The 57,071-nt window shown below is 65.6% G+C and carries 49 protein-coding genes and 1 tRNA gene (1 of these 50 only partly in view); 24 read left to right on the forward strand and 26 right to left on the reverse strand.

Translation table 11 applies throughout. From position 1 onward, the window contains the following. Positions 1-339: the 5' portion of a nuclear transport factor 2 family protein gene (locus AC3IR9_RS18275; protein ID WP_489292510.1), read on the reverse strand. 45 nt of this gene lie to the left of the window's left edge; the window shows 339 of its 384 coding nt (coding positions 1-339); it begins with the start codon at positions 337-339; its stop codon lies beyond the left edge, outside the window. Positions 340-525: 186 nt separating this feature from the next. Between AC3IR9_RS18275 and AC3IR9_RS18280 the strand changes: the two genes are divergently transcribed. Then, positions 526-1,173, forward strand: a complete 648-nt coding sequence (locus AC3IR9_RS18280) for a TetR/AcrR family transcriptional regulator (RefSeq protein ID WP_489292511.1) — start codon at positions 526-528, stop codon at positions 1,171-1,173. 279 nt (positions 1,174-1,452) lie between these two features. Here the strand turns inward: AC3IR9_RS18280 and AC3IR9_RS18285 are convergent, their stop codons facing one another. After that, positions 1,453-2,349, reverse strand: coding sequence for a LysR substrate-binding domain-containing protein (locus AC3IR9_RS18285; protein ID WP_489292512.1), 897 nt, complete (start codon positions 2,347-2,349; stop codon positions 1,453-1,455). Between the two features lie 168 nt (positions 2,350-2,517). On the opposite strand from AC3IR9_RS18285, the gene AC3IR9_RS18290 reads away from it, so the two are divergent. The 3 genes from AC3IR9_RS18290 to AC3IR9_RS18300 all read left to right on the forward strand — a co-directional run bounded on the left by AC3IR9_RS18290 (position 2,518) and on the right by AC3IR9_RS18300 (position 4,835). After that, entirely contained in the window at positions 2,518-3,261 is a 744-nt protein-coding gene (locus AC3IR9_RS18290) for a gamma-glutamylcyclotransferase (RefSeq protein ID WP_489292514.1), read from the forward strand. A gap of 116 nt (positions 3,262-3,377) precedes the next feature. After that, on the forward strand, positions 3,378-3,755 hold the full coding sequence (locus tag AC3IR9_RS18295) for a YybH family protein (protein WP_489292515.1): 378 nt from the start codon (positions 3,378-3,380) through the stop codon (positions 3,753-3,755). 84 nt (positions 3,756-3,839) lie between these two features. Next, positions 3,840-4,835: a zinc-dependent alcohol dehydrogenase family protein gene (locus AC3IR9_RS18300; protein ID WP_489292516.1), complete on the forward strand. Its 996-nt coding sequence runs from the start codon at positions 3,840-3,842 to the stop codon at positions 4,833-4,835. Positions 4,836-5,103: 268 nt separating this feature from the next. On the opposite strand, the gene AC3IR9_RS18305 is transcribed toward AC3IR9_RS18300, so the two are convergent. Then, complete coding sequence (locus tag AC3IR9_RS18305) at positions 5,104-6,066, reverse strand: LysR family transcriptional regulator (RefSeq protein ID WP_489292518.1); 963 nt, start codon at positions 6,064-6,066, stop codon at positions 5,104-5,106. 102 nt (positions 6,067-6,168) lie between these two features. Between AC3IR9_RS18305 and AC3IR9_RS18310 the strand changes: the two genes are divergently transcribed. After that, positions 6,169-7,272 (forward strand): alkene reductase, encoded by a 1,104-nt coding sequence (locus tag AC3IR9_RS18310; RefSeq protein ID WP_489292520.1) that lies wholly within the window; start codon positions 6,169-6,171, stop codon positions 7,270-7,272. A gap of 181 nt (positions 7,273-7,453) precedes the next feature. Here the strand turns inward: AC3IR9_RS18310 and AC3IR9_RS18315 are convergent. The 4 genes from AC3IR9_RS18315 to dtd all read right to left on the reverse strand — a co-directional run bounded on the left by AC3IR9_RS18315 (position 7,454) and on the right by dtd (position 11,688). Next, positions 7,454-8,541, reverse strand: a protein-coding gene (locus tag AC3IR9_RS18315; RefSeq protein ID WP_489290575.1) for an IS3 family transposase whose coding sequence is annotated in 2 segments (ribosomal slippage) — positions 7,454-8,289 and positions 8,289-8,541 — 1,089 coding nt in all. Because the reading frame shifts where the segments join, the coding sequence is not laid out codon by codon here. 396 nt (positions 8,542-8,937) lie between these two features. Next, a tRNA-Ile gene (locus AC3IR9_RS18320) sits at positions 8,938-9,013 on the reverse strand. A gap of 297 nt (positions 9,014-9,310) precedes the next feature. Then, positions 9,311-11,158, reverse strand: a complete 1,848-nt coding sequence (gene rpoD / locus AC3IR9_RS18325; protein WP_489292522.1) for an RNA polymerase sigma factor RpoD — start codon at positions 11,156-11,158, stop codon at positions 9,311-9,313. Between the two features lie 89 nt (positions 11,159-11,247). Beyond that, positions 11,248-11,688, reverse strand: a complete 441-nt coding sequence (gene dtd, locus AC3IR9_RS18330) for a D-aminoacyl-tRNA deacylase (protein WP_489292523.1) — start codon at positions 11,686-11,688, stop codon at positions 11,248-11,250. A gap of 84 nt (positions 11,689-11,772) precedes the next feature. On the opposite strand from dtd, the gene AC3IR9_RS18335 reads away from it, so the two are divergent. From AC3IR9_RS18335 to AC3IR9_RS18350, 4 genes are all read left to right on the forward strand, one after another. Further along, positions 11,773-12,690: a lauroyl acyltransferase gene (locus AC3IR9_RS18335; RefSeq protein WP_489292525.1), complete on the forward strand. Its 918-nt coding sequence runs from the start codon at positions 11,773-11,775 to the stop codon at positions 12,688-12,690. 89 nt (positions 12,691-12,779) lie between these two features. Beyond that, positions 12,780-13,892 (forward strand): GTP cyclohydrolase II RibA, encoded by a 1,113-nt coding sequence (gene ribA, locus AC3IR9_RS18340; RefSeq protein ID WP_489292526.1) that lies wholly within the window; start codon positions 12,780-12,782, stop codon positions 13,890-13,892. 46 nt (positions 13,893-13,938) lie between these two features. Beyond that, on the forward strand, positions 13,939-14,493 hold the full coding sequence (locus AC3IR9_RS18345; protein WP_489292527.1) for a PH domain-containing protein: 555 nt from the start codon (positions 13,939-13,941) through the stop codon (positions 14,491-14,493). After that, the gene (locus tag AC3IR9_RS18350) at positions 14,490-16,037 is read left to right on the forward strand and encodes a PH domain-containing protein (protein WP_489292529.1); all 1,548 of its coding nucleotides are present in this window, start codon (positions 14,490-14,492) and stop codon (positions 16,035-16,037) included. The genes AC3IR9_RS18345 and AC3IR9_RS18350 overlap by 4 nt, the downstream gene beginning before the upstream one ends. A gap of 66 nt (positions 16,038-16,103) precedes the next feature. On the opposite strand, the gene AC3IR9_RS18355 is transcribed toward AC3IR9_RS18350, so the two are convergent. Next, positions 16,104-17,162, reverse strand: coding sequence for a CDP-glycerol glycerophosphotransferase family protein (locus AC3IR9_RS18355; RefSeq protein ID WP_489292531.1), 1,059 nt, complete (start codon positions 17,160-17,162; stop codon positions 16,104-16,106). Here AC3IR9_RS18355 and AC3IR9_RS18360 point away from each other — a divergent pair. Beyond that, positions 17,161-17,976: a glycosyltransferase family 2 protein gene (locus tag AC3IR9_RS18360; protein ID WP_489292533.1), complete on the forward strand. Its 816-nt coding sequence runs from the start codon at positions 17,161-17,163 to the stop codon at positions 17,974-17,976. The genes AC3IR9_RS18355 and AC3IR9_RS18360 overlap by 2 nt on opposite strands. 16 nt (positions 17,977-17,992) lie before the next feature. Then, the gene (locus AC3IR9_RS18365) at positions 17,993-19,114 is read left to right on the forward strand and encodes a glycosyltransferase (protein ID WP_489292535.1); all 1,122 of its coding nucleotides are present in this window, start codon (positions 17,993-17,995) and stop codon (positions 19,112-19,114) included. A gap of 9 nt (positions 19,115-19,123) precedes the next feature. Here the strand turns inward: AC3IR9_RS18365 and AC3IR9_RS18370 are convergent, their stop codons facing one another. From AC3IR9_RS18370 to def, 5 genes are all read right to left on the reverse strand, one after another. Beyond that, a complete protein-coding gene (locus AC3IR9_RS18370; RefSeq protein ID WP_489292537.1) occupies positions 19,124-20,413 on the reverse strand; it encodes an O-antigen ligase family protein in 1,290 nt (429 codons plus the stop codon). A gap of 145 nt (positions 20,414-20,558) precedes the next feature. Beyond that, positions 20,559-22,286: an ArnT family glycosyltransferase gene (locus AC3IR9_RS18375; RefSeq protein WP_489292539.1), complete on the reverse strand. Its 1,728-nt coding sequence runs from the start codon at positions 22,284-22,286 to the stop codon at positions 20,559-20,561. 25 nt (positions 22,287-22,311) lie between these two features. Continuing rightward, complete coding sequence (rsmB, locus tag AC3IR9_RS18380; RefSeq protein WP_489292540.1) at positions 22,312-23,652, reverse strand: 16S rRNA (cytosine(967)-C(5))-methyltransferase RsmB; 1,341 nt, start codon at positions 23,650-23,652, stop codon at positions 22,312-22,314. Position 23,653: 1 nt separating this feature from the next. Next, positions 23,654-24,577 (reverse strand): methionyl-tRNA formyltransferase, encoded by a 924-nt coding sequence (fmt, locus tag AC3IR9_RS18385; RefSeq protein WP_489292542.1) that lies wholly within the window; start codon positions 24,575-24,577, stop codon positions 23,654-23,656. A 99-nt stretch (positions 24,578-24,676) separates the two neighbouring features. Further along, positions 24,677-25,189 (reverse strand): peptide deformylase, encoded by a 513-nt coding sequence (gene def, locus AC3IR9_RS18390; protein WP_489292543.1) that lies wholly within the window; start codon positions 25,187-25,189, stop codon positions 24,677-24,679. Positions 25,190-25,315: 126 nt separating this feature from the next. On the opposite strand from def, the gene AC3IR9_RS18395 reads away from it, so the two are divergent. The 9 genes from AC3IR9_RS18395 to AC3IR9_RS18435 all read left to right on the forward strand — a co-directional run bounded on the left by AC3IR9_RS18395 (position 25,316) and on the right by AC3IR9_RS18435 (position 35,028). After that, positions 25,316-26,446, forward strand: coding sequence for a LysM peptidoglycan-binding domain-containing protein (locus tag AC3IR9_RS18395; RefSeq protein ID WP_489292545.1), 1,131 nt, complete (start codon positions 25,316-25,318; stop codon positions 26,444-26,446). A 93-nt stretch (positions 26,447-26,539) separates the two neighbouring features. After that, complete coding sequence (gene dprA / locus AC3IR9_RS18400; RefSeq protein WP_489292547.1) at positions 26,540-27,679, forward strand: DNA-processing protein DprA; 1,140 nt, start codon at positions 26,540-26,542, stop codon at positions 27,677-27,679. A 42-nt stretch (positions 27,680-27,721) separates the two neighbouring features. Then, complete coding sequence (locus AC3IR9_RS18405) at positions 27,722-28,195, forward strand: DUF494 family protein (protein WP_489292548.1); 474 nt, start codon at positions 27,722-27,724, stop codon at positions 28,193-28,195. Between the two features lie 37 nt (positions 28,196-28,232). Next, positions 28,233-29,018: a GYF domain-containing protein gene (locus AC3IR9_RS18410; protein WP_489292549.1), complete on the forward strand. Its 786-nt coding sequence runs from the start codon at positions 28,233-28,235 to the stop codon at positions 29,016-29,018. 44 nt (positions 29,019-29,062) lie between these two features. Then, positions 29,063-29,971, forward strand: coding sequence for an RDD family protein (locus tag AC3IR9_RS18415; RefSeq protein WP_489292550.1), 909 nt, complete (start codon positions 29,063-29,065; stop codon positions 29,969-29,971). A gap of 187 nt (positions 29,972-30,158) precedes the next feature. Continuing rightward, positions 30,159-32,675, forward strand: a complete 2,517-nt coding sequence (locus AC3IR9_RS18420; RefSeq protein ID WP_489292552.1) for a DNA topoisomerase I — start codon at positions 30,159-30,161, stop codon at positions 32,673-32,675. A 93-nt stretch (positions 32,676-32,768) separates the two neighbouring features. Further along, positions 32,769-33,329, forward strand: a complete 561-nt coding sequence (gene tsaC / locus AC3IR9_RS18425) for an L-threonylcarbamoyladenylate synthase type 1 TsaC (protein ID WP_489292553.1) — start codon at positions 32,769-32,771, stop codon at positions 33,327-33,329. Positions 33,330-33,373: 44 nt separating this feature from the next. Continuing rightward, positions 33,374-34,165: a DUF4124 domain-containing protein gene (locus AC3IR9_RS18430; protein WP_489292555.1), complete on the forward strand. Its 792-nt coding sequence runs from the start codon at positions 33,374-33,376 to the stop codon at positions 34,163-34,165. 107 nt (positions 34,166-34,272) lie between these two features. Further along, complete coding sequence (locus tag AC3IR9_RS18435) at positions 34,273-35,028, forward strand: hypothetical protein (RefSeq protein ID WP_489292556.1); 756 nt, start codon at positions 34,273-34,275, stop codon at positions 35,026-35,028. 10 nt (positions 35,029-35,038) lie between these two features. Here AC3IR9_RS18435 and AC3IR9_RS18440 read toward each other — a convergent pair whose 3' ends face one another. Next, positions 35,039-35,815: an SDR family oxidoreductase gene (locus AC3IR9_RS18440; protein WP_489292558.1), complete on the reverse strand. Its 777-nt coding sequence runs from the start codon at positions 35,813-35,815 to the stop codon at positions 35,039-35,041. A 171-nt stretch (positions 35,816-35,986) separates the two neighbouring features. On the opposite strand from AC3IR9_RS18440, the gene AC3IR9_RS18445 reads away from it, so the two are divergent. Then, on the forward strand, positions 35,987-36,196 hold the full coding sequence (locus AC3IR9_RS18445; protein ID WP_489292559.1) for a hypothetical protein: 210 nt from the start codon (positions 35,987-35,989) through the stop codon (positions 36,194-36,196). A 492-nt stretch (positions 36,197-36,688) separates the two neighbouring features. Here AC3IR9_RS18445 and sppA read toward each other — a convergent pair whose 3' ends face one another. The 4 genes from sppA to AC3IR9_RS18465 all read right to left on the reverse strand — a co-directional run bounded on the left by sppA (position 36,689) and on the right by AC3IR9_RS18465 (position 41,775). Next, the gene (sppA, locus tag AC3IR9_RS18450) at positions 36,689-38,593 is read right to left on the reverse strand and encodes a signal peptide peptidase SppA (RefSeq protein WP_489292560.1); all 1,905 of its coding nucleotides are present in this window, start codon (positions 38,591-38,593) and stop codon (positions 36,689-36,691) included. A 95-nt stretch (positions 38,594-38,688) separates the two neighbouring features. Then, on the reverse strand, positions 38,689-40,059 hold the full coding sequence (locus AC3IR9_RS18455) for an MATE family efflux transporter (RefSeq protein WP_489292561.1): 1,371 nt from the start codon (positions 40,057-40,059) through the stop codon (positions 38,689-38,691). 134 nt (positions 40,060-40,193) lie between these two features. Then, positions 40,194-40,781 carry a DUF3106 domain-containing protein gene (locus AC3IR9_RS18460; protein ID WP_489292563.1) on the reverse strand — a complete coding sequence of 196 codons (588 nt, stop codon included), beginning with the start codon at positions 40,779-40,781 and terminating at the stop codon, positions 40,194-40,196. Continuing rightward, positions 40,774-41,775, reverse strand: coding sequence for a hypothetical protein (locus AC3IR9_RS18465; RefSeq protein WP_489292565.1), 1,002 nt, complete (start codon positions 41,773-41,775; stop codon positions 40,774-40,776). The genes AC3IR9_RS18460 and AC3IR9_RS18465 overlap by 8 nt, the downstream gene beginning before the upstream one ends. Before the next feature lie 495 nt (positions 41,776-42,270). Here AC3IR9_RS18465 and AC3IR9_RS18470 point away from each other — a divergent pair, with 495 nt between their 5' ends. Next, positions 42,271-44,445 carry a primosomal protein N' gene (locus AC3IR9_RS18470; RefSeq protein ID WP_489295897.1) on the forward strand — a complete coding sequence of 725 codons (2,175 nt, stop codon included), beginning with the start codon at positions 42,271-42,273 and terminating at the stop codon, positions 44,443-44,445. A gap of 278 nt (positions 44,446-44,723) precedes the next feature. On the opposite strand, the gene AC3IR9_RS18475 is transcribed toward AC3IR9_RS18470, so the two are convergent. Continuing rightward, entirely contained in the window at positions 44,724-45,344 is a 621-nt protein-coding gene (locus tag AC3IR9_RS18475) for a glutathione S-transferase family protein (RefSeq protein WP_489292566.1), read from the reverse strand. A 103-nt stretch (positions 45,345-45,447) separates the two neighbouring features. On the opposite strand from AC3IR9_RS18475, the gene AC3IR9_RS18480 reads away from it, so the two are divergent. Then, entirely contained in the window at positions 45,448-45,636 is a 189-nt protein-coding gene (locus tag AC3IR9_RS18480) for a hypothetical protein (protein ID WP_489292567.1), read from the forward strand. Here the strand turns inward: AC3IR9_RS18480 and AC3IR9_RS18485 are convergent. After that, on the reverse strand, positions 45,619-46,410 hold the full coding sequence (locus tag AC3IR9_RS18485; RefSeq protein WP_489292569.1) for an NYN domain-containing protein: 792 nt from the start codon (positions 46,408-46,410) through the stop codon (positions 45,619-45,621). The two genes, AC3IR9_RS18480 and AC3IR9_RS18485, sit on opposite strands and share 18 nt — an antisense overlap. 162 nt (positions 46,411-46,572) lie before the next feature. Here AC3IR9_RS18485 and AC3IR9_RS18490 point away from each other — a divergent pair, with 162 nt between their 5' ends. Further along, complete coding sequence (locus tag AC3IR9_RS18490; RefSeq protein WP_489292570.1) at positions 46,573-47,877, forward strand: NAD(P)/FAD-dependent oxidoreductase; 1,305 nt, start codon at positions 46,573-46,575, stop codon at positions 47,875-47,877. Positions 47,878-47,979: 102 nt separating this feature from the next. Here AC3IR9_RS18490 and AC3IR9_RS18495 read toward each other — a convergent pair whose 3' ends face one another. The 6 genes from AC3IR9_RS18495 to AC3IR9_RS18520 form a co-directional block, all read right to left on the reverse strand. Further along, on the reverse strand, positions 47,980-48,477 hold the full coding sequence (locus AC3IR9_RS18495; protein ID WP_489295899.1) for a DUF6708 domain-containing protein: 498 nt from the start codon (positions 48,475-48,477) through the stop codon (positions 47,980-47,982). After that, the gene (locus AC3IR9_RS18500) at positions 48,380-48,703 is read right to left on the reverse strand and encodes a hypothetical protein (protein ID WP_489295951.1); all 324 of its coding nucleotides are present in this window, start codon (positions 48,701-48,703) and stop codon (positions 48,380-48,382) included. The genes AC3IR9_RS18495 and AC3IR9_RS18500 overlap by 98 nt, the downstream gene beginning before the upstream one ends. Positions 48,704-48,940: 237 nt before the next feature. After that, a complete protein-coding gene (locus AC3IR9_RS18505) occupies positions 48,941-49,723 on the reverse strand; it encodes a DUF6708 domain-containing protein (protein WP_489292572.1) in 783 nt (260 codons plus the stop codon). A gap of 4 nt (positions 49,724-49,727) precedes the next feature. Then, positions 49,728-53,222 (reverse strand): T6SS effector BTH_I2691 family protein, encoded by a 3,495-nt coding sequence (locus AC3IR9_RS18510; protein ID WP_489292574.1) that lies wholly within the window; start codon positions 53,220-53,222, stop codon positions 49,728-49,730. Further along, complete coding sequence (locus tag AC3IR9_RS18515) at positions 53,222-54,193, reverse strand: hypothetical protein (protein WP_489292576.1); 972 nt, start codon at positions 54,191-54,193, stop codon at positions 53,222-53,224. Before AC3IR9_RS18515 ends, AC3IR9_RS18510 begins: the two co-directional genes overlap by 1 nt. After that, positions 54,190-56,913 carry a type VI secretion system Vgr family protein gene (locus tag AC3IR9_RS18520; protein WP_489292578.1) on the reverse strand — a complete coding sequence of 908 codons (2,724 nt, stop codon included), beginning with the start codon at positions 56,911-56,913 and terminating at the stop codon, positions 54,190-54,192. Before AC3IR9_RS18520 ends, AC3IR9_RS18515 begins: the two co-directional genes overlap by 4 nt. Positions 56,914-57,071: the final 158 nt, after the last annotated feature.

Raw genomic sequence — 57,071 nt, forward strand, 5'->3', positions numbered from 1 at the left:
CTCTCCTTCAACCTTCAGCAGGTTGAAGAAGTCGGTGAAGCAGAAGCCAGAGATATCGTTGGTATCGATACGCGCGCTGGCGGCAGTGCCGACGATGTCGATCTTCACGATCACGCCCTGCGCTTCAGGTGAAGGACGGAAAACGGTATCGATGGTGTCGAACAACCCCTGGATCTGACCACCAACCAGCTTGCTGTCGCCATCGACACCGAAGATCGTCGCCTGATCGCTGAAGGCAGGCTTCATGATGCTGCTCTTGGCCTGCTTGCCACCTTCGTTGTACTTGTTCAGCACGTCGACGATGGCCTGATATTCCTGCACGTAAGTGGGCTTGCTCATTGTTTTCTCCTGAGGATGGTGAAGCTGCTGTTTGCATGGAAGGGGCGGCCATGAGAGGCGTCCTGAACGACTCGGCGCCAGAAGCATCGCTCCTGCCACATAGCGATCACTACATAATGTACATATTGTATAGTGGGCACTACATATGATGTCAAGCAGGTCGCTGACCGCTAGGTGAAGAACGCTATGAACGGTGATAACACCCTTGCCCCCCCATCCCGTGCGAAGGGCCGCCCGCGCGCCTTCGATAAAGATCAGGCGTTGAACCAGGCACTGGATGTCTTCTGGCGCCGAGGCTATGAGTTGGCCTCCGTAGCCGAACTGTGTTCCGCGATGGGCATCAATCCGCCCAGTCTGTACTCCGCGTTCGGCAACAAAGCCACGCTCTTCCTTGAGGCGGTCGACTTCTATGAACTGCGCTACTGGGACGCGACGTGGCAGCGGCTCGAAGCCTGCGAAGACGTACATCGCGGGATCGCCGAGTTCTTTGACGAAACTTCCCGCATCCTGCTGTCGCCCAAGGCGCCTTGCGGATGCCTGGTTGCGCTAGCAGCGATCAACGTATCCGACGACTCCGTAGAAGTCCGTTCGGCGATCGATGCGCTGCGCCTGGAAGGCAAGCTGGAGTTCGCCAAGCGACTCAAGCGTGCGGTGAAGGAAGGTCAGTTACCTGCCAAAACGGACACAAAGGCGCTGGCAGGTGGGCTCAACACCATGCTGGAAGGGATGTCGATCCAGGCTCGGGATGGCTTGTCTGTTGCCGAGATGCGGCGGATTGGCGCATTGGCGGTACGCCTGCTTCCCGGCCGCCCAGGGCCTCTTGGGCAAGAATGATGTGTATGCATCTGCTCCACGGCCCCAAGTCGCGGTGGACGTAGGTAACTGTTGAGACCTGCCGATCTCGAATCAGGTGGCTACCTTGATCATTTCAAGGCGCTGCCGCGGAACGCCCTCTGGAGCGGTGACGCACTTGCTTCATCCAGGCGCACGCTCCTGGAAGCTCGTCGGGATCCTGCAGCAAGCATATGGCTGTTTGCATATGGCTCTCTACTGTGAAATCCGACGCCCAGATTTGCGGAACGCGCCATGGTGCAATGTTGAGTGGAAGAACGCTCAGCTCCGGTTACGCCATGTCAAGCTCGCTTCATTGAACTCAGTTGCGCAGAAATCTATGAAGCTCTGCAGCTTTGGAGTCATCCGCCGATCTCGCGCGTAGAGGGCGCTAAGGGGTGGTGCCGGCGAAGGATAGGATGGAAGTACCTCGATGAGGGTTCCAGCATTCAGCGCATCGCGCACCAGCTCCAGCGGCTGCAGGATCAGGCCAAGTCCAGCCAGTGCAGCGCTCAACAGCGGCTCACTTTGATTCACCATCAACCGACTGGCGATCGGCACCGTCAATACCTGGCCATCCTGGTCTGTGAACGTCCAACGCGTGCGCAGGTCAGAATGGGCGAAGCCCAGGCATTCGTGCTTGGCCAAGTCAGCGGGATGGTGAATTTCGGAGCCTGATGACAGGTAGCCCGGGGAGGCGCACAGGATCAATGGGTAAGGACCCAAGCACCTTCCGATCAGGCTGCTGTCCTCCAGCTCTCCTACGCGGAAGACGAGATCGTATCCATCCTCAACAACATTGACCAGGTTGTTCGATAGGTGCAGGTCCACCGTCACCTTTGGGAAGGCACGCATGTACCGTGGCAGCGCTGGAGCCAGAACGCGCGTCCCGAAGGTCACCGGAGCATTGACCCTCAGTCGCCCGACGGGCTCTCCACGCGCCGCCTCTGCCAAACGCTCGGCGTCCTCGATCTCGTCAAGGATGGCGCGGGCCCGCTCGAGAAAGGCCTCGCCGAACTCGGTGAGGCTCTGTCGCCGCGTACTGCGGTTGAGCAGTCGGACCCCTAGATGCTTCTCCAGTCCTTGAACCTGTTTTCCCACCAATTGGGGGGACAGATCCAACGCTACGGCTGCTGCTGCAAACGAGCCAGTCTCCACCGTCTTGACGAACGTGCGCATCGGGCTCACGAGGTCCATTAGAAATAAATAGTTGGCAATGTGGCGTCAGGCTACGCCTTTATCGAACGTCGTGCAGCTGCCAACGTTGCAACCTCTCTATCGGGAAGCTCCTGTCAGGAGCGCCGCCTAGCCCATGTTCAGAGGATGCTGCCAGTGTGGCCAAACCAGATGACCGTGACACGTTGCGCCCTCGATTCGGGCCGCTATCTCAAGCAGTTTGAAGGTCTGCCCCCAGAGAAGATACTTGGGGCAGAGGCGCTCCGGGTGTCACTCAACGCGGCCTTGGCGGCTCACCCGAGTTTGGAATCAGGGATCTGGGTGCTCGCTTACGGGTCATTGATGTGGAATCCAACGATGCTCTCCACCCAGCGGGCAAGGGCCACGGTCCACGACTGGAAGCGAAGCTTCTGTATGCATCTGGTGGCCGGGCGTGCCACGTTTGACCGGCCGGGACGCATGCTGTCACTGGAACCGGGCGGAAAGCTGCAGGGCGTGGCCTACAAGCTTCCCGAGGCTTTCGAGGACGAACTCGCCACCCTCTGGTTGAGGGAAATGGTGACCGGTGCTTACGTCCCGAAATGGATTCCGACCGAACTGGAGGATGGACGCATTGTGCCAGCGCTTGCCTTCACCGCCAACACGGACGCCGAACACTGGCGGCCCGGTTCCGACCCCGCCGCCATTGCCCCCGTCATTGCCCAGACGGCGGGCCCCTTTGGCACCAATACAGAGTACGTGGAGCGTCTCGCCGCCAGCCTTGCGACGGAAGGCTTTGAAGATGCGCTGGTCAACACGCTGTTGGCCGAACTCTGCGCGCTCGGTTCGAAAGCAGGGCTGCCTGACCAAGTGTCAGACGAGGACGTCGCATTCGGTGGTGCCCAGAAAGGATTGGAAAAGAATAGTTTCCATTGAACCGGCAATCCTGACGTTTTTCTGCGGCAGCCAGCCCACTAACGTGAGGGTCTCCGCGCCGCCACGTACCGGCGGGCATCCCCGTCGTCGCACCACCATTGATCGGAATCCTACCCATGCCCCCCAACAAGCCCGAAGACTGCGATCTCCATATTTTCGAGTCCATCAGAACCAAGGACCTGGAGCGGGCAGTCGCTCTCTATGAGCCCGATGCCACCTTCATTACCGACGATGGTGCTGTCGTTGGCACCGATGCAATCCGCAACGTCCTGAGCGGATGGATGGAGCTGGAAGACCCGGAGTTCACGACTGAGCTGGTGTCGTTCGTCAATGCAGATGGCGACCTGGCGCTGGTCCGCGGCAGCTGGACTGCCACCGCCAAGGGACCAGACGGAACGCCGACCAGGATTTCCGGCAAGAACGTAGAACTCGTTCGCCGCCAGGCAGATGGCTCTTGGCGCTTTGTCATCGATCACCCGCGTCTCGCAGACTGATCCTCACCTCGCATCACTCTGGCGATGCTCCATGCCGGGCCGAGCCAGGCCCGGCATGCCCCTCCCTGCAGCAGGAAATCTCCCATGGCACGAATTGTCCGGTTCCACACCTACGGTGGTCCTGAAGTCCTCAAGCTTGAAGAAGTCGCAGTGCCAGCGCCAGCTGCCGATGAAGTGCAGATCCAAGTGAAGGCATTTGGGTTGAACCGCGCTGAATCCATGTTTCGCAGTCATGCCTACCTGCAGGAAGCTACGTTCCCCAGTCGGCTGGGCTATGAAGCCTCCGGCGTCGTGTGCTCGGTGGGCAGCGGAGTCAAAGATTTCAACGTGGGCGACAGCGTCAGTCTGATTCCACCACTGGACATCGCCAAGTGGGGAACCTATGGCGAGGTGGCCAACATTCCTGCGCACCTTACAGTCAAGCATCCTGAAACTCTTTCCTTCGAGCAGGCGGCCGCAGTCTGGATGCAGTATGTGACTGCATGGGGCGCGCTTATTGAACAGGCAAAACTCACCAGCGGCGAGTATGTGATCATCACCGCTGCATCCAGCAGTGTTGGCCTGGCGGCGATTCAGATCGCCAAGTCAGTGGGTGCCTTATCGATCGCCGTTACCCGCACTTCCACCAAAAAGCAGCAGCTGCTGGATGCGGGTGCTGATCATGTTATTGCCAGCGAAGAGGATGACATTGCCTCGATCGTGCTGGAAATCACACAAGGCGCAGGCGCCCGGGTTGTTCTTGATCCAATCGGAGGCCCGATCTTCAATGAACTTACAAAGGCGATGGCGCGCGGCGGAATCCTGATTGAATACGGTGCGCTGAGTCCCGAGCCGACGCCCTTCCCACTCATGGATGTGCTTGGGAAGAGCCTGACCTTGAAGGGCTATCTATATGCAGAAATCGTCGCAGATGCTGAAGCCCTGGAGCGGGCCAAGGCTTTCATTCTTGACGGCCTGGCCAGCGGCTCGCTCTCGCCGATCATTGCCAAGGTCTACCCCTTGGACGATATCCAACAGGCGCATCGCTACCTGGAGGCCAACCAGCAGGTAGGCAAGGTGGTAGTCACCATCACGAGCTGACTGGGGAGACCTGCGACAAGCTTGGTCCCCACAAACACCTCCGTCTGCCGGCCACCTACCAGCTGGGATCCACGGCTGGCACCCGCCAGCCGGGATCGGCTCATGACGTCCCAATAGCCGCGCCCGAGCAGGGCTACCCCGAGATGGAGGACGGCGTGTCCGCCAAGGCGGATGTACTCAAACAGACGCAACGGACGCGGACGATGATCCAACACCAAAGGCAGGATCGCATCGGGTCATCTGGTGGTGCCCGCAGGCGTGCCGCTCGTCACGCTGAATTTGCGTCCATCATGAAATCAATGAATGCACGCAGCTTGCCTGGCATATGCGTGCGATGTGGATAGTAAAGATGAAACGCGTCATCCATTCCACTGTACTGCTTCAGGATCTGCCGCAGTTGACCAGCAGCCAGCTCCTGCTTCGCAAAGTCCTCGAAGACGAAACCAATACCTTGGCCTTGGACTGCCGCATCCACGACAGATTTCATTTCGTCAAAGAGGAGGCGTCCCTGCACCTCGATCTGAACGGCCTGCCCATTGGCATCGAACTTCCATTCAAACCATCGCCCTCCCCCGGAGTAGCGCTGTCGAATGCAGTCATGCTTCAGCAGATCATCGATCGTTCTTGGCTCCGTTCGCCCGTGAAAATAGTCCGGCGCAGCCACCACGATTCGTTTCTGCGCCGCGCCAAGCTGCTTGGCGACCATATCGTTCTGAACTCTTTTTCCCATGCGGATGCCGATGTCATATCCGCTATTGACGATGTCGCCAAGCACGTTGTCCAGTGATATCTCGACATGGATCAACGGAAATCTACCCAGGAAATCGGGAAGATGAGGCTCGACCAAGGTGCGGTATGCCACGTAGGAAGAATTTACCCGCACGGTGCCAGATGGCTGATCGGTCGCCAGCAGCGTCTCTGACAAGGAATTTCTGATCAGCGCAAGCGCGGGCGACAACGTGGAACTGAGTGATGCCCCCGCTTCAGTCAGGCTGACGCTGCGCGTGGTCCGGTTGAAGAGCCTAACGTTCAATTGAGCTTCGACTGTCTTGATCGTGCGCGAGACCGCAGTCGGCGTAACGCCCAACTCGCTTGCTGCCTTGGAAAAGTTCAGATGTCGGGCCACTGACTCGAACGTCAGAAGTCCCTGGAGATACACAGGGGGAGCAGAGAGGCTTTTCGCTGCCTTTTCGCCGTGCACTACCGCCTGGATTGTGAACTTTTTGTTCATTCCGTATGTATGATTGTGTCTATTTACGTCATTATCGCACGCTTCCATACTTCTGAAATCAAATGAATTCAGCGCGCAACCTGGTTGCCGAAAGGAACAGCGATGATGCTCAGGAGCTCTCCCAGCGATCTCTTCTCACCCGTAACGTTTGGTGCACTGACGCTAGCGAACCGCATTGTAATGGCGCCGTTGACGCGCAGCCGCATGGGGCCCGATGGCGTACCGAACGCGATGCATGCCCGGTACTACGCACAGCGGGCCACCGCTGGCTTGATCATCAGTGAAGCCACCAACATTTCCGCACAAGGCCGGGGCTACGACCTGACGCCAGGCATCTGGACGGATGAACAGGTAGCTGGTTGGAAAGTAGTGACTGACGCAGTACATGCCGCTGGTGGCCTGATCGTATGCCAACTGTGGCATGTGGGGCGTTTCTCGCACGTCGACCTGCAGCCGGACGGAGCCCCACCGGTCGCACCTTCAGCGATTCGGGCAGAAGGGCAAACTTACACCGCACATGGAATGCTGGATGTCTCGCAGCCCCGGGCACTGGAAACGTCCGAGATTCCGGGCATCATCGAGCAGTATCGGCACGCAGCCGAATGTGCAAAACGCGCCGGCTTCGATGGCGTGGAAGTCCATTCCGCAAACAGCTACCTGCTGGATCAGTTCCTGCGCGATTCGACCAATCAGCGTGACGACCAGTACGGTGGTGCCATCGAGAATCGCAGCCGGCTGACGCTGGAGGTCACTGCTGCGGTGGTCGACGTCTGGGGTCACGACCGGGTTGGCATCCGGATTTCGCCGGTGACGCCTGATGCAGGAAACACGCCGTTGGACAGCCAGGTAATGAAGACCTATGGCTACCTGATCGAGCACCTCAATCGTTTCGAACTGGCGTACATGCACTTTGTCGAGGGCGCCACGGCGACCTCGCGGATAGTGCCGGAAGACGTTGATCTGGACTCATTGCGTGCCCTTTTCAGGGGCCCCTATATCGGCAACAACAACTACGACCTTGCGTTGGCAGTGCGGCGTCGGGCAGAAGGCAAGATCGACGCAGTGGCATTTGGCCGTCCGTTCATTGCGAATCCAGATCTGGTGCGTCGCTTGAAAGAAGGTGCCGAGCTCGCGGTAGCGCCGCGTGACACCTACTACGGAAATGGCGACAAGGGCTATACCGACTGGCCTGCGCTCGCAGGCTAGGTTGAAGGCGTGCCGAACCTGACGGGCAGGCAGATCGCGAACGCTACAGAGAGGCAATCAAGTGAAGACGATTCTCATCAAGACGTTGATCTGCGCAGCCATTGCCGTGGGTTTGGGCGGTGCAACTGCCCAAGCCGCAGAGTGGTAATCCCCCCGCTTTTAGCGGTCGCCAAAAGTGGAACTACGCTGCCAGTGCAAGCTTCTGCATTGGCGTGATGCCGCCGAGCGCCATGTTCGGGCGCTCGTGGTTGTAAGTCCATAGCCAACGGGTGGCGATGTCCTGGACCTGCTGGATGTCATTGAACAGATTGCTGGCAAGCCAAGCGTAACGCACGGTCCGGTTGTAGCGTTCGATGTAGGCGTTCTGCTGAGGATTGCCTGGCTGGATGTAGAGCAGCGCAATGCCTTGCTGCTCGGCCCATGCTTGCAGCGCTCCGCTGATGTACTCGGGCCCATTGTCGCAGCGTATGGCGCGAGGCTTTCCGCGCCATTGAATGATCTGTTCCAAGCTGCGGATAACGCGCGCCGCAGGCAAGGAGATGTCGACCTCCATCGCCAGACCCTGCCGGTTGAAATCATCCAGTACGTTGAGCATCCGGAAGCTGCGTCCATCAGCCAGTTGGTCGTGCATGAAATCCATCGACCAAGTGTGGTTCGCCGCCTTCGGAACCGCTAGCGGCGCCGGCACTTCTCGGACGATGCGCTTACGCGGCTTGATGCGCAGGTTCAGCTCCAAATCGCGATAGATCCGATACACGCGCTTGTGGTTCCAAGCGAAGCCCTTCACGTTGCGCAGGTGCAGGAAGCACAGCCCAAAGCCCCAATCGCGGTAGGCGCTGGTCAGCCTGAGCAACCAGTCAGCGATGATCGCATTTTCTTGGCAGGCCTTGGCCTGATAGCGGTAGCAGGTCTGACTCACCTCGAACGTCCTGCACGCATGAACGATGCTGGTGATGCCTGCCTGGACCGCCAGTCTGGCCATCTCGCGACGCTGAGATGGCCTCACCATTTTTTTGAGAGCGCTTCCTTCAGCAGCTCGGCACTGAGCTGGGCATCGGCGTACATCTTCTTCAGCCGCCGGTTCTCGTCCTGCAGTTCTTTTAGCTGGGACACCATGGACGCATCCATGCCGCCGAACTTGCTGCGCCACTTGTAGAACGTCGCTGAGCTGATGCCATGCTGTCGGCAAAGGTCCGGGACAGGCGTGCCGGCCTCGGCCTGCTTGAGTACGGCGATGATCTGGCTGTCGGTGAATCGTGATTTCTTCATGGGATCTCCTCGGGTTAGGTTACGAGAAAATTCCACTTCTGGCTGCTACTAACCTGCGGGGGGATTACCCCCCCTTCGGCTTCCTTTTCAGTAGGCCTGAATTCCGCAAGGCGCTGTGGCCGGACGACGGGTAAGCACCAAAGCCACGAAGCCTTGGCTGGTTGCGGGTAATGGCTTTTCGGGCACCTGCCCGCGAACTTCTGACCGCGGCCCGAGATGACTAGCGGAACAGCCTTCCACCTTCTCTGGCAGCCGATGCTCTGCTGGCCGAGCATAAGGTCTGGCCACTCCTGCTGCGCCGTACGGACATCTTTTGCCTTCTTTACCATCATAAGTTGTCCGAAACGGCCAACTTATGGTGGTAGGAACACTCCTGGACGTCGATGGACGTCGATGTGGTGGGCCCACCAGGACTCGAACCTGGAACCAAAGGATTATGAGTCCTCTGCTCTAACCATTGAGCTATAGGCCCTTGCGGCCACACAGTGTAGTGGAGGCCAACGGCTGCTTTCCACTACGAACTTCGCCGACACCCCATCGGCGCGACAATCAGCCAAAGCGCTGCCCCGTCGCGTGCACCCGCCGTGCATTCTCCGATGCCAACGGCGCGGCCCATTGCAGGCGGGCCGGTTGCCCACTGCGCTCGGGGGCATGGGCCTCCAGCGGGCGCGCGGCGCGAAGCACCTGGCTCAGCCCCGCCCCAGGCGCCGAAGCATAAAAAAACCCCGCCGAAGCGGGGTTTTTTCAACGCATCACAACCACCCTGGAATCAATCGATATCCAGGAAGCTGCGCAGCTGCTCGGACCGGCTCGGGTGACGCAGCTTGCGCAGCGCCTTCGCTTCGATCTGGCGGATGCGCTCGCGGGTGACGTCGAACTGCTTGCCCACTTCCTCAAGGGTGTGGTCGGTGTTCATGTCGATGCCGAAGCGCATGCGCAGCACCTTGGCTTCACGCGGGGTGAGGCCGGCCAGCACGTCGCGCACGGTTTCAGACAAGTTGATGTTGGTGGTGTTCTCGATCGGGGACTCCACATTGGTGTCCTCGATGAAGTCGCCCAGATGGGAATCCTCGTCGTCGCCGATCGGGGTTTCCATCGAGATCGGCTCCTTGGCGATCTTCATCACCTTGCGGATCTTGTCTTCCGGCATGTCCATTTCCTTGGCCAGCTCCTCCGGCGTGGCCTCGCGGCCGTACTGCTGGAGCATCTGGCGGGAAATGCGGTTCAACTTGTTGATCGTTTCGATCATGTGCACCGGAATACGGATGGTGCGCGCCTGATCGGCGATCGAACGGGTGATGGCCTGGCGGATCCACCAGGTCGCATACGTGGAGAACTTGTAACCACGGCGGTACTCGAACTTGTCCACGGCCTTCATCAGGCCGATGTTGCCTTCCTGGATGAGGTCGAGGAACTGCAGGCCGCGGTTGGTGTACTTCTTGGCAATGGAGATCACCAGGCGCAGGTTGGCTTCGACCATTTCCTTCTTGGCCTTGCGCGCCTTGGCTTCGCCGTAGGCCATGGCCCGGCTGATTTCCTTCAGCTCTTCCAGTTCCAGCCAGGTGGTCTTCTCGATGTCGAGCGTGGCCTGCTGTTCGGAAATGATCTGGTCCTTGACGTCACGCAGGGCCGAGGACCACTTCTGCTTGCGCTTGAGGGCGTCTTCCACCCATTCCAGGTTGGTCTGGTTGCCTTCCCAGGAACGGATGAAGTCCTTGCGCGGCATGCGCGCGGTCACGGTGGCCAGGTTCAGCACGCGGCGCTCGTGGGACTTGATCGACGACATCACGTCGCGCAGCTGCTTGACCAGTACGTCGGTCAGCGGCAACGGCAGCTTCAAGGTGACAAACACTGCCGCCATGTCGTCGCGCAGCTTGCCCAGCGGCTTGCGGTCGCCCTTGGCGGCGGCCTTCTTGAAGGCGGCGTAGGCATCGGCCAGCGCTTGCATGCGGCGCGCGACTTCTTCCGGGTCCGGACCGGTCGGGCCGGCCTCTTCTTCCACGTCGTCGCCGTCGTCTTCTTCCTCGTCGGCGTCGTCGTCGTCATCGCTGGTGTCTTCGGCCACGGCCGGGGCCGGGACTTCTTCGGCCAGGTCGTTGAAACCGACGATCACTTCGGCCAGGCGCTTCTTGCCTTCCTTGTGGGTTTCGTAATCGGTCAGCAGCGACTCCACCGACACCGGGAAGGTGCCAAGTGCGGCCTGGACCTGGCCCAGACCTTCTTCGATGCGCTTGGCGATGGCGATTTCGCCCTCGCGGGTCAGCAGCTCGACGGTCCCCATTTCGCGCATGTACATGCGCACCGGGTCGGTGGTGCGGCCACCTTCGGTGTCGAGCGCGGTCAGTGCCGCGGCAGCTTCTTCGGCGGCGGTGTCGTCAACCTCGCGGTTGCCGGTGTTACCGTCGTTGAGCAGGAGGGTTTCGGCATCGGGCGCTACTTCATGGACATCAATGCCCATGCCGTTGATCATGCCGATGATGTCTTCGATCTGCTCCGGGTCGACAATGTCGTCGGGCAGGTGGTCATTGACTTCAGCGTAGGTCAGGTAGCCCTGTTCCAGGCCCTTGCTGATCAGAAGCTTGATGTCGTTTTGCTGGGCAGGACGTTCGTTGGCCATGTAGTGCTCGCGCCACCGGCTGGGAGAGGGAATAGAACCTAGCATTATACCAGCCCGGCCCCCTGCCTGGCCGGGCGGTGGTCCCGGGGCTAGGGGCGGAGCAGGAAGGTGACTGGTCCATCGTTGACCAGGCTGACAACCATATGGGCACCAAACTGCCCGGTTTCCACCCCTGGGACGTGTTTTTGACGACAGATCTCCACCAATCGGTTGAATCCTCGTTCAGCCTCGTCCGGCGCGGCGGCGGTACTGAAGCCCGGCCGCATCCCGCTGGACGTATCGGCGGCCAGGGTGAACTGGCTGACCAGCAGCAGCCCGCCGCCGGTATCGGCCAGCGACCGGTTCATCCTGCCGCCCTCATCGGCAAACACACGGTAACCAAGCATCCGATCGGCCATCCGGGCGATCGCCGCCTCGCCGTCGTCCGGCTCCATCCCCACCAGCGCCAGCAATCCCGGGCCGATACGGCCGATCAGCCGGTCCTCGACGTGGACACTGGCCTGGGTGACACGCTGGATCAACACGCGCATGGAGCGGCTTCCGAAACGGGGGCCGCCTACCTTAACGCGCCCGGCCGGCACCGGAATGGCTGCCAGCGGCTAGACTTCCTCGTGATGAAACCGCACACCACCGCCCGCCTGGCCTATCGCGCCGCTGCCCTGTTCACCCGCCTGCCCTGGTCCTGGCTGCGGGGCATTGCCGCCGCCCTGGCATGGCTGTGGATCCGTCTCAACGCCCGCGAGAGCCGGGTGACCCGGCGCAACCTGGACCTGGCCTTCCCCGACCTCAGCCCGGCCCAGCGCGCGGTGCTGCATCGCGATGTGCTGCGCTCCACCGCGCTGCAGGCGATAGAGACCCTGCGCCTGTGGACCTCGCCGCGCGAGCAGAACCTGGCCTGTCTGGTCGAGCGCCATGGCGAGGCGCTGTACGACGCGGCGCTGGCCTCGGGCAAGGGCGTGATCGTGGCCGCCCCGCACCATGGCAACTGGGAACTGCTGAACCAGTGGCTGGCCTCGCGCGGCCCGATCGCCATCGTCTACAAGGCACCCGAGGAAGCGGTTGGCGATGCGTTCCTGCAACTGGTCCGCGGTGGCGACAACGTGCGCCAGGTGCGTGCCGAGGGCCCGGCCGTGCGCCAGCTGTTCAAGGTGCTCAAAGACGGCGGCGGCACCGGGATCCTGCCCGACCAGCAGCCCAAGGCCGGCGACGGCGTGTTCGCCCCGTTCTTCGGCATCGAGGCGCTGACCATGACCCTGGTCAACCGGCTGGCCGAACGCACCGGCGCCACCGTACTGTATGGCTGGTGCGAACGGGTCGGGCCGGACATGCAGTTCGCCCTGCACATCGAACCGTCCGCACCGGCGGTGGCCGACCCGGACCCGCGCGTGGCTGCCAGTGCCCTCAATGCCGGCCTGGAGCGCATCGCCCGCCGCGATCCGGCCCAGTATCAGTGGACCTACAAGCGCTACACGCTGCGCCCGCCGGAAAGTGGTGAAGTGGATCCGTACGCCACCGAGGAACACCCGCACTGAATGCGACGCTGGGTCGCGCCCCATGCGCGATTGAATCGGCGCCATCCGTCCCCACTGTGGAAGCCACGATGTCCCCCACGGCCCCTGCCATGTCTGATGCTTCTTCCCTGTTCGGCGACCCGGCCGCGATCCGCTGCGAGCGCGCGGTGGCCGAACTGCGCGCTGGCCGCCCGGTCGTGATCGACGACAGCCACGGCCAGCGCCTGGCCTTCATCGCGCTGGACAGCAGCACGCGCAGCAGCTTCAGCGCCTTTGCCCAAGCGGCGGCCGACCAGCATTACCTGTTCCTCACCGCCACCCGCGCGCGGGTGCTGGGGGTCAACGCCGAGCACGGTGCACGGGTGCCGCTGGCCGGGATCGATTTCGATGCCCTGCCCTCGCTGAGCTACCTGCGCGAACCGCAACCGATGCCGTCGGGCTGGAGTGCCGGCCAGGCGCTGGACCAGGGCGCGGTGGAAGTGGCCCGGCTGGGCCTGCTGCTGCCGGCGATGGTCGGGGTACTGCTCACCGGCGATGACACCCGCTTTGACAGCTGCGAACGCGTTTCGCTGTGCGACCTGCACCAGGGCGCCGAACAGGCCGCCCATGCCTATGAACTGGTCGCGCGCTCGCCGGTGCCGTTGCGCGACATCGGCATGACCGAATTTGCGGTGTTCCGCGGCGGCGTCGCCCAGCGTGACCAGGTCGCGATCATCGTCGGCACGCCGGACCTGTCGGCGGTGGTGCCGGTACGCGTGCATTCGTCCTGCCTCACCGGCGACCTGTTCGGATCGCTCAAGTGCGATTGCGGCGACCAGTTGCGGCGCGGGCTGCACAAGCTCAAGGAACTGGGCGGCGGCGTGCTGCTGTACCTGGACCAGGAAGGGCGTGGCACCGGCATTGCCGCCAAGATGCGCGCCTACGGTTACCAGCACGACGGCCTGGATACCATCGACGCCGATGCACAGCTGGGCTTCGGTGCGGACGAACGCCGCTACGGCAGTGCCGCGGCGATGCTGCAGGGGCTGGGCGTGCACCGCGTGCAGCTGCTCAGCAACAACCCGACCAAGGCGCAGCGGTTGCGCAATGCCGGTATCGAGGTGGTCGACTGCGTGCCGGTCACCGGCGACATCACCGCCGAGAACGAACACTACCTGCGCACCAAGGCCGAACGCGCCGGGCACCTGCTCGACGTGGATGCGCTGATCCAGGCCGCGCAATAACGCGGCAACCTGCTACCGTCTGCGCGACGGGCGCACGTCGCCCGGCATGAGTCCCCCTGCCGAGCGCCCCGCCTTGCCCGACATCCTCGACGCCCCACCCCATCCGACCCCGCCCCCGTTGCCCTTGCCGGCCCTGCCCGAGTGGCAGCCGCTGCCGTTGCGGGCGGCAACAATCGCCGCGGTGGGCGGCGCCATCAGCGGTGCGCTGCTGGGCGGCCTGCTCGGTGGCGGCTGGGTGGCGCTTGACCTGCCGATGCGCTGGGTGGGCGCGGCGGGCCTGCTGGCACTGGGCGCGCTGCTGGGTGCGGCGGTGGGCTTCCGTCGCCAGCGGCGTACCTCCTGGCGCCTGGACGAACAGGGCCTGGGCGTACGCCGCGACCTGATGTGGCAGCTGGAAACCCGCGTGCCGCTCTCGCGCGTGCAGCACCTGGACCTGCGCCGCGGGCCGATCGAGCGCAGCGCACGGCTGGCCACGCTGGTGGTGCATACCGCCGGCAGCCGCTTCAGCGCGGTGACCCTGAGTGGGCTGGATGGCGAGGATGCCGAACGCCTGCGCGATACCCTCGCCCACCAGTTGGACCGGGACGACGACGCGCTGTGAGCCACCCGCCCCCGCTCGAGGCGACGCCAGCCGATGCCCCGTTGGAGCAGCGGCTGCACCGATGGTCGTGGTTGTTCGTGATGCTGATGCAGCTGCGCCAGTTCCTGCTGCCACTGGTGGCGCTGCTGGTGTTCGGCAACCGTGGCGACCGCGACGAGATGTGGTCCTACCTCGCCGCGGCAGTGGTGATCGTGGTGCTGGTCGGCAGTTCCATCCTGCAGTACCTGACCTACCGCTACCGGATCGGCCGCGACGGCATCAGCGTGCGCAGCGGGGTGATCGCGCGCAACCGCCGCGAGATTCCGTTCGCGCGCATCCACAACGTGGTGGTGCACCAGAATCCGCTGCACCGCCTGTTCGGGGTGGCCGAGCTGCGCCTGGAATCGGCCGGCGGGCATCGCCCCGAAGCGGAAATGCGCGTGCTCAAGCTGAGCCAGGCGCTGGCCGTGGAACAGCTGGTCCGCCAGCGCGGGCAGGACATCAGTGCCTCCCCGAGTGCCCTCCCGGATGCTGCCACCGATGCGCTGCCGGCCGACGATAGCGGCGTGCTGCTGCGGTTGAGCACGGTCGATGTGATCCGCATCGGGCTGCTCTCCAATCGCGGCTGGGTGGTGGTGCTGGCAGCGGTCGGCACGTCCTTCCAGCTGTTCCCACGCGGCACCGTGTCCGACGCGATCGAGCAGGGCGGGCGGGAGGCTTTCGGCTACGCCAGCGGCCTGCATCCGGCCACCTGGATCTGGGCGCTGGCCGCGGTCGCGGCGGTGCTCGGCTTCTGGGTGCTGCTGCGGATGTTTTCGGTGGTACTGGCGCTGTTGCGCTACCACGGCTTCCAGTTGAGCGAACACGAGCGCCGGCTGACGGTGGTCAGCGGTCTGCTGACACGCCTGCGCAGCAGCGTCGCGCGGCGGCGCATCCAGGCCTGGACACTACGTGAGAACACCTTGCAGCGTTGGTCGGGGCGCCGCCACCTGCGCATCGACATCGCCGCGGGCGCGGCGGTGGAGAACGAACGCCGCGACCTGCGCGAGCTGGCCCCGCTGGCCACGCCACAGGCCTGCGACGCACTGGTGCAGCATGTGCTGCCGCAGCTGCACTGGCCGCCCGCGCGCTGGCAGCCGGTACAGCAGCGCGGCTGGTGGCGGCTGTGCCTGGGCGCGCTGCTGTGGTTGCCGGCGCTGGCCGCGGCGGCGGTATACCAGGGGTATCCGTGGGCCGCGCTGGTGCTGGTGTGGCTGCCGTGGTCGGCCTTCCGCGCGCACCGGCAGATGGCGCGCATGGGCTACCACCTCGATGACCAGTACGTGGCCGTGCGTGGTGGCTGGTGGCAACGCTGGTGGCGTTTTGCCGAACTGGACAAGCTGCAGACCCTGCACCTGAGCCGTTCACCGCTGGACCGCTGGCTGGGCACCGCCAGCCTCTGGCTGGATACCGCCGGCGCCAGCGGCAGCATCCCCCTGTGCCTGCACTACCTGCCCGAAACAGAGGCGCGCGCGGTGCACGCGCGATTGAGCGAGGCCTTGGCGAAACGCCGACTCCACTGGTAGGTACCGACCGTTGGTCGGTACGCCTTGCTGGTCGGTACGCCCTGCCGACCGTCGGTCGGTACCCGGTTACCGCCTGGCCGGTCCCCAATACCCCAGCTCCCTGCGGATCTGCAGGCCGCGGGTCCACGCGCCGAACGGCTTGCGCTTCAACGTGCCCAGCTCGCCGGCCAGGAAATCCTCGGTAGCGGCAATCACCCGCTCGCTGGAGCGGCCGTCGCGGAACGGATGGATGCTGGCGGCGTAGCGCTGGATCTCGGCCAGCAACGCCGGCGTGGGGTGCAGCGCGCGGGCCAGCATCGCCGGCAGCTCGGCGGCCACGTCGAAGTCGATCATGTGCGGCTGCGGCACGCGGTTGCGGAAGGTCACCACCGGTTTGTGCTGCACGACAAACTCGGACACGATCGATGAGGTGTCCGACACCAGCACGTCGGCGGCGCGCTGCGCGGCCATCACCTGCTCCGGTTCGATGAACGCCGCATTGTCGCCGGCCAGCGCGCGGTACTGCGCGAACAACGTGTCGCTGCACTTGGGGTGCAGGGTCAGCAGCCAGTAGTGCTCACCGCGGGCGATATCGGCGGCGATCTGCTCGTACAGGTGCGGGGCCGCGCTCAGGCGCTCGGTGAAGGTCGAGCCGAACAGGATCACCGGGCGACCGGCCGCCGGCAACCGCAGCGCGGCGCTGGCGCCGCCGTCATCGCAGAACAGCGGGTCCAGCTTCGGCCAGCCGGTTTCGGCTACCGCGAAGTGCCCCACCCGCGCCGCCAGGTCGCGGAACGGCATGGTCGTCGCCGGCCCCTGCGTGCAGTACAGGTCGAACAACCCACGCACCCGGAAGTGGCCGCGCGCGCTGTCGCGCTTCTGCACGTTGAAGCCGTGGAAGACCTGTACCTTGGCCCCGGCGATGAACGGCGGCACCCAGTTGGCGGCGCTGAACACAGCGCGCGGGCGCAGCGCCAGGGCCTCGGCGAGGCCTACCTCGGGCACCCCGGGCAAGCGCGATCCGGCCGCGCCGTCGGTGAACCAGGCCGACACCGATTGCCCCGACGCGTGCAACGCCTGTGCCAGTGGGGCGAGAATAGGCAGCGCATAGCGCTCCGTCGCAAACAGCAGGTACTCGGCCATCATGTCCTCCTCGACCGCTCCCACTGAACGGCCTCGCCTCTCGGCCTGCATTATCGCGTTCAATGAAGCCGACCGCATCGGCGACTGCCTGGCCTCGCTGGCCTTCTGCGACGAAATCATCGTCGTGGACTCCCATTCCACCGATGCCACGGTGGCGATCGCCAGCGCTGCCGGGGCCCGCGTGCTGCAGCGGCCGTTCGATGGCTTCCGCAGCCAGAAGGCCTTCTGCGTCGAACAGGCCTGCCACGACTGGGTGCTGTGCCTGGATGCCGATGAACGCATCAGCGAGGACCTGCGCGCGGCGATCCAGGCCGCCCAGGCCAGCGGCTTTGCCGGCCACCACGGCTACCGCTTCGCCCGCCTGTCCGAGTACTTCGGCAAGTTCCTGCGCCACGGCAATGCCTATCCGGACCGCGTGCTGCGGCTGTTCGACCGCCGTCACGGTGGCTGGCGCGGCACGCGCGAGATCCACGAGGCGGCCAGCGTGGATGGCAGCGTCGGCGGGCTGCGCGGGGATCTGATCCACTACCCGTACCGCTCGTTGGAACAACAGTTGTCCAAGACCCAACGCTACGCACGGATGATGGCCGAGCACGAATTCTCACGCGGCAAACGCGCCACCCTGGCCAAGCTGGTGCTGGCCCCGGCGTGGCGGTTCTGGCGCGGGTTGCTGTTCCGGGGCGGTTTCCGCGATGGCTGGCACGGGCTGGTGTATGCCTACGTGCGGGCCAATTACGTGCGCCAGAAGACCATCATGCTGTGGATGCTGCAGCACGGTCAGCCGGTCAGCGATCCGCCCCGGCGCGACTCCCCCTGAACAAGCGAAATCCCCCATGAAGATCCTGTACACCAACTTCCATTCCGGCGACGGCGGCGGCCACACCACCTACCTGGCGTCGCTGGCGCGCGCGCTGTCGGCGCGCCACCAGCTGTTCATGGCCGCCCCCGATGACAGCCGCGTGCTGCGCGTGGTCCGCGAAGAAGGCATTGCCGCGCCGCTGGACATCGGCTTCAGCAGCGGCCTGCCGACGCTGGCCCGGCAATGGGCGGACATGCGCCGCCTGCGCCGGCTGGTGGAGCAGCAGCGCATCGACATCGTGCATGCCAACGGCGCACGCGACCACCGCGTGGTGATGGAAGCGGTGGCCGGGCTGCAGCACCGGCCCAAGCTGGTGTTCACCAAGCACAACAGCAAGCCCAGCAACACCGTCGGCAACACCCTGCGCGCACGCTGGGGCACCGACCGGGTCATCGCGGTGTCCGCGCACACCCGCCAGATGCTGCTGGACAGCCCCTACCGGCGCTGCCCGATCGACGTGGTGCGCAACGGCGTGGACCTGGTCCGCTTCGCCCCGGCCGATCCCACCGCGGGCGCTGCGTTGCGCGCGCGCTGGACCACCGACCCCGACGCACTGGTACTGGTCAGCAATGCCGGTACCGATGGCCACAAGGGCTGGATCGACCTGGTCGAGGCGATCGCCACCCTGCCCGATGCCATCCGCACCAAGATCCACGTCGCCATCGCCGGGCGCGATCCGGACCCGCAGCTGGTGGCCCGTGTCGCCGCACTGGCGCTCGATGCACAGGTGCATTTCCCCGGGCTGCTGGAGGACATCCGGCCGTTCATCGCCAGTGGCGACGCCGGCTTCGTGCTGTCCTACGACGTGGAAACAATCTCCTTCGCCTGCCGCGAGATGATGGCGATGGCCAAGCCGGTCCTGGTCAGCGATTACGCCGGCCTGCCGGAGAACATCGACCCGGGGCGCGATGGCTGGATCGTGCCGGTGCGCAACGTGGCCGCGATTGCCGCGCAGGTGGCGCAGCTGTACACGCAACGCCACGACCTGGCACGCATCGGCGAGGCCGCCCGCCAGCGTGCGCTGCGCGAGTTCGGCCTGGAAACGTTCACCGGGCTGACCGAAGCCAGCTACGCCGCGGCCCTGCAGGGCCGCTGAGTCGGCCGCTCAGGCGGCCGGGTCCGACCGGCGCAACCGCGCCGGGTCGGACAGCGCCAGGAATACCGCCACCCAGGTGGCGTAGAACGAGGCGGTCCGCATGTCGCGGAACATCATTTCGGTGATGCCAAATACCAGGAACCCGGCACAGATCATCAGGCCGGCACCGGCAAACAGGCGCAGGCCGTCGTTGTCGTGCCACAGCCGCCGCAGCAGCAGCCAGCCGGGCGCTACGTACAGCAGCACCAGCCCCAGGCCGCCCAGCACACCATAGGTGGCCAGGAAGTACAGCAGGTCGTTGTGGGTTTCACCGTAATCACGGGCAACGGTGGGCGATACCTGGCTGGCTTCGGCCAGGCTGCGCAGTTCCTCGCGGAAACGGTCGCCGCCGCCGATGCCGAACACCGGTTCGCTCTGGATCATGTGCCCGGCCGCGCTCCACAGCTGCAGGCGGATGCACACCGAGGTATCGGCCAGATGCGCCACCTGGCAATCCTCGAACTCACTCACGCCCAGGTGGATGCGCTCGCGCATCGAGCCATCGCTGAGCACGATCAGGCCGAGCACGCCCAGCAGCAGCGCGCCGGCCACCGCCTTGTAGCGGTTCAACCGGCGCCCCTGCACCAGCAGCGCGATGAACACCAGCACCGGAATGGCCAGCAGCCCGCCACGGGTCTGGGTGGCCAGGAAGCCGCCCAAGCCGGCGATACCGGTGATCAGCTTCAGCGCGAATTCGGTCCGGCGGAAGCGGGTGATGCGGTAGCCCAGCAACAGCAAGGCCAGCATCGAGAACAACAGGGTGAGATCGCCGTAGGTGACCGCGTTGAACTGGCGGGTGGCCGGGCGTTCGCCGGTGCTCAACACCAGCCAGCCAATGTTGATCACCGCATACCAGATGCCCAGCAGCAGCCCGAACAGCGCATGTGCCAGCACCTTGTGCGGGATCCGCAAGGCCGCCGCCAGGATCAGCACCAGGGTCAGGAAGCGGCACGCCTTCTCCACTTCCGAGCCCTTCCAGATGCCATGGAACAGCAGGCTGGCCAGCACCCCCACCAGCATGACCGCCACGCCCACGCCCATCCACACGTACGCGCGCCGGTCGGCGCACCAGGTATCGCCCGGCGCAGGTGCGCGCACCACCACCAGCACGATGATGCTCAACAGCACCAGCAGGTAGTAACCCGCGCTGCCGCCGTCCATGGTCGACATCAGCAACACCGGCGACAGCCCCAGGGCGATCGTGAAGACCCAGGACAGGAGCAGGTGGATGCGGGCAGAACGGAGAGAAAGTTGGGTCACGTTGGGAACGATGCGGCCGGACGAAGGTGAAGGAAAGGGGTAACCGGCCATGCCTGCATGGCGGCAAGCCGTTGAAGCCGTCCCCGGACGGGCCGAGCGCGCGGCATTGTCGCCGACCGTTGAGCAATGATCCATGAGCGGCCACTCATCGGTCCGCCTCTTCTTCCTTGCCCTGCTCGCGGGTGATCCGGGCCAGATCCTCCGCACTGGGGCGGCAGGGGCCCAGCAACGCCTGCGCCGGCACCAGCCACCAGCCCCGGCGATTGGCCACGCCCACCCGCTCCGCGCCGCTGCGGTCGATGCACTCCAGCAAGGCCGCCTCCTGCACCAGCAGCCAGCGCCGCCCGGGCGCCTGCGCCTGCCAGGCCGCTGCATCCTGCAACTGACGGTACCAACGGCGTTTGAAGCCGAAGGTGGCCGCCGGGCGGTCGGCCATCAGCAGGTTCTGCTCCTTCCAGCCCACCAGGCCCAGCTCGGCGTCCGGGCCGATGCGCTGCGCCACCTGCTGCATCAACCCGCGCGCGGAGCTGGAATCGTTGAACAGCGGGTAGCCGACCAGGCCATAGGCCACCCACGCCATCGCCAGGGTCGAGACCAGCGCCATGTGCCGGCGCCGCGGCCCGCTGAAGCACAGGCTGACCAGCCCCCATGCCCCCAGCGCCACGCCGATCCAGCCCAGCGCCGCGGTCACCGCGGTGTCGATGCCGCGCTCGAGGATCAGCTTGGACTCAAAGCCCGGTTGCCCGGCCAGCATCGCGATGCCGGCGCCGAGCAGCGCCACCACCAGCAGCAGCGTGAACGCGCCCAGCAGCCGTTGTACGTCGCGCCGCCGCAGCAGCCCGGGCAGCAGCGGCGCCAGCGCCAGGCAGAACATCGGCAGTGCCGGCAGGATGTAGACGTCGCGCTTGCCGTGCGGGATCGAGAAGAACAGCACGATCAGCAGCCACCAGCCGATCAGCAGCAGGTAGCGCGGATCGCGTCGGCGCAGCCGTCGCCACCATGCCGGGATCGCCCAGGGCAGCAGCAGGAAGGCCGGGATCCACATCGACGGCATCGTCGCCAGGAAATACCACCACGGTTGGTGGTGGTCCCACGACTGCGCGTAGCGCTTGGCGGTCTGCCGGAACAGGATGTCGTCCATGTAAAGCCGGTACTCGGGCGAGCCGCTGGACAGCGCGGTGACCACCATCGGCACCAGCCACAGCGCCACGGCCACCGCGAACGCCAGCGGTGCCAGCCAGAAGCGCCAATCGCGCGCATGCAGCCGGATCCGCGGCCAGCCCCGCCACACGCCGATGGCCGCCGGCACCAGCAGCAACAACGCCAGCACGCCCACGCCCTTGGTGATCACCCCCAGCCCGGCGGCGAACCAGCCCAGCCACCACCAGCGCCACGCCGGCCCGCACAGCAGGTGCCGCAGCAGGCCGTAGTTGGCCAGGGTGATGAAGAACATCACCAATGGATCGATCTGCGCCTTCTTGGCCTGGAAGGTGAAATGCACCGCAAACAGCAGCGCCCAGGCGGCATACACGCCCACCCGGCGCGTCCACAGCCGGCGGCCCAGGTCGTAGACGCAGGCCAGCGTCCCCAGCGCGGCCAGCAGCGAAGGCAGCAGGAAGGCCACCCGCCAGTTGCCAAACAGGCTGTAGAACGCGGCCTGCATCCACATCAGCATCGGCGGCTTGTCCGAGTACAGCTCGGTGCCGCGGTGCGGGAACAGCCAGTCGCCGCTGTGCACCATCTGCGTGGCCACCAGTGCGAAGCGCGGTTCGTCCGAGGGCCAGGGATCGCGCAGGCCCAAGCCGGTGCCAAGCACCAGCAGGGCCATCGCCGCAAGCAACCAGAACTCTCGCGATGCGCGGGTTTTCAGCATGTGGTGCGGTTCCAACGAAAGGGCATCAGCCCTTTTTTAGCAGACGTGCGTAGAAGAAACCGTCTGCACCGTCTTCACCGGGCAGGCGCTGGCGGCCGGCCCACGAGTCGTGTCCGAAGCTGTCGCCCAATGGCAGGAAGCCTGCACCCCGGGTACGCTGCAGGAACGCTTCGACCTGGAACTGGTTCTCTTCACGCAGGATCGAGCATGTCGCATACAGCAACGTTCCGCCGGGCGCGAGCATCGCAAAGCACGCATCCAGCAGCCGGGCCTGCAGGGCCATCAACGCGTCGATATCGGTCGGCCGGCGGTGCACCAGCACATCGGGCTGGCGGCGGATGATGCCGGTCGCCGAGCACGGCGCGTCCAGCAGGATGGTGTCGAACGGCACGCCGTCCCACCAGCGCTGCGGATCGGTGGCATCGCCGGCCACCACCTGCGCGTGGGCGCCGACGCCGGTGCGGGCGAAGGTCTCGCTGATGCGCTTGAGCCGGCGCGGATCGATATCCAGCGCGACCAGCTGCAGGGTGGGATCGCGCTCAAGCAGGTGCGCGGACTTGCCGCCCGGGGCCGCACAGGCATCCAGTACCCGTGCGCCGGTACGCGGGGCCAGCGCATCGGCCACCTGCTGTGCCGACAGGTCCTGCACCGACAGCGCACCGTCGGCGAACCCCGGCAACGCCGACACCGCCACCGGAACCGGCAGGCAGATCGCATCGGAAGCCAGCGCGCTGGCCTCGGCGGCGATACCGGCCGCTTCCAACCGGCCCAGCATCGTCTCGCGGCTGCCGTGCTGGCGGTTGACCCGCAGCCACAACGGCGCCGGTTGCAGGCTGGCGGCGAACACCGCCTCGGCCTCGTCCGGCCAGTCCATCTCGATTTTCGCGGCCAGCCAATCCGGGAACGCCGCGCGGGGCGGCTGCGCGGGAATGCCTTCGCGCTGGGCGCGGCGCAGCAACGCGTTGACCATGCCGGCCTGGCGGTCGCGGCCCATTGCGCGGGCCGCGTCGACCGTGGCCGAGAGCGCCGCATGTGCAGGCAGCTCAAGCGCATCCAGCTGCGCAAAGCCGACCAGCAGCAGGGCGCGCAGTTCGTCCTCGCGCACCCCCAGCGGGCGCTGCATCCACTGCGCCAGCGCGGCATCGTACGCCCCGCGCCGGCGGAGCACGGCAAAGCACAGTGCTTCCAGCAGCGCGCGGTCGCGGCTGTCGTCCAGGCTGGGCAACGCCTTGGCCAGTTCGGCCTTGAGCGACCGGCCGCGGCCGATCACCTGGGCCAGCACCTTGGCCGCGAGCACGCGGGTGGGGACGCCCGGCGCGGTCGCCGCCCGCGGTGGGGCCGGTGTGTTCTGCGGTGTGGAGGTCATCTCAGGCGCCCACGCTCAGGTCGCGGCGCGCATTGAGGTAATCGGCGGCGGTGATCGCCTTGCCGCCCTCACGCTGCAGTACGCGCAGGCGCAGCGCGCCGTGGCCACAGGCAATGTCGATGCCTTCGCGGGCGGCCGCCAGCAGGGTGCCCGGGGCCTTGCCCTGGTTGTCCGGCAGCGCCACCGCGCCATGGATGCGCACGCGCTCGCCGGCCAGCGAGGCCTCGGCGATCGGCCAGGGATTGAAGGCACGCACGGTACGCTCCAGCACGGCGGCGTCCTGCGACCAGTCCAGCCGCGCTTCGGCCTTGTCCAGCTTGTGCGCGTAGGTCACCCCGGCCTCCGGCTGCGGCTGGGCGATCGGCTTGATGCCCGCGCGCAGCAGGCCCAAGCCGTCGGACAGCACCTGTGCGCCCAGGTCGGCCAGGCGGTCATGCAGTTGCCCACCGGTGTCGTTGGCGCCGATCGCCACGTGCTGGGTGAGCAGCACCGGGCCGGTATCCAGCCCGGCCTCCATCTGCATCAGGCACACGCCCGATTCGGTATCGCCGGCCTGGATCGCGCGCTGGATCGGCGCGGCACCGCGCCAGCGCGGCAGCAGCGAGGCATGCACGTTCCAGCAACCGTGGGTGGGGATGGTCAGCACGGCCTTGGGCAGGATCAGCCCGTAGGCCACCACCACCATCAGGTCCGGCTGCAGGTCGCGCAGCTGCTGCTGGGCCTCGGCGGTCTTCAGCGATTCCGGCTGGAACACCGGGATGCCGCGTGCGATCGCCTCCAGCTTCACCGGCGAAGGCATCAGCCCGCGACCGCGCCCGGCCGGGCGGTCCGGCTGCGTGTACACGGCCACCACCTCGTGGTGACGGGCTGCGGCACGCAGCGAGGACACGGCGAACGCCGGCGTACCGGCAAAGACAATCTTCATGGCGACCCCACTTGCAGAAAGAAAAACGGCGCCGGTGGCCGGCGCCGAACAACCCGGCCCGGCCTGCGATCAGTCCGCAGCGCCTGGCCCGCCGGCATCTCAGGCAACGTGCTTACGTGCCTTGGCCAGCTTCTTGCGCACCATCTCGCGCTTGAGCGGGGAGAGGTAATCGATGAACAGCTTGCCGTCCAGGTGGTCCATCTCGTGCTGGATGCAGGTGGCCAGCAGATCGTCGGCGGCCATTTCCAGGGCCTGGCCCTGACGATCCAGGTAACGCACGGTGATGGTATCGGCGCGGGTCACGTCGGCGAAGATGCCCGGCACCGACAGGCAGCCTTCCTGGTGCACGCGGCCACCGTCATGGGCGACGATTTCCGGGTTGATGAACACCAGCGGGGTGTTTTTTTCTTCACTCACGTCGATGACCATGAAGCGCTGGTGCACGTCCACCTGGCTGGCGGCCAGGCCGATGCCCGGCGCTTCGTACATGGTCTCGAACATGTCGTCGACCAGCTGCTGGAAGGCCGGAGTAGTCACTTCGGCCGGTTCGATCGACGCGGCCTTGGTGCGCAGGCGCGGATCGGGAAACTCGAGAATAGGCAGGAGAGCCATGGCAAATACCGGTAGGGGGCGCCGGTCAAAGCGGCGTACGTCGCAATTCTATCGCCAACGCTTGCCCTGCGCCCCGGTTTCTGGACTATAGTGCGGGAACCTGTTGGGGAATCAGGCACCACACTTATGTTTGAACGAACTCGTACGGTCGTCGCCGTGGCGATGCTGACCGTCGCCACCTATGCTACCGCCGTTGAAGTGAATGGCGGGCACCCGGATACCTATGTCGTCCGCAAGGGCGATACCTTGTGGGACATTTCCGCGCGCTTCCTTGAAAAGCCGTGGTTGTGGCCGGAGATCTGGCAGGCCAATCCGCAGGTCAGCAATCCGCACCTGATCTATCCGGGCGATGTACTGAGCCTGGCCTACCTGGACCGCGTCGTGGCCCAGCCCGGCCCGCGCCAGGAGGCGCCGATCACCGGCATTCCGCTGGATCAGGTTGAACCCTTCCTGAAAAAGCTGAGCGTGGTCGACGAGGTCAAATCCTTGCCGTACGTGGTCGGTCTGGAAGACAACCGTCTGCGCGCCACCAGTGGCCAGATCGCCTACGTGCGCGGATTGGACAGCGCCGAAGTGGGCCAGCGCTGGGCCGTGGTCCGCCCGACCGTGCGCTATGGCCTGCCCAAGCCGACCGAGGATCTCACCGCCAGCGGGGATGTCACCCCTGGTAGCGGCAACCTCTGGAAGAACTACGTTGTTCCCAGCAAGCGCAACCAGACGCTGGGCTACGAGCTGGCCCAGATCAACGTTGGCACGGTCACCAAGGTGGCCGCCGGCGACGTGGATGTGACCACCATCGCCCTGCAGACCGGGGTGGGTGGGGTGGAAGTGCGCAATGGCGACCGCCTGGTACCGGTGCAGGCCAATCCGTATGACCTGCAGTTCTTCCCGCATGTTCCAGCGGCCCAGACCGAAGGCCTGGACATCCGCGTGCTGGCCATCAGCGACATGTTCCTGTCCGGTGGCCCGCGCGATGTGATCGCCATTTCCGCCGGCAGCGCCGACGGCATCGACAACGGCACCGTGGTGTCGCTGTGGCGCCAGGGCCGGCATGTGGCCAACAAGATGAAGTACCCCGGTTCGTCACGGATGGACGATTCGCTCACCGACGGCGCCGGTCGATTCTCGCTGCCCGACGAATATGCTGCCCATGCGATGGTGTTCCGCACCTACGACAAGGTCAGCTATGCGCTGGTGATGCAGGGGGTCAAGCCGGTACTGGTGGGCTACGCGGCCAAGCACCCTGACGCGCAGTAGGTACCGGCCGCCGGTCGGTACACGGTAAAACCCTACGCAACACACCGACGGCGCCCCAGGGCGCCGTCGGCCTATGCGACCTAGCCTGAGGGGATGTGCACTTCCCTCGATGATGACGACGACGCGCTGCTACGGGTAGTCCTGGCCGGCGGCAGCGTGCCCGCGCGCCGGCGGCTGCTGGACCAGCAGGGCAGTGCCGCCCAGGCCGTGCGGGCCGGTCCCGGTGCCTGGCGCGCCGCCGGCTGCAGCCGCGAACAATGCGCCCGGCTGGCCCACCCCGACCCCGCCGCGCTGGCCCGCGGCCGGCACTGGCTGGCCCAGCCGGGCCACCACCTGCTGGCGATCACCAGCGAGGATTACCCCGCGCTGCTGCGGCATCAGCCGCAGGCGCCCCCGGGGCTGTTCGTGCAGGGCGACCCTGCCGCGTTGTGGCACCCCGGCGTGGCGGTGGTGGGCAGCCGTACGCCGTCGCCCAGCGGAGCCGAACTGGCCGCGGAATTTGCCCGCGCCTTCGCCCGCAGCGGGTTGTCGGTGGTGAGCGGTCTGGCCGCCGGGGTCGACGGCCGCGCCCACGATGCCGCGCTGCAGGTGCCCGGCGGGCGCACCGTGGCGGTAGTGGCCACCGGGCTGGACCAGACCTACCCGCCCCGCCACGCTGCATTGCAGGCGCGGATCGCCGGACGCGCGGCGGTGGTCAGCGAGTACCCGCCCGGCACCGGCCCCAGGGCCGGGCAGTTCCCGGCCCGCAACCGGTTGATTGCCGCCCTCGCCCTGGGCACGGTGGTGATCGAGGCGGCGGCCCGCTCCGGGGCGCTGATCACCGCGCGGCTGGCCGCCGAGGCCGGCCGCGAGGTGTTCGCCCTGCCCGGTTCGGTACGCAACCCCCGGGCCCGCGGCTGCCACCGGTTGATCCGCGAGGGCGCGGTGCTGGTGGAGCACCCCGACGAAGTGATCGCCGGGCTGACCGCGCTGGCCGGCAGCCTCGGCCAGGCCTTGCGAAGCCGCCTGGACGCCCCCACTGAACAGGCACGACCGGCGCCCGGACGCGCCCCCGCCTTTTCCGACCCCCACTACCAGCGCTTGTGGCAGGCACTGGATGACAACCCAACGGGTATGGATTCATTGATCCTGCGCAGCGGATTGACGACGGCCCAGCTGTCGGCCATGCTGCTGATCATGGAACTGGATGGAAAGGTGGTTGCCGTGCATGGCCGCTACTGTCGAAAACCCTAGTTTCTTCACCTCCACAGCGTCGTTGACGCAGGCCGAGGGGCAATGAAAGAGAGCATTCTGGACGTCCTGCTGTACCTGTTTGAACATTACTTCAGCGAAGACCCGGACCTCGTCCGTGATCGCGACACCCTCCAGAACAGTCTGATACAGGCCGGCTTCAGCCCCGCAGAGATCAACAAGGCGTTCGACTGGCTCGATGCCCTGTCCGAACAGCGCCCCGCCGTGACCCTGGCCCGTGTCGATGGCCCGGTGCGTATCTACCATGGCCCGGAACTGGACAAGATCGACGTGGAAGGCCGCGGCTTCGTGATGTTCCTGGAGCAGCACGGCATCCTTGACGCCAACCAGCGCGAGCTGGTGCTGGACCGGGCGATGGCCCTGGACCAGGACGAACTGGACCTGGACGACCTCAAGTGGGTGGTATTGATGGTGCTGTTCAACCAGCCCGGCTCCGAGGCGGCATACGCCTGGATGGAAACCCAGATGTTCGTCGACGAACCGGAACCGCTTCACTGACCGTACACTGGGCGCATTGCGCATTCAGGAGCGTGCCGTGGGCCAGTGGTTCTATGCAGAGGGAAATCGCCAGCAGCGCGGGCCGCTGGCGTCTGAAGAGCTGATTTCGCTTTACCAGTCCAGCCGCATCGCGGCCGATACGCTGGTATGGCGCGACGGCATGGCGCAGTGGCAACCGCTGCGCGAGGTGGCCGGCGACATCGGCCTGGTGCTGACCGCGCCGCCCACCCCCGATCCAGAATCGACCCCTGAGCTGGCGCTCGACCGCGCGGGCGAAAACATCGCGACGCTGCCGCCGCAGATACCCGCTGCCGCTGCGATCCCACCCGGGCCGGTGCCGCCGGCCACGCCGATGGCCGCCGTGCCGGTACCGCCGCGCACCGGGCTGTCCGGCTGCGCGATCGCGGCCATCGTGGCCGGCGTTGCCGCAGTGGTGCTGCTTGGCCTGCTCGGCATCATCGCCGCGATCGCCGTGCCGGCCTACCAGGAGTACACGCTGCGCGCCAAAGCGGCCCAGGCCGTGGCCAACCTGGACCCGGTCAAACGGCAGGTTGCCGAATACGTCGCCAGCAACGGCCGCTGCCCGGTCAACGACGACGATGGCTTCCAGGCGGCCGGGAACTATGCGGACGGCAACCTGGCGGCGGTGCACATCGGTCGCTTCGAGAACAGCCACTGCGGCATCGAAGCCGAACTGGCCGTGCCGGGCACCGAAACGCTGGACGGCAAGCTGATCTGGCTGGATTTCGATCCAGACCTGCAGCAGTGGAAATGCACCGCCGAGCCGGATGACAAGTATCTGCCGCAGGATTGTCGCGGCTGACAACGGACGCATGTCCATGGATGAACCCAAAGGGGATCGTAGCAATGACTGAGTGGTATTTCGCCGATGGCCAGGAACGCCAAGGCCCGTTGACGGCTGACGACATGCGCCTGCGTTTCCAGCGTGCGCAGATCAACCTGGCCACGCTGGTGTGGCGCGAGGGCTTCCCGCAGTGGAAGCCGCTGTCCGAGGCCGTCGACGAACTGCAGCTGCAGAACCTGGCCAGCGCCGCCGACAGCCTGGGCAGCGGCATCGACCTGCGTGGCGACTACACCGCCATCGACAACGGCACCGCGCCGCTGCCCGGTACCGGCGGCGGCACCCATTCCCCTTATACCGCGCCAGCCACCGCCGGCTATGCCGGCCAGGCCGTGGTCAGCGGCGGCGAAGTGGTCTATGCCGGCTTCTGGAAGCGCTTTGCCAGCTACTTCATCGACTCGCTGGTGGTCGGCGTGGTCAACATCCCGATCAGCCTGATGTTCAATGGCGTCGGCGCGATGTCGGGCAGCGAAACCATGGCCGTGGTGATGAGCCTGCTGGCGATGCTGGCCAGCCTGGTGGTAGGCGTTGCCTACTACGCCGGGTTCCACGCCTCCGCCGGCGGTGCCACGCTGGGCAAGATGGCGGTGGGCATCAAGGTGGTACGCGGCAACGGCGAGCGCATCACCCTGGCCCGCGGCATCGGCCGCTACTTTGGTTTCATCCTCTCCAGCCTGACCCTGATGATCGGTTTCATCATGGCCGCCTTCACCGATCGCAAGCAGGCCCTGCACGACATGATCTGCGACACGGTCGTGGTCGACAAATGGGCTTTCACCGAAACCCCGTCCCTGCAGCAGCCCGGCCTGGGCACCGTGACCCTGGTGATCCTGGTGATTTCCGGCCTGATGATGGTGGCCCTGCTCGGCGTGATGCTGGCCATGATCGGCGTCATCGCCAGCACGATGTCCTGAGCCTGCCCTCACACCGGGCCGCTTGACAGAGGCGGCCCGGACGTGATTTCTCTGACGAGGAAAGCTGAACGCCCGGCGCATACCCGGGCGTTCGGTTTATGGAAATCGCCCGCTGCCCTTCACTAATGCGGCCATTTGCTCCACCCTAGCGCCCTCCCCCGGGCTGCTGCCCACAGAAATAACTGACATGCCCAAGCACCTGCTCATCGTCGAATCGCCCGCCAAGGCCAAGACGATCAACAAATACCTCGGCAAGGACTTCACCGTCCTGGCCTCGTATGGGCATGTGCGCGACCTGGTGCCGAAGGAAGGCGCGGTCGACCCGGACAACAACTTCGCGATGCGGTACGACCTGATCGAGAAGAACGAAAAGCACGTCGATGCCATCGTCAAGGCGGCCAAGAGCGCCGACGACATCTTCCTGGCCACCGATCCGGATCGCGAGGGTGAAGCGATCAGCTGGCACATCGCCGAAATCCTGAAAGAGCGCGGGCTGGTCAAGGACAAGCCGATGCAGCGCGTGGTCTTCACCGAGATCACCCCGCGCGCCATCAAGGAAGCCATGAACCAGCCGCGCGAGATCGCCGGCGACCTGGTCGATGCGCAGCAGGCGCGCCGCGCGCTGGATTACCTGGTCGGCTTCAACCTGTCCCCGGTGCTGTGGCGCAAGGTCCAGCGCGGCCTGTCCGCCGGCCGCGTGCAGAGCCCGGCGCTGCGCATGATCGTCGAGCGCGAGGAAGAGATCGAAGCCTTCATCGCCCGCGAGTACTGGAGCATCGATGCCGCCTGTGCGCATCCCTCCCAGCCCTTCAATGCGCGCCTGATCAAGCTGGACGGCAAGAAGTTCGAACAGTTCACCGTGACCGATGGCGACACCGCCGAAGCGGCCCGCCTGCGTATCCAGCAGGCCGCACAGGGTGCGCTGCACGTCACCGACGTGGCCAGCAAGGAACGCAAGCGCCGCCCGGCCCCGCCGTTCACCACCTCCACGCTGCAGCAGGAAGCCTCGCGCAAGCTCGGCTTCACCACCCGCAAGACCATGCAGGTGGCGCAGAAGCTGTATGAAGGCATGGACATCGGCGGCGAAGAAGGCACCGTTGGCCTGATTTCGTACATGCGTACCGACTCGGTCAACCTGTCCCAGGATGCGCTGGCCGAAATCCGCGACGTGATCGCCCGCGATTACGGCATCGGCTCGCTGCCCGACCAGCCCAACACCTACCAGACCAAATCCAAGAACGCCCAGGAAGCCCACGAAGCCGTGCGGCCGACCTCGGCGTTGCGCACCCCGGCGCAGGTGGCCCGCTTCCTGACCGATGACGAGCGCAAGCTGTACGAGCTGATCTGGAAGCGCGCCGTCGCCTGCCAGATGATCCCGGCCACGCTCAACACCGTCAGCGTGGACCTCTCAGCCGGCAGCGAACACGTGTTCCGCGCCAGCGGCACCACCGTGGTGGTGGCCGGCTTCCTGGCCGTGTACGAGGAAGGCAAGGACACCAAGAGCGCCGAGGACGACGACGAAGGCCGCAAGCTGCCGGCGATGAAGCCCGGCGACCGCGTGCCGCTGGAGCGCATCAACGCCGACCAGCACTTCACCCAGCCGCCGCCGCGCTTCACCGAAGCTGCGCTGGTCAAGACGCTCGAAGAATATGGCATCGGCCGTCCGTCGACCTACGCCTCGATCATCCAGACCCTGCTGTTCCGCAAGTACGTGGAAATGGAAGGCCGCAGCTTCCGTCCGTCCGACGTCGGCCGTGCGGTGTCCAAGTTCCTGTCCAGCCACTTCACCCAGTACGTGGATTACGACTTCACCGCCAAACTTGAAGACGAGCTCGATGCCGTCTCGCGTGGCGAAGAAGACTGGATCCCGCTGATGGCGCGCTTCTGGGGCCCGTTCACCAAGCTGGTCGAAGAGAAGAACGAGTCGGTCGACCGCGCCGAGGCCAGTGGCGCGCGCGAGCTCGGCACCGACCCCAAGACCGGCAAGCCGGTCAGCGTGCGGCTGGGCCGCTTCGGGCCATATGCGGCGATCGGCAGCACCGCCGAAGACGCCGAGGACAAGCCCAAGTTCGCCTCGCTGCGCCCGGGCCAGTCGATGCACACCATTTCCCTGGAAGACGCGCTGGAGCTTTTCCTGATGCCGCGCGCGCTCGGCCAGGACAAGGATGAGGACGTCAGCGTCGGCATCGGTCGGTTTGGTCCGTTCGCCAAGCGCGGCAGCACCTATGCCTCGCTGAAGAAGGAAGACGACCCCTACACCATCGACCTGGCCCGCGCCGTGTTCCTGATCGAAGAGAAGGAAGAGATCGCGCGCAACCGGATCATCAAGGAATTCGACGGCAGCGAGATCCAGGTGCTGAACGGTCGCTTCGGCCCGTACCTCAGCGATGGCAAGATGAACGGCAAGATCCCCAAGGATCGTGAACCGGCCTCGTTGACCCTGGCCGAAGTGCAGCAGCTGATGGAAGAAACCGGCAAGCCGGTACGCAAGGGCTTCGGCAAGAAGGCGGCCAAGAAGGTGGTCAAGAAGGCCGCGGTGAAGAAGGAAGCCGCGCCGAAGAAAGCTGCGGTAAAGAAGGCACCCGCCAAGAAGGCGGCCACCAAGAAGACCGCGACCAAAAAGACCGTAGCCAAAAAGACGGTCGCCAAGAAAGCCGTGGCCAAAAAGACCGTAGCCAAAAAGACGGTCGCCAAGAAGGCCTGACGCGCGCAGGAGCGCCCGGCCATGGACAGCGGTGGCGCGCAGCGGCAGGGGGTGATCGGGAGGATAATGCAGGCCCCTGCCGGTGCCATCGCCATGAAAGAACTCACCCTGGACACTGCCCTGCCCGTGCTGCGCACCGGCGGGGTAATCGCCTACCCCACCGAAGCGGTGTGGGGCCTGGGCTGCGATCCCGGCCATGAAGGCGCGGTGCGCAAGCTGCTGCGGCTCAAGCAGCGCCCGATCGAGAAAGGCATGATCCTGGTGGCGGCCGAGTTGTCGCAGCTGGAAGGGTGGGTGCGCCTGCAGGCGCTGCCCGCAGACCGCCAGGCCGACGTGCTGGCCAGCTGGCCCGGGGCCAACACCTGGATCCTGCCCGCCGGCCCGCGCGCACCGCGCTGGATCACCGGCGAACACAGCGGCATCGCCGTGCGGATCAGTGCGCACCCGCTGGTAGCGGCGCTGTGCAAGGCCTGGGGCGGGCCACTGGTGTCCACCAGCGCCAACCTGGCCGGCAAGCCGCCGGCACGCACCCGCACCGAGCTGGACCCGGCCCTGTTGCCGTTGCTGGATGGGCTGATCGACGGTGAAACCGGTGGCCTGGCCCAGCCCACCCCGATCCGCGATGCGCTCAGCGGCAACGTCCTGCGCAGCTGAACCCGGCTTTTGCGCGGGTGCCGGCAACGCGGCACACTGTGAGCATGCGCAACGCCACCGCCCTGAGCCTGTTCCTGCTGCTGTCGTGCGCCAGCCTGCCCAGTGCCGCGCAGGACACCGGCAGCCTACGCGTCTACCGCTGCGTCGGCAGCACCGGCACGGTGTCGCTGCAGGATGCACCTTGCCGCGATGGCCACCAGCAGGTGCGCGACATGCAACGCCCGCGCGACCCCGCGCCGCGCGTGGTGCGCAGCGACCGCGACCCGACGCAAGCCCCCGTACCGGCGGCACCGCAGCGCGAGGTACGCCACGTTTACGTGCAACCGCCACAACCGCTGTACGAATGCACCCGCGAGGACGGCAGCCGCTACACCAGCGACAGCGGCGAAGGCAATCCGCGCTGGGTGCCGATCTGGACCAGCGTGTATCTGCCTTACGGCCCAGGTCCCCGCCCCCCGCATGGCGGCCACCCGCATCCACTGCCGCCGATTGCACCGATGGGGGCAGGGTCGGTACGCTCCAGTGGCGGCACGCTGTCGGTATCCGGCGGCGGCCCGCGGGTCGGCGGCAGCGTCGTCATCGGCGGCGGCAGTTCGCAGTGGGAAGGCAGCCGCCAGGCCTATCCCGGCACCTATACCGACACGGTGATCCCGGCCGGCAACGTACTGGTCCGCGACCAGTGCAATGCGCTTCCCCAACAGGAAGTCTGTTCCCGCCTGCAGGATCGCCGTTGGGAACTGGTGCGCCAGTACAACAGCGCGCTGCAGGGCGAGCGCGATGCGCTCAGCCGTGAGCAGCGTGGCATCGATGCGCGGCTGCAGCGCGACTGCCACTGAGGTGTGCGTCGGGCACGCGACTGCGAGTAGCCAAGCGCGGGGGTAACGAGCATGTTCCAATGGGTGATCCCGCGCTGCGCCGCTGGCCCTCTGCCCGAATCCAACCGATGCCCTCCTCTTACAACCCCACCGCCGGCGCACTTCGCAGGATTCATCGCCTCGGCCTGGCCGGCGCGCTGGTACTGGGCGCTCTGCTGCCCGGCGTGGTGGACACGGCATGGGCCGAGGACGTGCTGCTGTACCGCTGCACCAGTGCCGACGGCAGCCTGACCGTGCAGAACGCGCCTTGCCCGGCCGGAACCACGCAGCGCATCCAGCGTTTTGCCGCGCCGCCGGCCAGCCTGCCGGCAGCGGCGCCGTTGCCGGCGGCACCACCGGCGGATGGCACCGCCGTGCTGCAGCACACACCACTGCCGGTGCTGCAGCACGGCGGCGTGCAGACCACGGTCGCGGTGGACGCCGGTGGGGACGACATCCTCGACAGCGATGTCCTGCGCCGTCAGGCGCAACAGCAGGCGGCCGCCGAAGCGACCGCCAAACCGGCCCTGCCGGAGATCTATCAGTGCCAACGCGAAGACGGCAGCCGGTACCTGCACGAGCGCGAACCGGCGCCCCCGCACTGCGAGCTGATGACCGTCACCGGCATGGGAGGCGTCACTCCGGTCAATGCCGCCGGCTGCGAAGTCATCCGCGACCAGTGCGATGCCATTGCCGAGCCGCAACGCTGCAGCAGCTGGCAGCAGCGCTTCCGCGATGCTCGCGGCAGCGAGCGTTTCGCCGCACCGCAGAACCTGCCCGCTGCCGTCGCCGAACGCGAGCGCCTGCAGGCGCTGCTGACCGACAGCGACTGCCCGGTTCCATAAGGACCGTTGCCTAGAACCCGTTGCGCAGGAATCCGCCATCCACCGCGATGCACTCGCCGGTGACATAGCTCGACGCCGGCAGGCACAGGAAGCCCACCGCCGCGGCCACTTCCTCCGGCTCGCCGATGCGACGCATCGGGGTGCGGTCGATGACTTCCTCGTAGTAGTCCGGGTCCGACAACGGGCCGGACGTCCGCCGCGTGCGGATGTACCACGGTGCCACCGCGTTGACGCGGATGCCGTCCTCGGCCCATTCCACCGCCAGGTTGCGGGTCATCTGGTGCATCGCCGCCTTGGTCATGCCGTACACCGCGCCGCTGCGCACATGGGTCAAGCCGGACACGCTGCCGACGTTGACGATCGCCGAGGCCGCATGCCGCGCCAGCAGCGGATGGGCGTAGCGCGACAGCTCGAACGCCGAGAACAGGTTGGTCTCGAAGATCCCGCGCCATTCGTCTTCGGTGTACTCGGTGGCCGCCTTGCTGATATTGCCACCGGCGTTGTTGACCAGCAGGTGCAGGCCATCGCTGTGGTCTTCGACCCAGTCGAGGATCTCGCGGCGGTCCTCGTCATCGGACACGTCGGCGGCCAGCCCATGGATGCTGCGATCGGGAAAGGCATCGATCAGTTCGTCGCGGGCCATTTCCAGTGCATCGGCATCGCGCCCGACGATCAACACATCGGCACCGAACCCCAACAGCTCCCGGGCAATGGCCAGGCCGATGCCGGCACTGGCGCCGGTGATCAATGCGGTCTGCCCATCCAATCGCCAACGTTGCCCGCTCACATGCTTCTCCTGCGCCCGGGCCGGCGCCCGGTGATACCTGCGTGCCGCACCGTGCCGCCCGCTGCGCTCAGGATAGCGCAGCCTCTGCACGGGGGCCGCACGGACTGCCATCACACACCGGCTGGCGCGCCGGTGCGACACTGCGCTTCCCGGTCCATCGAGGCGCGTGCCATGACCCTCCGAGCTGTCCTTCCCCTGGCCGCGCTGCTGTGCCTGGCCGGCTGCAATCGCCCGGTGCCACCGCCGCCGGACAAGCCACCGGAACCGCAGGCCACCGCAATGCGCGATGCCATCCAGCAACCCATCGACAAGGCCAAGGCCGCGCGTGCAACACTGGAGAAGGCACCCGATACCCGGGCCGCCGATGACACCGACCGATAGAGCCCCCCAAGGGGTAGGTGCACGCGGTGTTTGCCTCTTGTTCCCAGGCGGGGCCAGGGTCAAGCCAGGTGCAACAGCCCAGCGTTGCGCGTTGCTGTCGCTCTGAAGAACAGCGTCACCACCAACGGTGGTGACCTACCTCAACGTCAGCGTCACCACCCACGGTGGTGACCTACCTCAACACCCGCGTTCGGCCGCAAGCGAAGCCCCTTGGCGGCCGGCAGGTCCTTGGCAAAATAAAGGAGGAGGTGACGGCCGCAGGCCGGCGCCGGGGGACATTTGCACAAGGGCCTGCCGGCCGCCAAGGGGCCCGGACGCTCGCGTGATGCCGAACGATGCCGAACGATGCCGAACGATGCCGCGATCAGCGTCACCACCAACGGTGGTGACCTACCACTCAACGGAAAGAAAAACCCAAAAAAAACCCGGCGTTCGCCGGGTTTTTCATGTCGATCCGGGAGCGGCCACGACCGACGGTCGTGGCCTACCGCATCAAAAGCCGCAGAAGCAATACGCCAGCGCCTTGACCGGGGCGCTGCTGCGCGGGTCGCGTGCGGCGTCTTCGACGAAGCGCAGCTGGGTGTCCAGCTCGGGCATCGAACGGGCCAGCATCAAGCGCGCCATGCCCGACTCGCCCAGCATCCACGCACCGGCATGGCTGCCGGCGAATCCGCTCATGAACTGCGCGAACGGCGTAGCGCCCTTCTCGATGTAGCGCACGCGGATCTTGTCCACGCCACCCAGCTTGGCACGGCTGGCCGCATCGGCGACGGCGGCCTTGAGGCCACCGAACTCATCGACCAGACCGCGTTCCTTGGCCTGCGCACCGCTCCAGACACGGCCGCGGGCCACTTCATCGACCGCGTCCACCGGCTTGTTGCGTGCCTGCGCCACCTTGCCGGTGAAATCAGCGTAGCCCTTGTTGATCACCGACTGGATCACCTGGCCCACGGCCGGGTCCATCGGCCGGGTGATGTCGAACGCACCGGCGAAGCGGGTGGTGCCCACGCCATCGGTATGCACGCCGATCTTGTCCAGCGAACGGGCCACGTTCGGAATCATGCCGAAGATGCCGATCGACCCGGTGATGGTCGACTCGTCGGCATAGATGCGGTCGGCATTCATGCTGATCCAGTAACCACCGGATGCAGCCAGATCCCCCATCGACACCACCACCGGCTTGCCGGCGGCCTTGAGCGCGACCACTTCGCGGCGGATCTGCTCGGAGGCGAACACTTCACCGCCGGGCGAATCCACCCGCAGCACCACGGCCTTCACGTCCTTGTCGTCGCGCGCTTCGCGCAGCAGTGCCGAGGTCGACACCCCACCGACGCGACCGGCCGGCAGGTCGCCACCGGCGATTTCGCCGGCCGCCACGATCACCGCCACCTGCGGACGCGAATCCACCGGCGAACGACGCGTGTCCAGCACCGACAGGTAGCCGTCCAGATTCACGCTGCGGAAACCACCGTCGGCATCTTCATCGGCCACGCCGCGATCGGCCAGCAGGTCGTCCACTTCTTCGCGGGTCTTCAGCCCGTCCACCAGCTTCTGCTGCAGGGCGAACTTGGCCAGGTCGCCACCGGCGGCGGCGATGCCTTCGGGCATCGTGTCGATGCCGGCGGCCAGCTGCGCGGGATCCACCTTGCGCGCCTTGGCGATGTCACCCAGATAGCGCTGCCACACATCGTTCATCCAGAACAGGTCGGCTTCCTTGGCCTGCGGCGAGGCGGCATCGAGCACGTACGGCTCGGCGGCGGACTTGTACTCGCCCACCTTGAACAGGTGCACGTCCACGCCCAGCTTGTCCTGCAGGCCGGCACGGAAGTACTGGCGATAACGGCCGAGGCCTTCCAGCACCACGCCGCCCATCGGGTCCAGGTAGATCTCGTTGGCCTGCGCGGCCAGCAGGTACTGCGACTGGCTCATGTTTTCGCTGAAGGCCACCACCTGCTTGCCGGACGCGCGCAGCGCCTGCAGCGCGGACGCCACTTCACGCATGGAGGCAAACCCGCTCGGCTGCAGCTTGTCCAGCTGCAGCACCACGCGCTCGATCTTCTTGTCATCGCGTGCCGCTTCGATGGCGCGGATCAGGTCACGCAGCTGGATTTCCTCGGCACCGTTGTCACCGATTGCCTTGGCCAGCGCGCGGCTGACCGGATCGGCGCTGAACTGCTCGACCAGGCGACCTTCCGGCGCGATCACCAGCGTGGTGCGGTCCTGCAGCGATTTGCTCGCACTGGCGCTCTTGCCCATCGCAAAGACGAACAGGATCAGCACCAGCAACAACAGGCCGAAGAACATCAGGTTGAGGATCAGCCTGCGGGTAAAGTTCATCACATCCCACAGCCCGATGAAGAAGCTGGCGACGGGGTTGCGACGCACGGGTTGGTTCATGGGGAAAACTCCAATTGGCATCTTGCCGTGGGGCCAGCATAGCCGCTACCGGTCGGGCCGGCATCGGACACAAGTCAGGGGTCATCCGGCAGGGATCAGCCTGCCGGGGGCAACGCGATACCGACCCGGCGGCTGCTTACGCGCAGGCGCCAGGCCATCAGGATGGCGGCGGCGGTCAGGCCCAGGATCAGCCCCAGCCACATGCCCTGCGGGCCCATGCCCAGCCCCAGCCCCAGCCCGGCGCCGAGCGGCATGCCCAGGCCCCAGTAGGAGAACATGGCGATGAACATCGGCACGCGGGTGTCCTTGAGCCCGCGCAGTGCACCGGCCGAGAGCACCTGGACACCGTCGGGGAACTGGAACGCGGCCGCATACAGCAGCAGCGTGGAGGCCAGCGCGGCCACGCCCATGTCGGCGGTGTAGACCCCGACGATGGCGTCGTGGCCCAACAACAGCACCAGCGCGGACATCGTCTGGGTGCCGAGGATGATCACCAGCCCGGCGATCGCCGCGCGGCGCACGCCCAGCCCGTTGCCGCTGCCGACCGCATGGCCCACGCGCACGGTGGTGGCTTCGGCCACGCCCATCGGGATCATGAAGCACAGCTGGGCCACGTTGATGGCGATCTGGTGCGAGGCCGCTTCGGTAGCGCCCAGGCGCCCGATCAGCAGCGCGGTGACGATAAACAGCCCGCCTTCCATCAGCACGGTGATGCCGATCGGCAGGCCGGTCCGCAGCAGGTCCCAGATCGCCGCCCAGCGCGGCGGCTCGAAATGCGAGAACAGCTGCAGGTGGGCGAAGCGCTTGGTCCTCCACAGGTAGCCGGCAAAGCACAGCGCCTGGATCCACATCATGATCGCCGAGGCCATGCCCAGGCCTTCGGCGCCCATTTCCGGGAAGCCGAACTTGCCGTAGCAGAGGACATAACCCAGCGGCGCCAGCACCAGCAGGCCGCCGAAGCCCAGGATCATGGTCGGCAGCGTCCAGTGCATGCCCTCGCTGAGGTAGCGCATGCAGAAATACAGGGTGAGTGCCGGGCCGCCCCAGCGCACCGCATGCAGGAACGCGGTGGCACCGGGCACGATGTCCGGGGCGATGCCGAAGGCCGGCAGCAGCGGCGGCACCACGGTGAGGAAGGTGAACATGATCAGGCCCAGGCCCAGCGCCAGCCACAGCGCCTGGCGGAACAACGGGCCGATCTCGCGCTCGCGGCCGGCGCCATGCAACTGCGACACCGAGGCGGTGAGCGAGATCAGGGTGCCGATCGGAATCAGCATCGGCAGCCACAGCAACGCGGTGCCGATGGTGACCGCCGCCAGCGTCTGGGTGCCGTGGTGGCCGGCAATGACGTTGTCGACGAAGGAAATCAGGCCGGTGGAGACATGGCCCAGGACCAGCGGCAGCGCGAGCAGGCCGGTGGCGCGCACTTCCTGGGAAAGGCGCGGGGTTGTAGTTGCGATGGACATGGGGATCACAGACGGCAACTACGGTCGCGCGCGGAGGGCACAGGCACCGGGTTGCAGCGCGCCATCTTACGCGCGCGGCATGACAAAACCCACGATGGCCGGTGAATGTGCCGATTGCGACGCGGACAAATGCGTCAGTGCCCGACGTTCTGCTTCAACCAGGCATCCCGGGCGGTCGGGGCGAGGGCGAGGAACTGCGCACGGACCTGCTCACGTTCCTGCGGTGGGGTGCGCTGTGCCACCAGGCTCAGCTGGGCCAGCTGGTCCACGCTGAGCTGGTGCAGGATCGCCAGGACCGGCTCGCGCTGCTCGGCCGGCAGGTAGCCGAACAAGCCCTGCAGCTTGGGGAAGGACTGGCCCAGCTGAGGGCCCAGCAGCCAGCCATCGCGGAAGCGCTGGTCCTGTTCGGCAAACCGCTGGCGCAGCGCCTGCTGCTGCGCGGCAGGCAACGCCGCCACGCGATGCGCCGCCTCACGGATGCGGGCGCGCTCGGGTTCGGGCAGGGCCTGCCAGGCCGCGTAACGGCTGCGCAGTTCGCGCAGCTGGGCCGGGTCCAGCGCCGCCGACGTGGCCGGGATGGCCGGGCTGGTGGTGGGCATGGGTACCGTGCTGGTAGAGGCTGGCAACGGCAGCGCGAGGGATTCGGGGGCGGCATGGGCAAGCCCGGCCAGGCCGAGGCCCAGGCCCAGGCCAAGCGCCCTGCTCAACAGTCGCTTACTCATCGGCGGTGGTCTCCAGGCCAGCGGTTGCCGGTTCGGGGCGGCTGGGCTGCGGTTGCGATTCGTCCACCGGCACCGGGCCGCCCGCGGCGAACCAGGCATACAGATCGGCATCGCGGGCCAGCGGCAGCGCCGGGTCGGCCAGCATCGCCGCATCGCTGGCGGCGTGCGCCGGATCGGCCGGGGCGGTGAGCGGAAGTTCCTCGGCGGGCAACGGCTCCACCTGCACCGGGCCGGTCTCGGCCACGGCACCGTCGGGCGTGCTGGTGGTCAACCCGGTCACGGTGCGCGCGTGCTTCCACCAGGCCGCGCCACCCAACAGCACGCCTGCGGTAATCGCCACGATCAGCAGGCCTTTCCAGGGCACGCGCGGGCCGTGCCGACGCGCCCGGGGGCGGCCGGCGCGGGCATCGGTCCTGGCCGGGGTACGCCAGGACGAGGCGGCGTCGGGCGCCGAGGCGGGCGGCGCGACGGGCTGCTGCAGCCGCTGCAGGCGGCCGACCGGCAGCTCACGCAAGCGCTGCTGCACCGTTTCGGCCAACGCCCGCCAGGCACCGGCATCGGGCTGGCCCTGCGCATCACGGGGACAGGCCTCGGCCAGCGCCTGTTGGTAGTCGGCCACGGGCAGGTCAAGGATCTGCGCGGCGGCCGCTTCGTCCAACCCACCGCCAATCCGCAGCAGCAGGGCCAGCCGTGCGGGCGGGGCCAGCGCCGACAGATGCGCCAGTTCCGGCACCCAGTGGCCCCCGGCGGCGGGCAGGCGGATCGGGTTGCGGTGGGCCAGCAGGATCCAGAAGCGGTCCGGCCATTGCGCCATCGGCACATCGCTGGCGATCCCGGCGAAGGCGCGCATCACCGCCACCAGGGCCTGCTCGGCTACGGCCGGATCGCCACACTGCAGCTCAGCCACGACCAGGGCGCGGCGCTCAACGCCACGCAGGAACGCCGACAGCGCACCGGCTGCGGTAGAAGAAAGGGGGGCCGTCGCAGCCGTCATAGCAACTCCATCATTTGCCGAAATGATAGCGATTGCGCCGGCAATCGGGCGTGCCGATGTGGGCCACGTGTGAAGAGATTGCGGCAAATCCGCCGCAGGTCGCCGCGCAGGTTGTGCACAGCATCAATTGAAACCGGGCTGGAAGGGGGTATCGACACCATCCCCTCCATGTTTCAGCTTTGTTTCACAGCCATCTTGTTGTTTTTATTGACTATTGTTATGTGGCTATTTTTTGACCAAGTTAACCGGGAGGTCGGAACTTCCTGACCCATCGCCCCGGAAAAGAGAGTGGCGCACAGACTTATCCACAGAAGATGTGGATAAGCCTGAATCTCTCGACAGGACAGATATTTAGCCGCTATTTAGGTTGCAGCACGCTACGCCGGGACCGTGCCAGCCGTCGTCCCGGGGTATGGAACGGGCCGCTACACTGCTGCCATGCCCAGTTCCGATCCGGCCCCGATCCTGTCCCTCGACGGTGGCCCTGCCCCCCTGCTGAATGCGCCAACCGTGCAGGTTGCGCTGCCCCTGCCCCTGCCGCACTGGTTTGATTACGCCCCGCCCCCGGGCCAGCCCCCGCACCCGGACATGGTCGGACGCCGGCTTCGGGTGCCGTTCGGCTCGCGCGAGCTGGTCGGCGTGGTCGCGGCGATCGGCGAGGTCGCCGATGGCGGCAGCCTGCGCACCGCGCAGGAATGGGTCGACACCACGCCGCTGCTCGGCGGTGAACTGTGGTCGTCACTGCAGTGGCTGGCGCGCTACACCCACGCGCCGCTGGGTGAAGTGATCAGCACCGCGCTGCCGGCGCCGCTGCGCAAAGGCGAGGCCGTGCCCGATACCCACCGGTCGGGCTGGCAGTTGACCGCCGAGAGCCAGGCCCAGCGCGCGCGCCTGCGCGCCGGTACCCGTCCGCAGCGGCTGGCCGCGCTGCTGGCCGACGGCGCGATCGACGAAGACGTGCTGGATGCGCAGATGGACGACTGGCGCAGCGCGGCGCGCGCGCTGGCCAAGCGCGGCCTGGTCGAACGCATCGCGCTGCAGCACCAGGTGCCGGTAGCGCGGGCCAGCGCCGGCCCACCGCCCAACCCCGAGCAGGCCGCCGCGATCGAGGCGATCACCGCCCACAGCGGCTTTGCGGCGTTGCTGCTGGATGGGGTCACCGGCAGTGGCAAGACCGAGGTGTACCTGCAGGCGATCGTCGCCTGCCTGGCCCGCGGCCGCCAGGCGCTGGTGCTGGTGCCGGAAATCGGCCTGACCCCGCAGACCCTGTCGCGCTTCCGTACCCGGTTGGGCATTCCGGTGCACGTGCTGCACTCGGGTTTGAACGACAACGAACGCGCGCGGGTATGGGCCGCGGCCGCACGCGGCGAAGCGCAGGTGATCGTCGGCACACGCTCGGCGGTGTTCACCCCGTTGCCCAATGCCGGGCTGATCGTGGTCGATGAAGAACACGATGGCAGCTACAAGCAGCAGGATGGCATCCGCTACCACGCGCGCGATTTCGCCCTGGTGCGGGCCAAGGCGCTGGACGTGCCGGTGGTACTGGGCAGCGCCACGCCGTCGCTGGAATCGCTGCACAACGCACACGCCGGGCGCTACACCCACCTGCGCCTGAAACAACGCGCCGGCGATGCACGGCCACCGCGCGTGCGCGTGCTGGACGTGCGCAAACGCCCCCTGCGCGACGGGCTGTCGCCCGAGGTGCTGCAGGGGATTGCCGAGCACCTGCAGGCCGGCCACCAGGTGCTGGTGTTCAAGAACCGCCGCGGGTACGCGCCGGTGCTGCTGTGCCACGACTGCGGCTGGACCGCACCGTGCCAGCGCTGCGATGCGCCGATGACCGTGCATGCCGGCGGCCGCCGGCTGCAGTGCCACCACTGCGGCGCGCGCCAGTCCGCGCCGCTGGCCTGCCCCGATTGCGGCAGCCTGGCGCTGCAGCCGCAGGGCATCGGCACCGAGCGGCTGGAAGAACACCTGGTCGAGGCGTTTGCCGATTTTCCGGTGATCCGCATCGACCGCGGCACCACCAACCGCCGCGATGCGCTTGAAACCCAATTGGCCGCGCTGGGCGACCGCGCCGGCATCCTGGTCGGCACGCAGATCCTGGCCAAGGGCCACGACCTGCCCAAGCTGACCCTGGTGGTGGTGGTGGGCATCGACGAAGGACTGTTCTCGGCCGACTTCCGCGCCAGCGAGAAACTGGCCCAGCAGCTGATCCAGGTCGCTGGCCGCGCCGGCCGCGCAACCGACCCCGGCGAGGTCTGTCTGCAGACCCACCACCCGGGCCATCCGTTGCTGGAGACGCTGGTCAACGGCGGTTACCACGCCTTCGCCGACGCCGAACTGCAGCAGCGCGAGGCTGCCGGCTTTCCACCGTTCGCGCACCTGGCGCTGCTGCGCGCCGAGGCGCAACAGGTGGAACACGCCAATGCGATGCTCAGCGCGGTACGCGGGCTGATCCCCGACGATGCCCCGGTGGAACGTTACGGCCCGATGCCGGCACCGATGCCGCGCCGTGCCGGCTACCAGCGCACCCAGCTGCTGCTATCCGCGCCGGCGCGTCGCCCGCTGCATGCGGTGCTGGACCTGATCACCCCGCAGATCCATGGGTTGCCGCAGGCGCGCAAGGTGCGCTGGTCGCTGGATGTGGACCCGACCGATCTCTACTGAGGCGCCCGGCCCTGTGCGGACCAACGGTCCGCACCTACACCGCCACGAACGATGGGTGCGTGCCGACCGTGCACCCGGCAACCCTCGGTGGGTGTCGACCGTGCACCCGGCAATCCTCGGTGCGTGCCGACCGTGCACGCGGCAACCCTCGGTGGGTGCCGACCGTGCACGCGGCAACCCTCGGTGCGTGCCGACCGTGCACGCGGCAACCCTCGGTGCGTGCCGACCGTGCACGCGGCAACCACCGGTAGGTGCCGACCGTTGGTCGGCACGGTGTTTCAGGTCAATGCAGTCATCACACCGCGCTGGTACGCCGGGCGCTGTTTCAGGCGCTCGTACCACGCGGCCACGTGCGGCAGTGCCGGCCGCTGGATCGGCATCTCGAACCAGGCATAGATGAACGCGCCAAGCGGAATATCCCCCATCGCGAACTGCTCGCCGGACAGGTACGGTTGCGTTGCCAGGATCTGTTCGGCCATGCCCAGCAATTCGCCCGAGCGCACCAGTGCGGCAGCGATGCGCGCTTCATCGCGATCGGCCGGCGCGGTCCGCAGCGTGCCCCAGAACAGGTCGCGGAACGCAGGCGAAAAACTCGCCGTGGTCCAGTCCATCCACTTCTCCGACTGCGCGCGCGCCACCACGTCTTCCGGATACAGCGTGCCCAGCGCATAGCGCGCGGACAGGTAGCGCACGATGGTGTTGGATTCCCACAGCGGCAGGCCATGGTCTTCAATGACCGGCACCAGGCCGTTGGGATTCATTGCGCGGTACTCGGCCGACTGGGTGCCGCCGAACGCGCCGCCGACCTGGATCGACTCATAGGGCCCACCGAGTTCTTCGGCACACCACAGCACCTTGCGCACGTTGCTGGAATTGTGTCGGCCCCAGATCTTCAGCATGGTGGATGCTCCCTTTGCGGTAGGTAGTGGCGGCACGGCGCCGCACGATGCCGCTACGATACGCCGATAGACCGCGTCGCGGTCCCTGCTGCGAGGAAAAGGAATGTCCTTCTACGTACTCAATATCGTGCTGCTAGGTGCCGGCCTGGGCCTGCTTGTGCTGGGGTATCGCCGCAACCGGCGCAACCTGATGCTGGTCGCCGCACTGTGCCTGCTGCTCACCGGTGCCGTGGAAGACTTCTCGCAGGGCGTCATGGCTGGCTGGCGCGGCAGCTCAGCCCGCACCCTGTGAGCCCGACGGCGTTGCTTTGGTGGGCTTGGCAACGCCCTTCTTCGGCAGCGCGCGCACATAGGTCGACTTGCCTTCCTTTTTCATCTCGAACAACCCGGTGGCAGCGAGCAGCTCACTGAGCTTGTTGTAGCCGTAGTTGCGCGAATCGAACGAGGCCTGGTTGCCGATCTGGCTGCCCACCGGGCCCAGGTGCGACCAGCCATCTTCGGCCTCGGCCGACGCCACCGCACGGCGCAGCATCTGCACCAGCCGGGTGTCGTTGCGCAGCTCCGGCCCGTTCTTGCGCGGGCGGGTTTCCTCGTTGTCCTGTTCCACTTCCTGGTCGGCCGCATGTACCTGGCCCAGCGCTTCGATATAGGTGAACTTCGAGCACGCGTTGACGAAGGGTTCGGGCGTTTTCTTCTCGCCAAAGCCATACACCTTCACCCCATCGGTGAGCAGGCGCATCACCAGTGGGGTGAAATCGGCATCGCTGGATACGATCGCGAAACCATCCAGGTTGCGCGCGTACAGCATGTCCATCGCATCGATCACCATCGCCATGTCCGAGGCGTTCTTGCCGCGGCTGTAGGCGAACTGCTGGATCGGGCGGATCGCGTACTCGTGCAGCACCGACTCCCAGCCTTTCAGCCGCGGGCTTTTCCAGTTGCCGTAGGCACGGCGCACGTTGGCCACGCCGTAGCGTGCCACTTCGGCCAGCACCGCATCGATCTTGGAGGACGGCGCGTTGTCGGCATCGATCAACAGGGCGATGCGCTTTTCCGGTTCGGTCATGTCAGTCTCCTGCTCGGGATCGGCTCGGCCGCCGGCAAGCGCGACGGCCCCTGAACCCAGTATCTGTCATCCCCGTGAATATCCGGCTTCACGTGCGACGATGTGACGCGTCGACCCTATCCCCTGGGACCGGAAGGCCGGTCCCCGCCAAGGAGCCCCTGCATGACCCGCGATCCCCTGCCCCACCTGGTCATCATCGGTGGTGGTTTCGCCGGCCTCTGGGCCACCCGTGCGCTGGCCCGCGCACGTCTCCGCATCACCCTGGTGGACCGCCGCAACCACCACCTGTTCCAGCCGCTGCTGTACCAGGTGGCCACCGCCGGCCTGTCCGCGCCGGACATCGCCGCGCCGCTGCGCCACATCCTGGGCGACCAGCGCAATGTGGAGGTGCGGCTTGGCGAAGTGATCGCCATCGACAAGGACGCCAGCCAGATCACCTTTGCCGACGGCAGCGCGCTGGGCTACGACACGCTGATGCTGTGCACCGGTGCCACCCACGCCTACTTCGGCAACGACCAATGGGCTGCCGATGCGCCCGGTCTGAAGACCCTGGACGATGCCATTGCACTGCGCCGCAAGCTGCTGCTCGCCTTCGAGCGCGCCGAGGCCGAACCGGACCCGGCGCGCAAGGCGGCGTGGCTGAGTTTCGCGGTGGTTGGCGGCGGCCCGACCGGCGTCGAGCTGGCCGGCACGCTGGCCGAGATCGCGCGGCACACGCTGCGCAATGAGTTCCGCCATATCGACCCGGCCAGCGCCAAGGTGCGGCTGGTGGAAGCCGGCCCGCGCGTGTTGTCGACCTTCCCCGAGGTGCTGTCGCTGAAAGCGCGCCGCCAGCTGGAAAAACTGGGTGTGGAAGTGCTCACCGGCACCCCGGTCAGCAACATCAACGGCGACGGTTTCCAACTGGGCGACCAGTTCGTGCCCGCACGCACCGTTGTCTGGGCTGCCGGTGTCGCCGCCTCACCGCTGGCGCGCACGTTGGACGTGCCGCTGGATCGCGCCGGGCGCGTGCCGGTGCAGCCGGACCTCACCGTGGAGGGCCACCCGGAGATCTTCGTGGCCGGCGACCTGGCATCGCTGCAGCAGGCCGACGGCAAGCCGGTCCCCGGCGTGGCGCCGGCGGCCAAACAGATGGGCAAGCAGGTGGCCGCGATCATCCGTGCGCGGCTGGACAACAAACCCGCGCCGGGCCCGTTCAAGTACCAGGACTTCGGCAACCTGGCCACGATCGGGCGCATGGCCGCGATCGTGCACCTGGGCCGGCTGCAGCTGTCCGGCGTGCTGGCCTGGTGGTTCTGGCTGGCCGCGCACGTGTTCTTCCTGATCGGCTTCCGCAACCGCATGGTGGTGCTGCTGAACTGGGCGGTGGCGTACTGGAGCTACCAGCGCAGTGCGCGGATTATTTTTGGCGATGACCAGGAAGATCGGCGGGCGAAGGTGGTGGTGGAGCCGCCCCGGGAGCCGTAGCGGGCGCTGCGCCGGGGTGAAGCGCATTGCCGCATGCGGATCCCGCTCACCGGCGCCTACTGAGGTGATCTTTGTTTGCAAGCCGGAGTGCTTGCGAACAGATCACGCGGGCTCCTTGGCATAGCCCGGAAACTCCGGAACTCTATTGAGATCGGTGTTTCTCATGTCGATGGAGCTTTCAATGGCTGGGCCGCCTCGATCCATGTAGCAACAGATGTGCTCCCACAGCGCCACTTGCGATATGTCGATCCCAATGCAGTGCGTGCCTATCTCGACGATATCCACGACCAGATCCGGCTCATTGTCGTCAATGAACAGGAGCGTCAGTACACAGCTGACTGTAGCGATGTCCGCGCCCATTGCGTGCGCGAATTTATACACTCTGGCGTGTACCTGGTTGTCCCACGAGAACTCTCTGGCATCGCCATGGGTGGCTTCGCGCCAGAAGCGGAAGAAGCCTCCACGTATCAGAGGACGGTAGATCACTACGCGTCTTTTTCGGTCAAACAAGACCGGGTCGTCGGCTGACTGCTTGTAGAACGAACGCTTCTGGACCATGAAAAAGCAGAACAATATGTAAGCCCAAGCCATGGATAGCATCGCCAGCCAGCCCCCCCCCCGAAATAGCAAAATCCACAGACGCAATCAAGAATGTCATTCCAATCACTCCAATCGAGATAAGCCAGAAAGATGCATTTCCTTTCCCGGAAACGAATTCTCCTCGCGGACTTCCCAACTCGAACGCATTTTCATGGCATCTCAGCACCGAATTGAAAGCTCGTTGCTTCCGATCACTTGAAAACCCACCAACTTTGGGCAGATCCATGAAGGACCTGCGTCTAGCGTGCGCATTGACCTTGAGCAGTGCTTCACTGAATCTAAGTTCCGCAGGACTGCTCGCACCAGTCATTGATATCTACCTTGAGCGAAATTGTTCGCCGCGTCTTCGCGGTCCAAATCACTGCGCCACTTGGTGATACGCAGGCATGGCAAGTTTGAGCGGCGGCGATCATCGGACTGAGGGCGATTCGCGAAGCTCCGCGCTCGTGGGCATTCCAGCCTCCTACTCATAGCCTGGAAACACCGAAACTCTATTGAGATCGGTATTCCTCATGTCGATGGGGCTTTCGATCGCAGGGCCGCCTCGATCCATGTAGCAACAGATGTGCTCCCACAGTGCCACCTGAGATACGTCGATGCCGATGGAGTGCGTGCCTATCTCGACGATGTCCACGACGAGATCCGGCTCGTTGTCGTCGATGAACAGGAGCGTCAGTACACAGCTGACTGTAGCCAGATCCGCGCCTAGCGCATGCGCGAATCGATACACCCTGGCATGCACCTGGCTGTCCCATGAAAACTCTCTGGCATCGCCATGGCTGGCCTGGCGCCAGAAGCGGAAGAAGCCTCCGCGTATCAGAGGGCGGTAGACCACGATGCGTCTTTTTCGATCAAACAGGACCGGGTCGTCGACTGGCTGCTTGTAGAATGCGCGGCGCTGGACCATGAACAGACAGAACAAGACGTAGGTGCATGCCAGATACGGAACCGAGAACCAGAAACCACCCAAGAATATTAGGTAAGCAAACTGACCAAATGAGAATAAACACATCAATGCTATCAACGTTAGCCAGAAGGATGCATTTCCTCTTCCAGACACGAAGTCGCCGCGGGGACTACCTATCTCAATCGCATCCACATGGCATTTGAGAACTGAATTAAAAGCTCGACCCTTCCGACCACTTGAGAATCCGCCAGCGTTGGGCAGGCCTCTGTAACCATGACGTTTTGCGTGCGCGTTGACTTTTAGAAGGACCTCACTTAATCGCAGCTCTTCCAGCGGCATCGAACTAGTCATTTACGGTCACCTCAAACTCGACCGCATCGCCCTCGAAATCATGTTCATTCGATCTGTCATTGATGCACACCAAGAGCCAGGGAGCATCGAACTGTTCCCGCTTGGCAAAAGATACTTGATCGGCCTCAAAGACTCCGTTCTGTACTGCAGTCTTGCCTTCCGTCACGACCTCACTCGACCTCACAACTGCGTTTGGATAGATGCGACTGAATGCACCACGGGCACCTGCGGTGGAGTATTCGCCGATGACCACGGCCTTTCGATCTTCATCCTTCGCCAACACAGCTATATAGATGGACATTCTTTCCATCAGATCGGCCGGCGCGCGCACCCTGAACCAGATGTCCCTGTTGCCTCCGCGCCATTCCGACGAACCGTCCAGCCAGTCCTTGACCGTTTGCCACAGATATCCAAGGGGCATGAGCGTTATGACTGATCCACCACCAGGAAGATTTGAAAGCGATCCCCACCGATGGGCGAACTCGATCTGCACGCCGGCACGGATCATATCGAGTTTGACCTGCTCTGCCTCCAAGCTTTTAAAGGCATCATCTGCGCGCCCCCAGCGGCTGCGTGCAACCCACTCCTGCAAGGGAGTGTCCTTGATTGAGTAGTAGAGGAAGGTAAGTCCCACGCCGATCAACACCAGTATTAGTCCCCATCCCGTCATGCTTAGTCCAAGGACTGTCATTGATGACCCTGATGCGACGAGTATCGTCGCGAAGCCAGCTCCAACGAGCGTTACGGACTGAGCAAGGAGTGCGGACGCTCCATACCAGTCATCTCTTCTTTTATGAGAGATGGCTTTGGAGAACGCAATTGATGCGTCAACGAACGATGCTGCCGCGATCGCTTTCCCGGCAACTAGCTTGAGAGCGTTTCGACGCGAGATCAGCCCGGCGTTGTTAGCCACCACCGCCCCGACACCCAGCAACGCTCCCCCCAACGCCAGCGCCCCCGTCAGCATCCCCGCAGACGCCTCTGCCCGCTCCTGAGCCGTGCCGTTCCGGAACTGCTCCATGTTCTTGACTATCGAAAGAATGGCAAGCACGCCCCCAGCAGACGAAAGCAACGTTCCGCTGTTGAACGCTATGCGCGCCACGTCCCTCGAAAAGGTGGTCAGCCGACTGGACGAGATCCTTCCTGCCATCTGCCCCGTCCAGCCCTGGATGGAGGTGGATAGAATCTGATAGTCGTAGGTCCTCACCCTCGCCGAGTAGCCGGGCCCGACCTTTTCAGACCGTAGCGCCTGCGCTTCTGCCCATGCCTGGGATTGCAGCGCCTTGTTGTCGACCCACATGTACACGTCAACCAGCTTCTGGCCAGCACCAGTCTTGTTGGCCACCTGCAGCAACGAGCCGATGCTGACAGATCCGGTCGTCGCCGAACCTGCCGTCGCGGTATACGACCCGTGCTTGCGGTAGTGAATGAGCGCGTCGCGGGTGCGATGCATCATGTTCTCCCACAGTTTGGCAGCGCCCGACAGCGGCACTTCAAACCGGATCAGTGAGACATTGGCCGCGCGTCCAGCCGCCGCACTCACTGCGACGGTGAGCCCCATCGTTGCGTTGAGCGCGTTGAGGCTAAGCCGGCCGCCGTGGTACAGCAGGACGGTGGCACCTCCGATGACGGGCAGCAGGGCTTCAACGTAGCCGCTGGCAAGCACTTTCAGAATCGGCAGGGACCGGTTTCCAACACGTATCAACCTTGAAGAACTCCCGCGCGACGCCTCGTCCTCCAAGGCCTTGAAAACACTCCCGATCATGCTGAACTTTGTTTTTTTATTCTCCAGCCACTCGTCGAACAGGGTGCGCTGATTACCAAGCAGTGCGCGCAGGAGTATGTTCCCGCGATCGCTGGGATCGTCAGTGAGGTACTTCGCGTACCAAGCGATGCCCAGACCATGCGTGTCCAGGCTTGCAGACGAAGGGGCGCCATCGCCATCGCCATCGCTGGAGGATGCCGGCGCCTCCATCGTGCCGGTCATGTGGCCACCATGGCATACCAGTGCCACGGCCTTCATGTAGAAGACGCCCTGCCACGCGCACCCTTCGTCGAAGTCGTTTTCCATCACCAGTTTGAGCGCGGCCGAGTTCATCCATGCCAGGTAGTCCCCCTCCATGGCCAGAAGCCCGCGTTGATCCACCTGCATGTTTGAGTGAATCTGCGCGACATACTCCTGCCAGCCATGCTTGGCACCGCCCTGCTTCAACTTTTTTCTGAGCCCTGCGGATGCCGCCTCAATCTCGCCGGTTATCTCGCTGGCATCCGGAACAACGATGGTTCCGTGCTGGTGGTCCTGCGCATTTGCCGTGGCCAGCTGCCCGGGCACGAAGCGCGCATCGGCCGGTATTTTTCCGTCCTCGCGCAGGGACTGATAGCCAGTATCACTCGCCTTGAAGTTCTGATACGCGTAGTAGCCTGCGTCTTCGTATTCTTTGATCTTCTGCGGGCCATACTGCTTGACGGCCAACAGCAGTGCCTGGATGTTGAGTGCCGACTTGAACATCCAGTCGGCCTCCGCAGCGTCTCCGTCGGCTTGATCCAGGCAATACGCACGTACCTTGTCGAAGTGCGTCGAACGCAGCACGGCACCTTCGTGCGTGGCCGCAATCGCGTCAGCAAGGGCGACGATCAGGCCCTTCGGGTCAGCTTTGGAGCCGCAACGCGTTACGGCGATTTTTCGCGCCTCGATCAGTACGTCGACGGGATCTTCCGGGTGCACGATCACCTGCGGGGGCGTGTCGTTTCTGCGGGCGGGCGGCACCTTGCCGTCGGCATGGTAGCGCGCCGGGCGGCGAGGGAAAGGGTTGCCTTTCAGGACATCTGCCGAGGGGCTCGCTGAATAGTCATATACCAGTTCGGCCATCGCCGACTCGGTGAGCGGCGCGGTTCCCTGGTTGTTGCCGCGCCTGAGATCAACCGCCGTCATCCGCGCGGCTCGCTTCCCTGCGTCTCCCGCGTAGCGCTTGAGCGTCTCCTCGCTCCAGGGGCCGTCGGAGAAAGCGAGCCAGACTTTCTCCACCTTATCGGGGTTGGGGACTGCGTAGAGCATGGCCGCCGCATAGCCATCCCGCCGTTGACAGGAGAACTGTGGTACGTCGTCGGTGCACACAATGCGCAACTGATTGATGGGCGACGGAGTCAGATAGCCACCCTCGTCCACCAGGCAGAGGTGCCAGCCAGCCTGGGATGCAATCTCGGGCGTCGGCGCGGTTTCGTAGTAGGCATACAGATAGCCCTCGCGAAGCACGCGCAAGGTGTAGCCGAGGTAGCTGAGCGGCGGTGCAGCGACGGCGTCGGCGAACAGCTTCACATTGCCAATGCTGGCACCATGCGCCTTGCTTGCAAGCCCGACACGGGTGAGGAGCAGCGGGAGCCCCTGCTTGTTGCAGGATGGGCATCCGCCCGTGGCACACGCCGGTGTGGTACTGGCAGCCTGGGTGGCTACGCTGCCGTAGGAGGTGGGTTCTTCGCTACCGGACATCAGCTCATCTTCATGCGTTGGACCTGGTGCGCCGCAGGGAGAGGCGAACCGCTGAGTAGGTCATGTCTGATCCGATCCCAGCCAGCAGGGTCTTCGATACGACCCAGTTCAATGGCCAACGGTGCTCCCGTTGTTATCGCTCCTTGGACACGGCGGCAGACGTCCGGGTGCCGCGCCAAGCGCGGATGGAGTTGATGGATGTAGGCCGCCAGGAGCACCAGATCACTGCGATCGACAAGTCCCAGCACCAACCCATCGGCAGCGGCATGTGCGGCATTGCTCAGATAGTCCGTCGGCAGCGCGGGGTTGATCCTGCACCAGCTGCGCAGGATGTCCTGGATCAATCCGCACTGATTGAGTGTGTCCCACTGCGGGTTGGTCATGCTTAGCCCCATTCGGGGGATCCCGGACTCGTTCAGCGGTGCTGCGACGTGCTCGATCAGCTCACCGCAGCGGCTCAGCGTTGCCCATACATCAATGCCCGAGAGAAAATAGCGCTGCTGTGTCTCATCCAGATGCCGATATCCCCACTCGAGCACGCGACGATCATGCCAGCGCACCAGCCGGCCATCTTGGCGCAGTCCGGCTCGCTGCATCCGCCATGCAATCTGTTTGGCCAGCGCCTGACCTGGTTGGTTGGTGAAGATCCAGCCGCCGACCGCGAAGCCCGATAGCGCTTCTTGATCGGGGTCGCGCTGCTCATCGAACGCTACCTGGACCGTATGCTGGATCAGGTCGGCATCCTGGGCCGCAAGGTGCGCCAGGATCGGACGGCAGCCGGGTCGGGTATAGGTGGGGTGAGTGAGGTTGATTTCAGTCATCGGCCGACAGCGGACTGACAGCTGCTGATGATCGATGGCAGACGGGTGCAGACGATCAATCAACACCCAAAGGTGTGAGGTTTGCTCGGCCGCGCGTTCGGCTAGCTGGCGATGTACGCGCTCGACAGCGCGCTGTTGGTCTGCGCTCATGTCAGTACTCCGGTGCCGCCTGCTACCGCTGCGTCATTCTTGGTGGGGCACGCTTTGAGCTCACCTTGCGGCTGCTCGACGTCACTTGAACTGGTGTCCGGGTCTGTCCATTCCCGTTGGGTGCCTTTGAACTCCAGCTTTCCCGGTGCGCCCAGTTCGATGTTGTCGCCTTCAATGCGGATGTAAGCCCCGGCGGCAGTCATCAACAGATGCTTGTTCGGTGCCGACAGCACCACATCCGCTTCGGTACTGGCGATCTTGACGTTGGTCTGTGCGGCGAGAATCGCCTGGTTCTGGTGCGCGCGCACACTAACCTTGCCCTGCGCGGCATGGAGCGCGATGCCCTGCTCCAGATTGGGACTGCCCGGCTTGGGCGCGTTGCCTGCGGTGTACAGCACCAACCCTTGCCTGACCGCTAGCGTCAGCGTCCCTTCGCTGAGCCAGTTCAAGGCCACTTCGGCGACCAGCGTGGTATGCGTACCACTCACCCACACCTGGTCGGCCGGGGTCAGGCTCATGACACCAGCCACGCCGCTGCCCATCAGGATGGGGCGGTCCCAGCCCGGCGCTTCACCATCACCGCCGCTGATGCTGCCGGCCACGCTGCCACTCTGGGTGGCCCGCAGGTGTTCCTGCAGCCGCTCAAGACTGCGCTCGGCAGGCGGTTGAGCGCATTCGTCAGGCAGCTGCGCCTGCTGAATTGCTGCAGACTCGTTGAGCGTCTGCAGTAGTTCAGCACTCGCCTCCAACTGCGCCAACGCTTGATTGGCCGCCAACTGCGGCTCGCCCGGCTCGGTGCTCAGCAACAACCCCTTCCCCGCGCGCAATGCCCCAAACGCCTGCGTAGACAGCTCCACCCCAAACCCACGGTCCGCCCCACGCACGTTGTCCTGACCGCCCTTCAAATGCCCCAAGGTCAACGTGGTGGCGTGCTGGGTGGTAGATACCTGCGCACGACCCTGCCCCGGCGTGTCATCCAGCCGCAACTGCTGATAGCCGCCCTGCCCGTCCTGGCTCTCGGCCAGCGCCTGGCTCTTGAAGCCGGTAAACACCGCTGCGTGCTGATTTCCCTCAAACCACGCCGGCGTATTGCCAGTGGTATGGGCCCCGCCATTGGCGACCAGACTGTGCGCCGCATCGGCCTGGCCGCGCCCGTTGTAGACCGCACCCACCACCACCGGGCTATCGATGTCGCCCTCGAAGAACGCCACCAGCACTTCCTGCCCACGCCGAGGCACCAGTACCCCGCCCCAGTTGTCGCCGCCCCACGGGGTCATCACCCGCACCCAGGTCCAGGCGCCGCTGTTGGCCGGCGCGTTGTCATCGCCACTGGGATGAGCAAGGCCGGTGCTGGAATTTGCCCCGCGTTGCCACGTGAACTGCACCTTGATGCGATGGTCGCGGTCAGACAGCAGCGGCTCGCCGTCGCTGACCACGATCGCGCTCAGGGTGCCGGAGATGGACGGGCGTGGATGCAGCCGTGTGCCATCGCCGTCGTCGGTCTGCGGACGATAGACCACGTCGGCCGGAATGGCCACGAAGCAGTTGCCGTAGAACGGGGAGGTGAGGTCAGGGAATGCGCTTGGCACCGACAACCCGCTCAATGCCCCCGGCAGGCTCAATGGGGCCTGCGCGGCGGACCCCAGCTGCTGCTCCAGTGCATCGAACACCTCGGCCTCGAAATTGTTGCGGGCGTGGTGTTGCACCGACAGGCATAGCCAGGCGGCGGCCGGATCCGCTGCAGGATGCTGCCCCAGCTGGAACTGCGCGCCGGCTGCAAGCTGCCGCCACCTGCCCTGCCCGTCAACGGTGTGAGCGCGCACGCGCAGCGCATCCAGATGCTGCTGCGCGCGGCGCTGGCCGCTGGCGTGATCGGGCCAGCCGTCGGGCCCACAGGTATCGATGTCTTCGCCCAGCGCCGGATGGGAGGTCAGGGCTTCGGCGCTGGCCTGGCGCAACTGCAGGGTGCGCGAATCCCAGGTGGTGCGGGTCACCCGCGAGATGCACCAGCGATGGCACAGCGACCAGTGCTGAACGCTGTCGGTGCGCTCGGAGGCATCGGCCCGATGGAAGCGTACCGGTCCCAAATTGCGTGCGCCGTGGTGGTGATCGGCCAGCACCAGCGTGTGCTCGCCGAAGGAACGACTATCGGGCTCACCGCTGTGCTCGAACCAGTAATAGATACCCTCCTCCGCCAACAGGCGCTGCACGAAGGCCAGGTCGGTCTCCTGGTACTGTGTGGTCAGACTGCGTTTGAGGTACAGACTGGGTTGATCGAGATCCCAGCGCCATGCAGGCAGCAACCCGGCGTAATCAGTGAAGACGTTCTCGACGATGTCCACCACGCTGGCGTCGTGAAAAACATAGCTGTCCACGCGCTGGCCAAGGAAGGCCATCCATGGCTGCAGGCGCAATCGGTAGCGGGCAAGGCCGCCGTTGCTGCCAATCCGCTCCGCTGCGGTGATGCGCCCATGGAACGGCCGCAGGCAGCCATCGGCCAGTTCCATCTGCAGCAACGCGGGCTGGCCAATCAAGGGCTCAAGCGCGAGCGCGGCGTCCAGCGACAGTGCGGTGATCGACCACACAAACCCCGCGCCATCGATCTGCTCAACGCCCTGCAGCGTCTCGGCAACCAATACGCCCGTACCCAACGCTGTGTGCAGGAGCAGGAAGCGGTGGGCATCGCCCGCACGCAAGGCCGCCATGAGTGCGGCGATCATCGCGCTGGCCCATTGCGCATACCTGCCAGTGCAGGCGCCGCAACCGCCTGCGCAATGGCGGCGCTACCTGCGCGATGCGCCCGCCACGTGGCACTCCCCGCATGATCGTGGTCGATGGCTCCTGCCCGCCCCTGCATCCGTCCTCTCCCTAACGTACG

The sequence above is a fragment of the Stenotrophomonas sp. GL_101 genome, from assembly GCF_057835675.1.

Excerpts from the sequence above, each read along its gene's own strand:
- dtd (WP_489292523.1), bottom strand. The coding sequence starts at position 11,688 with ATGCGCGTGTTGATCCAGCGTGTCACCCAGGCCAGTGTCCACGTCGAG.
- dprA (WP_489292547.1), top strand. The coding sequence starts at position 26,540 with ATGTGCACTTCCCTCGATGATGACGACGACGCGCTGCTACGGGTAGTC.
- AC3IR9_RS18305 (WP_489292518.1), bottom strand. The coding sequence starts at position 6,066 with ATGAACAAAAAGTTCACAATCCAGGCGGTAGTGCACGGCGAAAAGGCA.
- AC3IR9_RS18280 (WP_489292511.1), top strand. The coding sequence starts at position 526 with ATGAACGGTGATAACACCCTTGCCCCCCCATCCCGTGCGAAGGGCCGC.
- AC3IR9_RS18335 (WP_489292525.1), top strand. The coding sequence starts at position 11,773 with ATGAAACCGCACACCACCGCCCGCCTGGCCTATCGCGCCGCTGCCCTG.
- AC3IR9_RS18455 (WP_489292561.1), bottom strand. The coding sequence starts at position 40,059 with ATGTCCATCGCAACTACAACCCCGCGCCTTTCCCAGGAAGTGCGCGCC.
- fmt (WP_489292542.1), bottom strand. The coding sequence starts at position 24,577 with ATGAAGATTGTCTTTGCCGGTACGCCGGCGTTCGCCGTGTCCTCGCTG.
- AC3IR9_RS18515 (WP_489292576.1), bottom strand. The coding sequence starts at position 54,193 with ATGAGCGCAGACCAACAGCGCGCTGTCGAGCGCGTACATCGCCAGCTA.
- tsaC (WP_489292553.1), top strand. The coding sequence starts at position 32,769 with ATGAAAGAACTCACCCTGGACACTGCCCTGCCCGTGCTGCGCACCGGC.
- AC3IR9_RS18460 (WP_489292563.1), bottom strand. The coding sequence starts at position 40,781 with ATGAGTAAGCGACTGTTGAGCAGGGCGCTTGGCCTGGGCCTGGGCCTC.
- AC3IR9_RS18495 (WP_489295899.1), bottom strand. The coding sequence starts at position 48,477 with ATGCTATCCATGGCTTGGGCTTACATATTGTTCTGCTTTTTCATGGTC.
- AC3IR9_RS18345 (WP_489292527.1), top strand. The coding sequence starts at position 13,939 with ATGAGTCCCCCTGCCGAGCGCCCCGCCTTGCCCGACATCCTCGACGCC.
- AC3IR9_RS18500 (WP_489295951.1), bottom strand. The coding sequence starts at position 48,703 with ATGGATCTGCCCAAAGTTGGTGGGTTTTCAAGTGATCGGAAGCAACGA.
- rpoD (WP_489292522.1), bottom strand. The coding sequence starts at position 11,158 with ATGGCCAACGAACGTCCTGCCCAGCAAAACGACATCAAGCTTCTGATC.
- AC3IR9_RS18485 (WP_489292569.1), bottom strand. The coding sequence starts at position 46,410 with ATGACCGAACCGGAAAAGCGCATCGCCCTGTTGATCGATGCCGACAAC.
- rsmB (WP_489292540.1), bottom strand. The coding sequence starts at position 23,652 with ATGACCTCCACACCGCAGAACACACCGGCCCCACCGCGGGCGGCGACC.
- AC3IR9_RS18520 (WP_489292578.1), bottom strand. The coding sequence starts at position 56,913 with ATGATCGCCGCACTCATGGCGGCCTTGCGTGCGGGCGATGCCCACCGC.
- AC3IR9_RS18365 (WP_489292535.1), top strand. The coding sequence starts at position 17,993 with ATGAAGATCCTGTACACCAACTTCCATTCCGGCGACGGCGGCGGCCAC.
- AC3IR9_RS18300 (WP_489292516.1), top strand. The coding sequence starts at position 3,840 with ATGGCACGAATTGTCCGGTTCCACACCTACGGTGGTCCTGAAGTCCTC.
- ribA (WP_489292526.1), top strand. The coding sequence starts at position 12,780 with ATGTCTGATGCTTCTTCCCTGTTCGGCGACCCGGCCGCGATCCGCTGC.
- AC3IR9_RS18295 (WP_489292515.1), top strand. The coding sequence starts at position 3,378 with ATGCCCCCCAACAAGCCCGAAGACTGCGATCTCCATATTTTCGAGTCC.
- AC3IR9_RS18475 (WP_489292566.1), bottom strand. The coding sequence starts at position 45,344 with ATGCTGAAGATCTGGGGCCGACACAATTCCAGCAACGTGCGCAAGGTG.
- AC3IR9_RS18510 (WP_489292574.1), bottom strand. The coding sequence starts at position 53,222 with ATGTCCGGTAGCGAAGAACCCACCTCCTACGGCAGCGTAGCCACCCAG.
- AC3IR9_RS18415 (WP_489292550.1), top strand. The coding sequence starts at position 29,063 with ATGACTGAGTGGTATTTCGCCGATGGCCAGGAACGCCAAGGCCCGTTG.
- AC3IR9_RS18405 (WP_489292548.1), top strand. The coding sequence starts at position 27,722 with ATGAAAGAGAGCATTCTGGACGTCCTGCTGTACCTGTTTGAACATTAC.
- AC3IR9_RS18360 (WP_489292533.1), top strand. The coding sequence starts at position 17,161 with ATGTCCTCCTCGACCGCTCCCACTGAACGGCCTCGCCTCTCGGCCTGC.
- AC3IR9_RS18395 (WP_489292545.1), top strand. The coding sequence starts at position 25,316 with ATGTTTGAACGAACTCGTACGGTCGTCGCCGTGGCGATGCTGACCGTC.
- AC3IR9_RS18505 (WP_489292572.1), bottom strand. The coding sequence starts at position 49,723 with ATGCCGCTGGAAGAGCTGCGATTAAGTGAGGTCCTTCTAAAAGTCAAC.
- sppA (WP_489292560.1), bottom strand. The coding sequence starts at position 38,593 with ATGAACCAACCCGTGCGTCGCAACCCCGTCGCCAGCTTCTTCATCGGG.
- AC3IR9_RS18445 (WP_489292559.1), top strand. The coding sequence starts at position 35,987 with ATGACCCTCCGAGCTGTCCTTCCCCTGGCCGCGCTGCTGTGCCTGGCC.
- AC3IR9_RS18430 (WP_489292555.1), top strand. The coding sequence starts at position 33,374 with ATGCGCAACGCCACCGCCCTGAGCCTGTTCCTGCTGCTGTCGTGCGCC.
- AC3IR9_RS18435 (WP_489292556.1), top strand. The coding sequence starts at position 34,273 with ATGCCCTCCTCTTACAACCCCACCGCCGGCGCACTTCGCAGGATTCAT.
- AC3IR9_RS18480 (WP_489292567.1), top strand. The coding sequence starts at position 45,448 with ATGTCCTTCTACGTACTCAATATCGTGCTGCTAGGTGCCGGCCTGGGC.
- AC3IR9_RS18490 (WP_489292570.1), top strand. The coding sequence starts at position 46,573 with ATGACCCGCGATCCCCTGCCCCACCTGGTCATCATCGGTGGTGGTTTC.
- def (WP_489292543.1), bottom strand. The coding sequence starts at position 25,189 with ATGGCTCTCCTGCCTATTCTCGAGTTTCCCGATCCGCGCCTGCGCACC.
- AC3IR9_RS18465 (WP_489292565.1), bottom strand. The coding sequence starts at position 41,775 with ATGACGGCTGCGACGGCCCCCCTTTCTTCTACCGCAGCCGGTGCGCTG.
- AC3IR9_RS18420 (WP_489292552.1), top strand. The coding sequence starts at position 30,159 with ATGCCCAAGCACCTGCTCATCGTCGAATCGCCCGCCAAGGCCAAGACG.
- AC3IR9_RS18290 (WP_489292514.1), top strand. The coding sequence starts at position 2,518 with ATGACCGTGACACGTTGCGCCCTCGATTCGGGCCGCTATCTCAAGCAG.
- AC3IR9_RS18285 (WP_489292512.1), bottom strand. The coding sequence starts at position 2,349 with ATGCGCACGTTCGTCAAGACGGTGGAGACTGGCTCGTTTGCAGCAGCA.
- AC3IR9_RS18375 (WP_489292539.1), bottom strand. The coding sequence starts at position 22,286 with ATGCTGAAAACCCGCGCATCGCGAGAGTTCTGGTTGCTTGCGGCGATG.
- AC3IR9_RS18310 (WP_489292520.1), top strand. The coding sequence starts at position 6,169 with ATGATGCTCAGGAGCTCTCCCAGCGATCTCTTCTCACCCGTAACGTTT.
- AC3IR9_RS18355 (WP_489292531.1), bottom strand. The coding sequence starts at position 17,162 with ATGATGGCCGAGTACCTGCTGTTTGCGACGGAGCGCTATGCGCTGCCT.